This window comes from Terrimonas alba (assembly GCF_042434975.1).
GTDB lineage: Bacteria > Bacteroidota > Bacteroidia > Chitinophagales > Chitinophagaceae > Terrimonas_B > Terrimonas_B alba.
This window is the reverse complement of the sequence record NZ_JBHMQM010000008.1, coordinates 230686-288356: the sequence shown is the minus strand read 5'-3', so window position 1 is coordinate 288356 and position 57671 is coordinate 230686. Positions and strand designations below refer to the sequence as shown.

Here is a 57671-nt window from a genome sequence, read left to right as displayed (position 1 = left end):
AATGAACTTACATCCGTGAGATCGATGCTATCCAACGCAAACCAACCTTCCTGTTGCGGGATGATATAATAAAGCGTACTGTTGAAATAGAAAGAAGTGAAACTTTTCATCGGTTGTGCCGGCTTAAAGGCAACCCTATTCGATGGCAGACTAAATATCGAAGATCCGGTCAATGCTTTACTATTATTTCCACCCTTATCGGTGTAACTGGCGGAGATTACCATTGTGCTGGCCGGCTTTTTATCGGTTGCAGCAACAATGTTCCCGGATGCAGGCAATGATTTTTTCACCGGTTCTTTTTTTGCCAGTGATAATACATAGCTCACAATTTCTGAAAGATCTGATTTAGACATATTGGGATGAGATGCCATTGCCGTTTCGCCCCACACCCCTTTACTTCCGTTTACAATTTTTTGACTCAGGTAATTCGTTGCATCGGGATGCGTTTGATATTTCTCCGATACCTGCATGAAGGAAGGACCAATCGACTTCTCCGCTTCTTTGTGACAGCCCTTACAGTCGAGTGATTGCGTGAGGCTTTTACCGCTTAGCAATGCTTGTCCCTGTTGGTGTCCCATCGTTGCACCTGCTTTGTCAAAGCCTTCTACATAATCAACCGATACATATAAGTTGGCATTATCGATTTTAGCTGTATCATTATCTTTTATATTAACGGTGTAACCAACAGGTTTTCCTGGTAAATAAAAGGAGCGGTTGCCCGATGTTTGATCAATACTTACCATTGGGGTTTCATTACCTGCGTAGACGGCCGTTATATTACTAATGCTGGAATCACCTTTGCTATCTTTTACCACAACAGAGATTTTATAATCACCCGGTGTGTCAAACGTGTAACTAACCTCGGGTGTTTCCGTTTGTTTTGTTTTGCCATCACCAAAATTCCAGTTATAAGATAGTTTATCTTTTTCGGGATCGATAGCATCAACGGTTGCCTTCACCGTGAAAGGCAGGTTGCCCGATGTTTTATCGACAGCAATAGATTTTATCTTCGGCGCCCTGTTGCCGCTGTTGTAATCGATGCGGAATAAACCGGCGTCAGGATTTTGGGAAAACCAGCCATTGCCATATTCCAGGAAATACAGTTTACCATCAGGGCCAACTTCCATATCGATCAGGGCGTTTACTTTGATATCGGAAAGAAAGGGTTCCATCTTATCAAAATCACCATTGGACGTAAGCGTTACTGCTTTTATCCATCCCCTGATCCAATCGTAGATGATAAGTTTACCATTGTAATAATCGGGAAGTCTTGTTTCTTTCGGATACATGTCGGTGTAATAAACAGGACCAGCCATTGCATTACGGCCACCCGTTCCTACCTGTGGGAAATCACCAGATGCACCATAGGGGTACCAGATAAATGCCGGTTGTGCAGATGGTAACTCAGTAAGGCCTGTATTATTTTTCGAGTTATTAACCGGGTGTTGCGGATCATAAGCAGGACCTGCCTGCCCGGTAGCATAGTCATATTGACGATAAGCATAATTATTCCCAACAAAAAGCGGCCATCCAAAATAGCCGGCTTTGCGGGCCTGGTTCACTTCATCATAGCCTTTTGGTCCGCGGGAGTCTGAACTGTCATTAGCAGCATCAGGACCTACTTCACCCCAATAAAGATTTCCATTCTTTTGATCCACTGAAATACGATAGGGATTGCGGTTACCCATCACATATATTTCAGGTCTTGTTTTATCTGTTCCTTTAGGAAACAGGTTTCCATCAGGAATAGAATAGGTAGCATCTTCATTTATTTTTATCCGCAATATTTTACCCCTGAGATCATTGGTATTGCTCGATGAGCGACGGGCATCGTATTGTTGTTTGCCGGGTATATCATTCATGGGACCAAATCCACTGTTGACATATTTTGCACCGGGTTCATCAAAGGGAGTGGAGTTATCACCCGTTGAAACATACAATAATCCGCCAGGTCCAAATGCGATGGAGCCGCCGGTATGACAACAAATATTCCGTTGTGATTTTACTTCCAACACCGTTTTTTCAGAAGCCATATCGATGGTATCATTTTTCAGGGTAAACCGTGATAAGCGATTGACCGAACTGTCGATCGGGCTATAGTACATATACACCCAATTGTTTTTTTCAAAATTGGGATCTTTAGCCAGACCCATTAATCCTTCTTCTGCATTTACATTTGGAACAGTAGCTTTCCAATACACATTAAGAAAGCCTGCTTTTTGAATTTTCTTTGTTTCATTTTTATACAACAGAATTTCTCCGCGGCGCTGAACGATCAAAACATCCAGGTTGGGAAGAACAGTAATTTCTGTGGGTTCAAAAAACTCACCCTGCGACAATTGAGTTTTTGTAAAGCGGTCGTCATCCGGCGGGTACTGTGATTTGGCTTTGCTGTAATTCAGCTCTTCATTATCACTTATGGCATACTGAATGCCACCCAACAGATGTTTCAAATAAGTTGGATCAGCATATAGTTCTTCCAGGTGACCAAGGGCGGTATAAAAAGCACGGCCGCCATCATAGTTGTGATACCAGCTCATCGGGTGATTGGTTCCATTGGCACCGCCTTCATAGCTTGTTTCATCAATAGTGAGAATGACCTTTGTTTCGGGGTTTAATTTTTTGAAATTGTAGAGTTCATCTTTAACCTGCCAAATGGTATCGGTAAAAAAACTGGTAGCAGCAATGCTTTTGTCTTTGATGGTAAACTTAGCTTGCTGTGGTTTTGGATGGCTGAGGAAATAACCACCCACCAATCTGCCATACCAGCCCCAATCATATTCAGTATCGGTGGCGGCATGGATACCGACATAACCACCACCTGCCTGGATATATCGTTCAAAAGCGATTTCTTGACGGCTGTTCAACACATTGCCGGTAGTGCTTAGAAAAATTACGGCGGCATATTTTTTTAATGAATCCTCGTTGAAATAGTCTGCATTTTGGGTAGTGTCCACGTCAAAGCCGTTTTCAGCACCCAATTTTTGAATGGCGGCAACCCCGGTGGGAATGGAGCTATGAACAAAACCGGCTGTTTTTGAAAACACCAGCACCCGGGGTTTACCACTTCTTTTTTTGGAACAGGAAACTGCGAGGCAGGTAAAGGCTGTGAAAGCAATCAATAAGTAACTTTTCATAATTATGTTGGCTTCTAATGAGATCGGTAAATTTAGATGAAAAATGCAGCCAAAAGTGATGGATATTTAACCGAAACTTGTAAGATTTTATTTTGGTTGCTGATTTTTTGTACACATTCTGTGGAAAAGCGACATGCCAGTAGCGGGTTACCTTTGAACTGGCATGGTATTAAATTGCGATAACATAAGTTTTTTTAATATATCTGCAGGCCATTAAAACCGCATTCCTGCTAATTTTGCAACAAATAATAAGATTTGAGTTATGGGAAAGAAAGTAACGTTTACACTATCCGCCGAAACAGTCGGTGACGCCACCAGTGCATTACTACTAGGCGAATTTAATAATTGGAATTCTGACGATGGTATTATACTAAAGAAACAAAAAGATGGCTCCATGAAAGCCACGACCACACTGGAAGAAGGAAGGACCTACCAGTACCGTTATTTATTGAGCGATGGACGCTGGGTAAATGATCACCGTGCCGATGATTATGTGCCTGTCAATGGTTATCATGTTGAAAACTGCGTGATCTCTGTTCCTGTGGAAGAAGAAAAAAAAGCAGTTAAAGTTGAGAAGGCTCCAAAAGTAAAAAAAGCATCAGCGAAAACTGAAAAGATAGTTACCGCTGATGATCTTACCAAAATAGAAGGCATTGGTAAAAAGATCGCCGACCTATTGCAGGCTGAAAAAATTATCACTTTTAAAGATCTTTCGAAAGCCTCTGCAAAAAAGTTGAAAGGTATTTTAGAAGCTGCCGGCAGCAAATTTCAAATGCACGATCCCAGCAGCTGGCCCAAACAAGCTAAATTGGCTGCAGCTGAGAAATGGGAAGAGCTGGAAACATTACAGAAAGAATTGGTAGCAGGAAAATAAGTTTCGCTGAAGCATGAAATAAAAAAGCCCGGAGCATTTCGGGCTTCATTACATCTTATTGCCCTATTAATTTTAAAGACTGTTTTAGAACGGGAACACGGATCGGCACTGATGAAACAGATTTACACAGATAAAATCCGTGTAAATCTTTCAAATCCCTGTCCTGAACTTGTCGAAGGATCTGTGTTCTGGTTTTCATTTTTAAACAACTTCTTAGATTCGTTAAGACTAATTAAGTTGTAGCCTAAACAACACCACTTATTCGACTTAAGAAAGAAGAAGTTTAAAAAATTTTATTGCCCTAATAGTCATTGGTGATACATCAACAACTGTCATTCCTTGGTCGTGCGGGTGACAGACTAAGTTTTTCCTGCAAGGAATGAAGCCGTAGTTTTGCTCTTTAATTAACCAGGCTTGAGTGCAACTGTTTTTTTATTTACACCTCCATTTACCCAATTGAATACACCGTACCCCGCTACGGCTTATCTCAAAGGGTTTTTGAATACCAAAAACATTTCTTCTTTCCAGGCTGACCTGGGCATTGAAGTCACGCTGGCCATATTTTCAAAACGGGGACTAACGGATTTATTTGCGCATATTGAAAAAGAAGATTCTTCAACTGGTTCTCCGAAAGATTTGAAGGAGGTTTCTGCAAACGCCAGGCGCATCATCGCATTAAAAGACGACTATATCCGAAGCATCGATGATGTTATTCTTTTTTTGCAGGGACACAACCCTACATTGGCCCATTTAATTTGCAAACGGGATTTTTTACCGGAAGCGTCCCGCTTCGCACAGATCGATGACCTGGATTGGGCCTTCGGATCAATGGGCATACAGGACAAAGCAAAACATCTTGCCACCATGTACCTCGAAGACCTGTCGGATCTTATCAAGGAATGCGTGGATGATCATTTCGGATTTAGCCGTTATGCAGAGCGATTAGGCCGTTCGGCCAATAGTTTCGATGAACTATATGAAAGTTTGCAACGACCCTTTACGTATGTTGATGCGATATTGATTGATATTTTGAAAAAACATCTTGAATCAACAAAGCCTAAACTCGTTGCTATTTCCGTTCCTTTTCCCGGTAATCTTTATACATCGCTGCGCTGTGGGCAATGGATAAAACAAAACTATCCCGCTGCAAAAGTGGTGATGGGCGGAGGTTTTGCCAATACTGAATTACGCTCTGTCTCTGATCCCCGGGTATTTGAATTTTATGATTTTATTACGCTTGACGACGGAGAAGCACCGATAGAAAAACTGGTTGAACATGTAGAGGGGAAAGCAACAGTCTCAGCATTAAAACGAAGTTTCGCATTGATCGACGGCCAGGTTACCTATCTGAATAACAGTCTTTGCAGGGACTATAAACAAGCTGATGTAGGAACACCTGATTATACTGATCTTTTACTGGATAAATATATTTCAGCCATTGAAGTGGTTAATCCCATGCATCGCTTGTGGAGCGATGGCCGGTGGAATAAACTCACCATGGCGCATGGATGTTATTGGGGCAAATGTACTTTCTGTGATATTTCATTGGACTATATAAAAGTGTATGAACCCATTGCTGCCTCCATACTTTGTGACCGGATGGAGGAGATAATGGCAACAACGGGGCAAAACGGGTTTCATTTCGTAGACGAAGCAGCACCACCAGCCATGATGCGGGCACTGGCATTAGAGATATTGAAAAGAAATCTGACCGTTAGCTGGTGGACAAATGTCCGGTTCGAAAAAAGTTTTACCCGTGATCTTTGCTTACTGCTAAAAGCCTCCGGATGTATTGCTGTTTCCGGCGGCCTGGAAGTTGCTTCTGACAGGTTATTGGCTTTGATACAAAAGGGAATTACGGTATCACAGGTAGCAAGAGTAAATAAACACTTCACCGATGCCGGCATTATGGTGCATGCCTATCTCATGTATGGTTTTCCCACGCAAACAGCACAAGAGACCATTGACTCATTGGAGATGGTGAGACAAATGTTTAAACTGGGAATATTACAATCTGCCTTCTGGCACCAGTTTACTATGACGGCACATAGCCCCGTGGGAATGGACCCGGCAAAATATAGTGTGAGCAAAGTGACAGAAGCGATGGGAAGTTTTGCAAACAATGATATTGAACATATTGACCACACAGGGACCGACCACCCGGCATTCGGATATGGATTGGCTAAATCATTATTAAACTATATGCACGGCACTCACCTGAATGATCCGTTGCAACATTGGTTTGATTTCAAAGTGCCCAAAACTACTATTGATCCAAACTATATCGCCAATGCGCTGAATGAATATGACAGTAGTTCTTCCAAACCTACGACCAAAGTGCTATGGCTGGGGAAGGAGGCGGGAATTGACTATTTCACACAATCAAAAAAAGGAAATACGAGAGAGATGGCGAGCCTTTCTTTTATCACCAAAAAAGAAACACAAGAGATAAAAGTAAACAAGGCGCAGGGCGAATGGCTGGCGTCGGCATTACCAAAACTCTCCATTCACAATGCAAAGATGCTTACAGTGCAGGACTTAAAAGAAAGTTATGAGGCAGCAGGATTAGAGGATTTTGAATTATTTTGGGATAATAAACCGGTGAGTAATTTGTATAAATATGGATTGCTCAGGCTATAGAAAATTATCGTGTTTGATTCATCCCGTACTTTGGCTTTGACGATTGGCTATTTCAAAATAAAAGTATCTGTCTATGTTCACATTGGAAAACGAATATCTTAAAATAGAGATCAACGCAAAGGGGGCGGAGCTCAACAGCATTTACAATAAGAAAAAAAATATCGAATACATGTGGAGTGGCGACCCTGCTTTCTGGGGTAAAAAGTCTCCGGTATTATTCCCGATTATCGGTTCATTAAAAAACGATACGTATTATTTCGAAAACAAGGCTTACCAGTTGAGCCGTCATGGTTTTGCAAGAGACATGGAGTTTGAATTGACTAATCAAAATGCATCTGCTATCACTTTCACCTTAATCCGGAACAATGTTACGCTAGAAAAATATCCTTTCCAGTTTAAGTTTGATATTATTTATTCCATAAAAGACAACCAGTTAAAGGTGATTTATCGCGTTGTGAATAAAGGCGACATCAATCAAAAGTTATATTTCTCCGTAGGCGGACATCCTGCGTTTAAGCTGCCGGTATTAGCTGGTACTACTTATACCGATTATTGGCTGGAGTTTAATAAAAAAGAGAATGCAGGCCGTTGGCCAATTTCAGCTGAAGGTTTAATAAAAGAGCAACCAATACCATTGATGACGGACACCAACCGATTGCCGCTCGCAAAAGAGTTATTTTATACCGATGCAATCGTTTTTAAAAAGCTGAGATCGACGAGTGTGAAACTTGTATCAGGTCAATATGGTGAAATTTTTGATTTTGATTTTACCGGTTTTCCCTACCTCGGCATATGGGCGGCGAAAGGCGCCGACTTTATTTGCATAGAGCCCTGGTGTGGCATTGCAGACAGCGTCAACAGCACCCAGCAGCTAATTGAAAAAGAAGGAATCAATGTGCTCGATTCAACTGACCAGTTTGAGAAAAGCTGGACATTTACCGCCTATTAAAATTGTTGACAGATTATACTAGCGCTACTCATTCTTCACATCCCGGTGTTTGGAATTGATGCAGGCTCAAAAGCATGACGGGCACTTTTTCGGTTGCTATTGGCCTGTTTTCAACACCTGCGGAGGATATGAGCGATAGAAAAATTTTGGTGTGATAAATATTGTTGTAACATCGTTACCGGTACAACAAAAAGATTGAAAGTCAACCCCTCCCGAAAGATTAAAAAAATTTTATTCTAAATACGGCCATGGCTTATTTTTTGCTGAGCAAAGGCGGAGTATTTACAGCAGCAAAAAAAATAGTTCCCCTCGAATTTAAGGCTTTAGAATGTCGTAACTTGCTCATTCCGACGTGAGACATACCCGTGAATTGAACCTATTGTTTAACCCAATAAACCTTCATTGTATGGAAAACGTAACTGTACTTCTCGCCAAGAAGCAATCCCACTTTAACAAGATCTCTCCGAACTGCACCATTAGTGACGCATTGTGCAGAATGAGTTGTCAGAACACCGACTACCTGATTGTGATGGATGAAGATGAACGATTTTTAGGCCTGTTGACGGAACATGATATTGCGACAAAAACTATTTTTAACAACCGGTCTATCACACTGACCAAAGTAAATCAGCTAATGAACACACGTTGGCCTGTAGCCGATGCTGAGGATACTGTTGAAGATGTAATGATGTTGATGAGCCGGTATAATGTACGCTACGTACCTGTATTTAAAAACCTGAATTTTTTGGGTGTCGTTTCTTTAGAAGATGTTTTGCAGGAAGCTGTGAGTCACCGAAACGCCATTTTTGACAATGGCGATAAAAAAATTACGCTGAGTTATTCTTACTGAATCACAACTTCTTTTATTACTTTTTGTCCCAGGGCCTCATTTACCCGTAGAATGATTTTTTCTTTCTGGTAAATGAGTTCCTGTTTTAAGGGGGCCACCTGCGTAGTGATGATAAGTTTATCGCCAAAAATCTGGAGCTTATCGGTATACCGGGCAATTGTTTTTCCCATAATCTTCTCCCATACGTCTTCGATCTGCATAGCCTGGATATCACCTTTTATCCGGCTTTGATTTAAGAATTGCTGAATGGCAGAACCGAGTGAATATTGCCCCATGTGGCAAAGGTAAAAGGTTTAAGGTTTAAAGTTTGAGCTTGTTTGACAAGCGACGAATAAGAATTTCGTTACGCTATCACTAAAGAACTATCATTTGAAAATCAGGCGTTATGCTTTTTAAATGTTCCCGCAACCTCTCCTCATTCGTATCTGTAATAAAAACCTGCCCTTCATTTTCGGTACACACTCTTTGCAACAGGTTGCCAATGCGGTCCTCATCTAGTTTTTCAAAAACATCATCCAGCAACAACAGGGGAGGGAAGCCCTTTTCCTTTTGCAGCACTTCCATTTCGGCCAGCTTTAGCGCAAACAAAAGACTTTTTCGCTGGCCCTGTGAGGCAATTGTGCGAAATGGTTGGGCTCCCAGGTTTATTTCAATATTATCGCGGTGAATTCCCGTGGTGGTCCGCTGCGCAAAACAGTCCTTTTGACGGGTGGTCGTTAATAGTTCTTCAAAACCAGCTTCCAGCAATTCACTTTCGTAAAACAAACTGATATCTTCCTGCTGGCGGGCTATGTCGAGATACAAATGTTTTACAGCTGGCAAAAAGGAGATCAAAAAATCTTTTCGCTTATTAAAAATATGTTCGCCGGGCTTAATTAACTGTTGATCCAGTACATCCAGCAGTGCCCAATTCCGGTTACCCGATTCAGCAAAAGCTTTCAATAATGAATTTCTTTGTTGCAATACTTTAGTATAGGTGATAAGGTTCTGCAGGTAAGTCTCATCCAGTTGTGAAAGCATGGAGTCAAGAAACTTTCGCCTTTCCTCACTGCTACCGGTTATCAGTGTGGCATCGTCGGGTGCGATCACCACGCAGGGGTAACGGCCTATATGTTGTGAAAATTTATCATAAGATTGGTCATTTACCAGGAATTCTTTTTTGCCCGTTTCCCGTAAAATGCAAACCGCTTTTTCCGGTTTATCCTGCAAGGAAAAATTTCCCTCGATTCTAAAGCCAGTCCTGCCTTGTTGAGTGCTGCTGGCATCGGCCCGTGTGAAGTAGCTTTTGGTAAAACAGAGATAGTGAATGGCGTCCAACAGGTTGGTTTTACCTACTCCGTTATTACCGCAAATACCGACTATCCGGTGGCTGAAATCAAATGCCTGGTTCGTGTAGTTTTTGAACTGGAACAACGATATGGAATGAAGCTGAAGCATTAAACTGCAATATAAGTTCTAAGTTTTGAGTTCAGCTAAAGTCTAAAAGGAGTTATTTTCAGGCAGATAGGGGCCAAAAACTTTAAAACACGGAACTTCAAAACTTTGCAACTTTCCCTTATTTTTGCCCCTCAAATTTTTAACCCTTGGCTACCAAATTTTCTAAAGAGACATACCTGTACTGGTACGAGTTAATGCAGTTGATCCGCCAGTTTGAATTAATGGCAGAAGAAAAGTACAAAATGGAAGGTAAGATCCGTGGTTTTTTTCATGCCTATATCGGTCAGGAAGCGATTGCTGCCGGATGTATGACTGCTACAAAACCTGAAGATCTTTTTATTACAGCATATCGTGATCACGGATTGGGTATTGCCAAAGGCATTAGTGTGGATAGCTGTATGGCCGAGTTGTATGGTAAAGCTACCGGCTGTGCGAAAGGTAAGGGCGGCAGCATGCACTTTTTTGGGAAAAAAGAAAACTTTTATGGCGGACATGGTATCGTAGGTGCTCAAATTGGTACGGGTACCGGCCTTGCTTTCGCGGAGCGATATCGTGATACGGACAATGTGGTGCTTTGCTTTTTTGGTGATGGTGCAGCCCGCCAGGGTATCCTGCACGAATCATTTAACCTGGCCATGTTGTGGAAATTACCGGTCATATTTATTTGCGAGAATAATAACTACGCAATGGGTACATCGGTGGAGCGTACTTCCAATGTAGTCGATATCTATAAATTGGCAGATGGCTATGAAATGCCCGCTGATGTTATCGACGGTATGCAACCCGAAGCTGTACATGAAGGTGTGGCCAGGGCAGTAAAAAGAGCGAGAGAAAAAGGTGGCCCTACACTGTTGGAAATAAAAACTTATCGCTACAAAGGACATTCTATCAGTGATCCGCAGAAATACCGTACAAAAGAAGAAGTAGACGAGTATAAATTAAAAGACCCGATACAGATAGTCCGCAAAACTATCCTCGACAATAAATTTGCTACTGAAGAGAGCCTGAATGTAATTGATAAAAGAATTGATGAAACAGTAACAGCATCGGTAAAATTTGCGGAAGAAAGTCCGTGGCCAAATGATGACGAAGTATTAAAAGACGTGTACGTGGACCAGAATTATCCATTTATAATTGACTAATCCAATAAGCCACAAAAAATAACTGGCGAATCAAATTAGCCAATCATTCACTTATTGCCATATTATAAAATACAAAATAAAACAAGCAACATAAAATGTCAGAACAGAAAAATGTGCAGGGTGTTGAATCTGGAGACGTAGCACTTGCCAAAGCGAAAGATTTTTGGACAAGAAATAGTAAACCTATCCTTATTGTTGGTACGGTACTGGTTTTACTGGTAGGTGGCTATTGGGGCTATAAGAACCTGGTACAAAAACCTAAAGAAGAAAAAGCAGCTGACGCATTATTTAAAGCGGAAGATTATTACCGCAAAGATTCAGTCAATGCAGCGTTAAATGGAGATGGCCAATCAATGGGCTTTCTTAAGATCATCAGCAAGTACAGCGGTACCGGGGCAGCTAACCTGGCTCATTTCTATGCGGGTAGCTGCTATATTAAAATAGACGACAATACCAATGCCATCAAACATTTGAAAGAGTTCAGCAGCGATGCAAAGCAAATACAGCAAAGAGCTTATAAGTTATTAGGTGATGCGTCAGCTGACCTTGGTAAAAATGATGATGCATTGGATTACTATAAAAAAGCGGCACATCATTTTGAAGAGGACCAGGCAAACTCTGCAGAAGCTTTATTCCTGGCAGCTTACCTCGCTGACCGGGTGATGAAAAATCAAAAAGAAGCAATTGCATTATACAAAGAATTAAAAGAAAAATATCCAAGAACACAGCAAGGTTTTGATGCAGACAATTACCTGGCACAATTAGGTGTTTACAACGTGAATTAATTTTATGGCTGATATAGCAAACAGCAAACTTTTACAGATTGATACAGGCATCCTTGACATTGAGGATGCCTGTGTTGTTTTGGTGAAAACAGAATGGAACGCCGCTATTGCAGATGAACTGGAACGGAGAGCGATCGCAGAACTAGAAAATCATAAAGTCAAAAAAATAGTTTCGATCACTGTGCCCGGTGCTGTTGAAATTCCTTTTGCCATTAAAAATTATTGGGATAACACGGTGAAAAAAAAATTGCCGCATGCTTTTATCGCCCTTGGCTGCGTGATTCGTGGTGATACGCCACATTTTGAATATGTATGCCAGGCCGTAACGGAGGGGATAACCCAATTAAATCTAAGCCTGCCTGTTCCGGTTATATTTGGTGTACTGACTGTGAATAATGATGAGCAGGCCCGGGAAAGAATAGGCGGAAAGCATGGACACAAAGGAAGTGAAGCGGCTATTACAGCTCTTAAGATGATCTCCTTATCCCGTTCCTTTAAAAAGTAGTTGTTACTTTAAGTAAACCAGGCATGAACGTTCAACTTTTTATACCCTGCTTTGTAGACCAGCTTTATCCTGATACTGCATTTAACATGATAAAAGTGTTGGAAAAAGCTGGCTGTACGGTTTCTTATAATACTGACCAAACCTGCTGCGGTCAACCGGCTTTTAACGCTGGCTTTTGGGATGAATCAAAATCAGTATGTACAAAATTCCTGAAAGACTTTGAGGGCAGCGATTATATCGTAGCACCCAGTGCAAGTTGTGTCGGGTTTGTTCGTAATTACTATGGAAAACTTTTTGATAATTCGTCGCAGCACAACGATGTAAAAAATATCGGCAACCGCATTCACGAATTTTCAGAATTTATGATCAACGTGCTGCAAATTGAAAACGTAGGCGCTGAACTGAATGGTAAAGCCACCTATCATGATAGCTGTGCGGGATTGAGGGAGTGTAAAATCAAGACAGAACCACGTAAACTTTTGTCGCATGTAAAGGGCCTGGAAATAGAGGAGATGAATGACGTGGAGACATGCTGTGGTTTTGGCGGAACCTTTGCCGTCAAGTTTGAAGCCATATCGATCGGTATGGGAGAACAGAAAGTAGAAAATGCGTTGGCTACCGGAGCTCAGTACCTTATTTCAACCGACCATTCCTGCCTGATGCATCTTCATGGTTACATAAAGCAAAAAGGTTACAATCTAAAAACGCTTCACCTGGCGGATGTGCTGGCCAATGGTTGGTGAATAGAACCACAATTCCTGGGACTTAAAAAAGATTATAAGGAAGAAGGAGCAGGTATCGCTGCTCCTTCTTTACGTTTTTAGGCGACATGAACCATTTTTTCCCCCATTAATCCATTCAAATCTGGTAAATCGTGGTTCTGCTTTTCCTACGGCATCAAAACATGATCTACAACATGGATCACACCGTTACTCTGATAAACGTTTGGGATTGTGATAGTGGCCATTCCGCCTTTTTCATCTTTCACCCACCATTTACCATCTTTTTTCATCACCCATAATTTGCCGCCGGCAACAGTAGTCAGTTCAGCAGTACCATTTCCTTTTTTCATCCATTTTTCCATTTCATTTGAATCCAGTTTCCCGGCTACAACATGGTAGGTGAGGATGCCCGTAAGTTTTTCTTTATTCTCCGGTTTCACCAATGATTCTACCGTGCCTGCAGGCAGCATATCAAAAGCTGCATTGGTAGGAGCGAAGACAGTAAAAGGTCCGGCTTCCTGCAACGTTTCAACCAGCCCCGCTGCTTTTACAGCAGCTACCAGTGTAGTGTGGTCATTAGAGTTCATCGCATTTTCAACAATGTTTTTGGAGGGATACATCGCGGCTCCACCAACTTTTACCGTTTTTTCTTTTTGTGCATACGATACATTCATCAGTGTTGCCGCTAGCAGAGCAAAACCGATTGCTTTAATTGATTTCATAAAATTGTTGCTTTTAGGTTTTGATTAATCAGGCTGTGCAGCCCATCGCATACAAATACGGGAAAGGATAAAAGATTGGTTTTTAAAAATCCATTCTTTATTTATTCACTTCGGATTATTTTTGAAATCTAAATACAACATTTAAACGTATGGCATACTGGCTCGCAAAATCAGAACCTTCTACCTACAGTTGGGATCAACTGGTAAAAGACAAGCAAACTGTTTGGGATGGCGTTCGTAATTATGCTGCAAGACTTCACCTGAGAGCTATGAAGAAAGGCGATGAGGTTTTGTTCTATCACAGCAATGAAGGGACCGAGATTGTTGGGATTGCTAAAGTGGCAAAAGAGGCATACCAGGATCCCACAACAAAAGACGATTGGTCAGCCGTGGATCTGAAACCTCATAAAAAATTAAAAAAGCCGGTAACACTGGCGCAGGTAAAAGCCGACAAGCGATTAGCGAATATGGCTTTGGTAAGACTGGGACGGTTATCCGTTCAACCAGTTACTGAAGAAGAATGGAAAATAGTGATGGAGATGGCCGGAGAAAAATGAGTTGCTGACTTTATAAATAAAAGGCTTGGGAAAAGGTTTGTTCGAACAGGGCAAACCTTTTTTAATAATAAAAGTTAAGAGCAATCAGCAGCTAAATATTTTTTATAAGCAAGGGTTACTTTTTTATTAATTGTGGAATCAATGGTTGAAGTCTCACCTCAATACCATATGAACTAAGCCATAAAAATTATTGCAGACCTCTTAAAGGTTCGATGTTCAGGACAGGCCGTTGAATATCGGCAGTAGCTTTTATTGACTCTTCTTCAACAACCATTAAAAATAGCACATATGAAAAAAGTATTTATCGGGCTGCTGATAGCAGTAGCCGGAGCAGTAACCTATTACTTGTTGCAAAAGGAAAATAAACCTGTAACCAGCAATACGGTCGACCAGGAAAAGATCATTGGCAAATGGAAATTAGATTCGTTATATGCCTTGAAAGATTCCGCGAATAATTCCATGCTGGGCATCATTGGGATTATTGAACCGGATCTAAAGAAATACAATTATGAATTTAAAAAAGACGGCACTATTACACTTTCAGTGGGAGACTCATTGACTACAAATAGTTCCCGCTATGAATGGAATAAAAACAATCAGCTTACCTGGAAAGAACATCCTGCAGATACAACCGGCGAGCTGTTTACAGTTTTCTTTCCAAATAACAATAACCTTGAGTTACACTCCGCTGACAGCGTTGTTTTGCAATTCACGAAAGTGAAATAAAGGTTTACTCTTTTATGCAAAAACAAAGACAAAGCATCTCTTAATTACAACACAACACTTTTTGCCATGAAAATATTACTTACTGTATTGGCAGCATTGCTGCTACTGATCTTTATTGCCTGTAATGAACGGGCAAATACAAATTCTTCAAAAGAAAAAGCAGACCAAGTAGAGAAGGTGACAATAAAGAGTGTGACAACAGGTCATCTCCAGGAACCTCCGACAGGCGGTAAGCCATTTCAAAAAAATGAGGCCGCAAAACTTGCACCTCCAATGATTGTAAAAGACAGAGAAATATCTGAGGCCAGACAGGATGGCTTAGCTGACGAAGGAGTCGCTTTTATGAAAATTGAAGAAGAGAAAGAACATTTTAATTCCGAAGAATATGACAATATCGTTGAAAATAAGTTTTTTGCCGCTACACAAAATCCGCTTTCTACTTTTTCCATTGATGTGGATGAAGCAGCTTACAGCAACGTACGCCGATATTTACAAAATGGCTCCATTCCCCCTGCAGGTGCAGTAAGGATAGAGGAAATGATTAATTATTTTGAGTACACCTATCCCAAGCCGATGAGCGATGAACCCTTCACTGTAAATACGGAAATGTCAGATTGCCCGTGGAATCAAAAGCACCGTTTGATACATATCGGCTTACAGGGAAAAGAAATTCCTGTTGAGAATCTACCGCCTGCCAACATCGTGTTTTTAATTGATGTATCCGGATCAATGGATGAACCAAATAAGCTGCCACTAGTACAGGCGTCCATGAACATGCTAACCGACCAGCTGCGTGAAAAAGATAAGGTGGCAATTGTAGTATATGCCGGCAGTGCTGGGTTAGTGTTGCCGTCTACCAGCGGCACTAATAAGGTGAAAATAAAAGAAGCTATTAATAACCTGGAAGCCGGTGGATCAACTGCCGGTGGTGAAGGGATAAAGCTGGCCTATAAAGTAGCCCGTGAAAACTTTTTGAAAGAAGGTAACAACCGCGTCATACTTGCAACAGATGGTGACTTCAATGTAGGGGTAAGCAGCGATGATGAAATGGTTAGATTGATAGAAACGGAAAGAAAATCCGGAGTCTTCCTTTCTGTATTGGGTTATGGAATGGGAAACTACAAAGACAGCAAAATGCAGCAATTGGCGGATAAAGGGAATGGCAATCACTCTTATATCGATAATATAAATGAAGCGAGAAAGGTGCTGGTAAATGAATTCGGAAGCACATTATTCACCATCGCAAATGATGTGAAGATCCAGATCGAGTTCAACCCGGTCAATATACAGGCTTACCGGCTGATAGGCTATGAAAACAGGATATTAGCTGATGAAGACTTTAATGACGACACAAAAGACGCCGGTGAATTAGGCTCGGGACATACTGTTACCGCTCTTTATGAAGTGATACCAGCGGGGATAAGAGATGATTTTACAAAATCGATTGATTCGCTAAAATATCAAAGCAATGAAAAAAGAATAACCGGTAATAGCAATGAGGTCATGACCATTAAACTTCGTTATAAACAACCAAATGGAGATATAAGTAAGTTAATTTCAAGTACAGTAATAGACAACCATATTAACTTGAACAATACTTCCGACAATTTTAGATTTGCTGCGGCGGTGGCTGAATTCGGGTTGTTGCTGAGAAATTCAGCTTTCAGGCAACAATCAAACTACCAACAGGTAATTGCTTTAGCTAAAAGTGCAAAAGGAAGTGATATAAATGGTTATCGATCAGAGTTTGTACAATTGGTGCAGTCGGCAGTTTCTCTTGCCAAGAATTGATCGCTTTGATTTTTAAATTGGAGACATGTGGCAACTCATGTCTCCAATTTTTGTCACTAATTTTGATTCATGACAAAAAAGAAATTAGTTGTTCTTACCGGTGCCGGCATCAGTGCTGAAAGTGGTTTGAAAACATTTCGTGACAGCGACGGACTTTGGGAAGGCTATGATGTCACGGAAGTGGCTACTCCAGGAGCATGGAGAAAAAATCCGCAGTTAGTCCTTGACTTTTATAATATGCGTCGCAGGGACGTGGCAGCAGCAAACCCTAATGCGGCACATATTGGTCTAGCCGCATTGGAAAAGGATTTTGACGTGACAATCATTACGCAAAATATTGATGACTTGCACGAGAGGGGAGGTTCTACTAAGGTGATGCATTTGCACGGCGAAATATTTAAAATGAGAAGCGAGCGGGATCACGGTCTCATCTATGATATCCGCACCGATATGAAATTAGGTGACAAGGCGGAAGACGGTGCCCAGCTTCGACCTAATATCGTTTGGTTCGAAGAACCGGTACCCATGATAGAAGAGGCAATACCAGTGGCAAACAGTGCCGACATCTTTGTGGTGGCTGGCACTTCATTGGTTGTTTACCCGGCAGCAGGCCTGGTTAACTATGTACCTGCTTTTACTCCAAAATTTATTATTGATAAAAGAGTTCCGGACACCAATCATTTTAAAAATCTGACTGTTATCGAAAAGCCGGCTACAGAGGGTATAAAAGAGTTGCAGTCGCTACTAAAGCAATTGATCTAAGCGTATTGTTCGTCAAATTTTATATTTGCCAGCTGCAGTTCTTTCAACACGGGTTCGTAAATTTCTTTTATTGTTGGAATGTGCAGGCCCGGCGTTTTTATAGTTCCATTCAATATCAGTTTAGCTGCAATACCCAGTGGTAGTCCCACTGTTTTGGCCATGGCGGTATGCAAACTGTTTTCGCCTTTCACTACCAGTGAGCTTTTTGTTGACGACTGTACACCATTTATTTCATAAACAAATTCATGAAGCATTACGATCATATCGCTGTCATGAGGTTGCAGGGCGAGATTGTTCTCCAAAACATATTGCATTACATCGGCAGCGCTGGAAAGATTGGAAGGAACCCTGTCGTCACTTAGCAATCCAATAAACGCAAACATTTTTTTGATCAATGCTTCCTCCTTTGCAGGTACATACCGGTTCAAAAAATCATCAAAGCCGGTTGCATCAGTTCGCAATGCTATGGTTTTGTCGAGCCAATTTTTAAAACTGATGTTCTTTTCATTGGTTAATACGGCTGACTTCTCTTCATCTGTCAATGCTGCCTTCACTACGTAATTCCAGGCCTTGCAAAAAGCAGGATGCCGCAATGTTGTCCGGATAAAGGTGGCAGCTTCATTCAAACAGTAAACCGGGATATACGAAAGTGAATCCCGGTTGGGGTAAAAAGCAAAATCACCCAAACCCGGAACCGTTACCATTTCATCATTGTCAAAAAGTTTCTCATAAGGCACTTTACACACTTCATTATCCTGTTTGTAAACCGCACCGGCTTTTCCTGCCATGACGATATTGCGGGGATTCCAGCTTATTTTATAATGCCAGGGGTTGTCATCACTTTCGGGTGCTACCAATCCACCGCAATGCGATTTGAACGAAATGATTTTTCCACCCTTTGCATGAATTTCATCAATAATTTTCATGGCACTCATATGATCGATGCCCGGATCAAGTCCCATCTCGCACAAAAAAATCAATTGCTTGTCCGCTATTGCAGTTTTCATTCGTTGAATATGTTCGTCAACATATGATGCAGTAAGCAGGTGTTTGGAAAAATGAACACAGTCTTGTGCAACTTCGCTATGCAGTACGGGTGGCAGCATAGAGATAACAATATCAGCGGCAGCGATCTTATTTCGTCGCTGTTCCCCGTCCATTATATCAAACGAAACAGGTGTACCAAAGGGAGAGTCGTTAATTTTGTCGATAGCCAGTTGCAGGTTGGCATCGGCTACTGTTACATGCCATTTTTCTTTTTTTGCATTGGCCAATAAATAATCGATTAGTACTGTTGCAGATTTTCCTGCTCCAAACAACATGATTTGCTTCATGCGGCAAATATCCGGATAAATCCGTTGGCACTTTATTTGGGAGTTAATGACAGTTACTACTATTAAAAAAGAATTAATGATTAAATGACCCATTTTATGAAAAAAACAATTTTGTTCTTATTCCTTTTGGCTGGTACTGCTACGTATGCGCAAAGTGTGACGGCAGGCATTAAAGCCGGAGCTAATATTTCCAACTTCAGCGGCGGAGATTTTGATGTAGTAAAGAAAAAAGCAATCGTTGGTTTTCACGGTGGTGGCTTTTTAAACTTTTCGTTTGGGGCATTATCTCTACAACCGGAAGCATTGATCTCAACGCAGGGTGCCCGTATTGATAGCGTAAGCAGAAGCTATGATTGGAAGCTGACTTATCTCACCGTACCCGTTATGTTGAAACTGAGATCGCCGGTTGGCTTTTACGTGGAAGCCGGCCCGCAGGTTGGTTTTAAGTTAGGTGAAAATGTAAGCGATGAAACCATCGGTAATTTCGCCAAAGACCTTGACCTGTCTGCCGGTGCGGGATTGGGTTTTCAAACAAAAGGTGGCTTGGGTGTCGGCGCCCGTTACCTGGTAGGGCTGTCCAAGGTAGGAGATTTTGAACCTTCATCCGGTATTGACCCTGATTTTAAAAACAGTGTGATACAGGTAGGTCTTTCTATCGGGCTAGGGAAATAATTAAGTGATTTTTCTTTTTCTTAATCCCGGAGTCAACGGTACAATGAATAACCGTTGGCTCTTTTTTTTCGGAAGTAACACCTTTTCCAGGATAATAAATCTGCATAGACAAAACGAAGAGGAAAGCTATCAAAGCGATGTGTTCAACAACATCAGCTTTTCACAGTTTAATTTCTATTAGTAACGGCCGGCAACATCACCAGCACTTTGCTTACTGTCAATGTTGATAATTCTATAGGAAACTTTTATACCCCGGTTGGTATCTGGTATCCGGATAGTAGCGGAAGAATTTGCTGCGATGGATTTGAAGTTGATATTTTCTGTGCGTAAAGGTTCTTCACTTGGTTTCAGGTATTGCAATTCTACAATCACATGATCCAATTCGTATTTCGAATTATTGGTGACCGTCAGGAAGAGGTTCCGGATACCGCCAAAGGCAACTATTTTATAATCATTACTGGATACTGAAACCTGGTCACGCAAACTAGTCTTGTTTGTTTTTACCTGTGCTGATTTTTCTTCGGTCACAGCGGCGATGTCTTCATCGGCATTTCTGAGTTTCCTGCTTCGTTCGCTGGTTATTTCATCAACCTCGGATGATGGTGGTGTTTGACGGTTATCAAAGACGGGTTTCTGTTTGGGAACAATCAGCATTGTTTCCTTCCTGATCTTTAAGGTTGTTGTTTCTTCACCGGTATTGCCGGGCTGAACATTATTCGATGCAACCTTTTCATTCTTTTTAGCACTAGTACCGGTGACGGGGGGCAATTCGTTTGCCGGTTCGTTCTGTGTTCCCGGCTGTTCCTCTGCCGGCTGGCTAAGCGCAGTATTGGTGACGGCCGTATTTGTCTTCACCATCTCATTGGCAACCTTGTCTTCTTTCCCGTTATTGGAACGGATCGCCAGGCCCGCCAGGACGCCCACGACTATAAGCCCAACAACAATACCCGCTTTTTTTGCCCAACCTAACCAAATAGTTTTTTTGGCCATCCTGCTTTTACGATCCTGCAGCGTTTTTACATACATCTCTTTGATCTCATCAAGAGGCTGTGAATATTTTATTTCTGCAACAGGGGCTGTTTCTGTAATGGAAATAACAGGCGGGGGAGTCATCTTTTTTTGAAGCTCTTTTCCCGCAGGCCTTTCAGCTACTATCGGCCTTTCGGTCACAACTTGCTTTTGATTGGGAAGTGTTATAAATACGGAACGTCTAGGTGAGAATACCGGCTCTTCTTTTTTTTCTATCGGGGCATATTTTAAATACTCTTCCCTGACAGGTGGTTCTTCTTTAATCTCAGCCTCCGGTTCACTTTCCATTTCATTTCTTTTGAAAAAACGATCGAATGGCTGCTCTTCAATCAGGGGAGCAAAAGATTTTAGCTCCTCGATTTCGCCGGGATAACGCCAGGCAGCACTTCTGCCTTCCACCCAGATAAGATCATAGGGTTTTAATCCGGCTTTCCGTAGGTCTTCCACTGAGAATGGACCAGTTTCCTTGTTATCACGAAGCAATAAATAGCTTGCCATTTATGGGTTCTCTTTGGTAGTGCTAAGTAAACGAAAATTTATGCCGCCAAGTGCCAAAGGCTTGTTATAAATCAAGAGTTCTAACAGTTCAGCAATAATCCACAAGGGTGGAAAAATAGGGTAAAAAACAGTTTCTTTTATCAGGTTTTGAGCTTCAAAAAAGGTAGATTTGCCAGCCTTTGAAAACCCTTTATTCATAAGGACTTATTACAAAAAAACAATCGTTTAAACAGTCACGAAAAAGAGCACATGGAAGATAATTTTGAACCGCAGGAAACCAGCGACATTAACAGGATCATCCCCGTTAATATAGAAGAGCAGATGAAGACGGCCTATATCGACTATTCGATGTCGGTAATTGTGGGCCGTGCATTGCCTGATATCAGGGATGGCTTAAAGCCTGTTCATCGCCGGATTCTTTTTGCGATGAATGAATTGGGATTGCGATCTAACCGTCCGTTTAAAAAATCGGCCCGTGTCGTAGGAGAGGTGTTGGGTAAATATCACCCGCATGGCGATATGTCTGTTTATCATGCCATGGCCCGTATGGCCCAGCAATGGAACATGCGGTACATGATGGTAGACGGCCAGGGTAACTTTGGTAATGAAGATGGTGATGGCCCGGCGGCTATGCGTTATACGGAGGTAAGACTGCAGAAAATTGCCGAGTATATGTTGGAAGATCTTGACAAAGACACTGTCGACTTCCAACTCAACTTTGATGACTCAGAGAAAGAACCCACGATTTTACCAACACGTATTCCTTACCTGATTATAAACGGTTCCAGTGGAATCGCGGTCGGTATGGCTACGAATATTATGCCGCACAACCTGTCTGAAGTAATAGATGGCTGTGTTGCATTTATTGATAACCGGCAGATAACAGTAGAGGAGCTGATGCAGCATGTGAAAGCGCCTGACTTCCCAACAGGTGGTATCATCTATGGCATGGAAGGCATCAAAGCGGCGATGCAAACCGGTCGTGGCCGTGTGGTATTGCGTGGTAAGTTGCATGTTGATGCAAAACCAAGTGGCCGTGAGCAGATCATTATCACCCAGGTGCCCTACCAGGTAAACAGGGATGAACTCACTAACCGTATAGGTGTATTGGTAAATGAAAAAGTTATTGAAGGCGTTGCCCATGTCAACAATGAATCAAACAATAAAGAAGGAACCCGCATTGTGATCGATTTGAAAAGAGATGGTGTTCCTAATTTAATCATCAACCAGCTGTATAAGCATACTGATCTTCAAACTTCCTATGGTATTAACAATGTAGCCATCGTAAAAGGACGTCCGCGGACACTGAACATAAAAGAAATGATCAGTGAGTTCGTGGAGTTTCGCCATGAAGTGGTCGTTCGCCGTACACAATATGAATTAAGAGAAGCGGAGAAAAGAGCTCATATCTTAAAAGGTTATTTGATAGCCCTGGATCACCTTGACGAAGTGATAGCCCTGATCCGTGCTTCGGCTACACCTGACATAGCTAAAGATAATTTAATCAACGCTGGTTGGGGACTGGATGAGATACAAGCCAAAGCCATCCTGGAGTTGCGCCTGCAACGGTTGACCGGCATGGAAAGAGAAAAGATCAAAGAAGAGCATGATGAACTGATGAAACTGATCACACATTTGAAAGAAGTATTGGCCAATGAGGGGATGCGTTTTGACATCATCAAAACCGAGTTGCTGGAAGTGAAGGATAAATTTGGTGATGAAAGAAGAACGGAGATCACTTATCTCGATGATGAGATGAGTCTCAAAGACCTGATCAAAGAGGAAGACGTGGTGATCACCATTTCGCATTTGGGTTATATCAAACGTACACCGGCTGAAGAGTACAGGGCGCAAAAGCGTGGTGGTCGCGGAGCCATGGGCGGAAGAACAAGGGATGAAGATTATATCGAACATCTTTTTGTAGCATCTACGCATCATACCCTTTTATTTTTTACCGAAAAAGGAAGATGCTACTGGCTAAATGTATACCAGGTGCCGGAAGGAGAGAAGGCTGGTAAAGGCAGAGCCATACAAAACCTGATTCAAATTCCATCTGATGACAAGGTAAGAGCCATCATTGATGTGCGGGATTTGAAAGATGAGGAATTCGTTAAATCGCATAATATCGTACTTTGTACCAAGAAGGGTATTATCAAAAAAACCGAACTCCAGGATTTCAGCCGTCCCCGTTTAACCGGAGTCAATGCAATCAATATTATAGAAGGCGATGAGTTGCTTGAAGCAAAGATGACTGATGGCAAATGCGAGATCATGATGGGAGTGAAGAGTGGCAGAGCCATTCGTTTTTCCGAAGAAAAAGTAAGAGCAACGGGGCGTGGTGCAATCGGTGTTGCGGGTATTGAAGTAGATGACGCAACCGACGAAGTAGTTGGTATGATTTGTGTAAATCCAGAAATGGATGCATCAAAAACAGTGCTGGTAGTGAGTGAAAAGGGTTATGGAAAGAGAACGAAAGTGGATGAGTACCGGTACACCAACCGCGGCGGAAAAGGGGTCAAAACAATCAATGTAACAGAAAAGACAGGTAAGCTGGTGGGCTTGATCGCCGTGGACGAATCGCAGGATATGATGATTACCTGTAAAAGCGGTGTTACCATCCGGATGAAGGTGGCTGATATCAGTGAACAGGGAAGGGCCACACAGGGTGTGAAGCTGATCCGTCTTGATGATGGAGATGAAATAGCCGCTATTACCCAGTTGGATGACCAGGAGCAACCCGAAAATGGATCAACGAACGGCTTGGGAAATGAGCTGCCTGACGCAACGAATGGAAATGAAAATTCATCTTTGGATGGTACAACGGAACAGTAAAAGAAATTTTATCAATTTAAATTTGAAAAAATGAGCCGGCTGTGGAATTGCCCAATGGCTCAATAACAATAACAAAAAACATATGAAATGAGCCACGATAATGCTTGTCACCAACCGGCATAGATTATTTGGCGAACCTGTCTGCCGACAGGCAAGATTTCATCCCGGAACAAATCCGGGACTAGTTATGGCTAAAAACAATAAAAAATAACAAATGAAAAAAGTCACATTCGCCTTACTGATGCTCATGGCTGCTTTTATGGTAAAAGCACAGAGTTATGATGAGATCAAACAATTTGTAATGCTTGGCCAATATAAAAAAGCAAAAGAGGATGTAGATAAAAGAATGACCAATGCAAAATTTGCCAGCAAGCCTGAGGCTTATATTTTAAAGTCTACTATTTATGCCGGTCTTGCAGCAGACAGCGCAACCCTGCATACACCTGAAGGTGCAGCACTCAGGACTGAAGCCGAAGCCGCCTTTAAAAAATACCAGGAAATGGAACCAGGCCTTGCCTTGTTAAAAGATCCGGTATACAAAAATTCGCTGGTCAATATTTATTCCGGCTATTTCAATGTTGGCTACAAAGAATATGAAGCTAAAAAATTTGCTGAGGCTTATGAATCATTTAAAAAAGTAAATGATTACTCAGCCCTGTTGAGCAGCCAGCAATTGCTGACCAGCCCGCTGGATACCAATGCCGTTATTCTTGCAGCAATTACCGCCGAAAACAGCAATCAAAAAGATGAAGCATCTAAATATTATGCAAAGCTGGCCGATGCAAAAGTAACCGGTGCTAACTATGAAAGCATTTACCGCTTCCTGGTCACACATTATTTCACTAAAAAGGATATGGCCAATTTTGAAAAATATAAGGCATTAGGCAAAGAGCTTTATCCCAACAGCGAATTCTTCACCTATGATAAAACTGATTTCGCGGTGGGCCTGGAGTCAACCTTTGAAGCCAAAGTAAAATCACTGGAAGAAGTGCTGGCCAAAGATCCTACCAACTACAAAGCCAATTTATCACTCGGCCAGGTATTGTATGATACATTGAATTCAAAAGTAGAAGGAGCAGTGCCTCCGGCTAATGCGGAAGAGATTGAGAAAAAAATGGTAGCGGCTTTCACTGCTGCCGCGGAAGCGAAAGCCGATGAGCAACTGCCTTACCTGGTAATCGGTGACTACTTTGTAATGGTGAAAGCTGAAAAAGTAAAAAAATCAGATAAGAAATACGGTGAATACCTGGAAGCAGGTCGGGTGCCTTATGAAAAAGCAGCCGCAATATTTGCCAAAAAAGGAAACCTGAACAGCGCTGATAAGCAACAATACAAAAAAGCAGCCGGTTTCCTCGAGGACATTTATAACTACAAAAAAGAACAGGCAAAAGGAAAACCTGCTGAGATTGCAAAATATACAGCAGAGGCTAAGAAATGGGGCGACCTTTACCTGAGCATTAAATAATGCAGAACGATTTATTTATGAAAGAGCCGCTTCACGAAGCGGCTTTTTTATAGCCAGGGCTTGCCGAAAGTATTTTCTATAGTTTATCTTTCGATAAGCAGACTCCGGTTACTTTCTTTTTCTTTTAACAAAAGAAAGTAACAAAGAAAATTCAAGGTCAATTCCCTGCCTGCCGGCAAGCTGGTATGCGGTACATTTCCTTATGTCAAAATTAATTTCCTCTGCAGAATTGGCCGATGAGAACAAGATGAAAGCTGCGTGAAATTGTTACCGGTGGGTTATCTCTTTTTTTTGACAAACAACTCATCATAACCGGCGCTGATGAAATAGGCAATCAGCCAGAAAACAACCGCCCCGAGCAAGGGCCAGATAAAATACACAAATACAGGCCGCAAATACCATTTGATTAGGGGAGTGTCGCTAACCGGCTCCTTTACAATTTCCGGCTGCTTAATTTGGACAACAGGGGCCGGCGATTCCTTCGGCTGATGGTTTATTTTGACGACGGGTGGCAGCGGCTTTTCAACCATGGTAAATACGATTGGTTTGCCGGAGACCATTCCCAACGCTTCGGTAAAACTGCCAGCCTTTGCTACTTCAGGATTTAACAGGGTGACCAGTTTTTTGCCGGGATGCTGGTAGTAGATGATATTTTTTTCAAGCAGCACTTCTTTGGCCAGGTCGAGCATACCGGTGGATATCCGGCCATGAAATACATCCTTGTTCCATGAAAAAGGATGGCTTTTATGTTCCTGGAAAATTGCTTCGCAGGCGGCTTGTAATTCCGGTGTCATGGGGCAGCTTTTGCTTTCTCTCTACAAATTGGGATGGGTGGTTGATAATAGAAATGGATCTATGCTGGTGAAGTAACTGCAATTTAATGCAAGTCTGCGTTATGACAAGATGCTGGCAAAAGGATTCGTTGCCTTGTTAACCTGTGGTATTCAATTTTAAAGCTACTTAAACAATATGGAACACAATTCCATTCGCTATATGTTAGAAGGATATATTAAAGTCACCTGCTTTCCCGAAGTAATTAAAGGTCTTGTTGATAAGAAATTTATTTCCTACGATGAAATCGGCAGGGAAACTATGGGATAGAAGAGTTGCTATTTCGATGTTTCCAAACTCAAGCTTTTGAATTACGAGTTTGCCTACATACATATTGCCTTCAGATTCTCCGTCTATAGGGTTGTGTTGTGCGATTGTTCCAATTACCGGCAGCTTTAATAAATCAATTAAATATTGCTTTAAATAAAATCCGTGTGCTCCCGTGTCTACAATAGCACTACATTCTATTAACTCATTATTGAAGTTAAATATGGATACATCGTTTAAAATAGGGTATCCATATTCGTTCAACTTCCCGGAAATTGTAGTCATAAGCCAGTTTTCGGTTTACTTTCCGAATATACCGATTTAAGATACGCAGAGCGAAGTCTGTAAATCGTTTTTTACGGACGAAGCGAAGGTGGTGGGACTGGTTTTAAAGAAAAAAGAAAAGGCTGGCTTCAAGCATGAGCCGAAGGCGAATTCAATGTATTAACTACTAATGTCGTTATATCTTGTTGAGATAAATAACGCTAGATTTTTCTCCATATAAAGTATCGGGTGTATTGTGATGTAATGCGTTACGCATTAAATCATTCGGCGCTGCCTCTATGCCTCCATATGATTCAATCATTTTATCAATATCACTATCCATTGATAAAAGTGTATAGCTATGAGTTGGAGGGTATTCGAGGCTTGTCTTAAATACTGTTATTAGGTGTTTTAGAGAATAGTTTTTATGTTGCTCGATCTGTTCAACCAATGGTTTCCAATCTAAATATCTCAAATAGTAAAGCTTTGCGTCTCGTGTCATTTATTGTAATTTAAATGTATTAGAATAAAGCTACCTCCCGAATTGGGAGGTAGCTAATTAAAAATTTACGCTGTTAACAATTTTGGCAAGTAATTAAGCGCTTTTCTATCTCTCTCAAAGAAATATTTCTCTGCATGATTTGGAATCCAAACATCATCATATAACAAATTTTGTTATACCAAAGAATTTGCTCATAATATTTTAAGAAACCCTTCGTAGGTTAGATTAAATAACCAAGTCGCCTTGTTACAACACCCATTGCCATCAGGCAACAAAAAAGCCCTCTACGAAGCAGGGGGCGAAGTCCACAATATCTATTTAGGAGATTCTACTTTCTGAACCGGTTCGGTATTCCCTTTTTTATTCTTGATAAAAAAGCCAAGAATTGATCCAACAACAAGTATAACTATAACAAACCACATTAATCGGTTTGATGTTTTCCGGTCTTTGTTATATAAGAACCAACCTGATGTCATTTTTTGCTAAAGATACTCCAACAATAGGGTACCGTCAATACAGCTAAACGACTGTCGTAGTTCACACGAGTGGGTGGGCTTTTTTGTTTTAATTCACCCCGTGCGCCATTTAACATAATATAAATTATAGGAAAAAAGCCTTAAATTTGTAGCGGATTAAGATTGCTGGCCGGTCGGCTTTATTGGTGCTTTCACTAATAGCCTCACCGGCCAGTTTTTATACTGAGAGTCCAATCAGGTCCCGAACTTACATGAAAGCTTTGCGCAAAATTTCCCCTATTAACCGCCACAGAAAAATTCATAAGGCTGTTGATATACGCCAACGGTTTTCCTTCAGGCACGTCACCAAATGTATTAGCGAATGGAACTTTTCCGGCATATACCGTTGAGTCTTTAAAGGCAATCCGGACGTCCAGCGTATCGCCGGATTTTATGCCGGCTGATTTGATCATGTTATCAGGAATATTGGTCCAGACATTCCCATATTGCGGATCCAGCACCGGGATATTTCCTTTTAAAAAAACACTGTCTTTTTGCGCCCGCTGGTAAGAAATGAGTTGCAAAGAATCTTTCAGCAATGGCCCCACCTGTTCAAAATCGATGACACCTGCCGCCAGTTTAGCGGCTGTGTACATATAGACATCACGGCCATGAAATGTATAAGAACTGTCTGAGCCATGTCGCCGGTTTAAGTTTTCGTCTATCTGTCGTACCGCATCAATTCCTTCTGATTCGGCTACCAGTGTAATGGTGCCGTTGTCAGGCGTAACAATATAATGTCCCTGCTTTGTCTTTATGACTACTGATTTTCTTGCTGTGCCAACTCCCGGATCCACCACGGAAACAAACACCGTGTTGGCGGGCCAAAATGGTATCACCTGGTTCAAACGATACGCTGCCTCCCAGATATTATAGGCCGGAATTTCATGCGTGAGATCAAAGACATCGATATCACCCGATACGCCATAGGCAACACCTTTCATCGCCGCCACAGCCCCGTCTTTCACACCAAAATCGGTTTGTATTACCACCGCGGCTTTTGAATGATCCTTTTGCTGACAGGCGACAGTGAATAATAGAAACAGTATTATAATGCAGCGGCTCATAGCTTTTTTATTTCGCTTAAAGTTATTTATTTGTGCAGTATCAAACGGCCATCCAAAATCTAATAATAAAATATACAGATGAAACTTCGTGAACAGCTTTTAAAGGAACATTCAAAAACCAACTGTACTGCCATTGTTAACTGGATCGGCGACTCACAGACACGGTTCGATGAGTTGTTTGATCTTTTCCTGCATGATGAATATCGTGTCGTGCAAAGAGCCGCCTGGCCATTAAGTTATGCCGTGATCGCTCATCCCGCCTTAATAGCTAAACATTTTTCAAAACTGCTCAAAAACCTTCAGAAGCCCGGCATTCATGATGCGGTAAAGCGCAATACCATCCGGTTGCTACAGGATATCTCTATCTCCAAAAAATTTCATGGACAGGTAATGGATATCTGTTTCAATTACATCAACTCACCGACGGAAAACGCCGCCGTTAAAGCTTTCGCCTTGACGGTTTTAGACAATTTATCTAAACAATACTCTGAGATAAAATCGGAGTTAAAAACCATTATTGAAGATCGCTGGGCTTATGAGACCGCAGCGTTTCATTCACGGGCCAGGAAAATTCTCAAAAAGCTTTAAGAACCTTTTTCGGGTATATAGCAATAGCTGAGCCCTCGGCCAAAAAAACAGATACTGGTTCAAGGCTATCCAGGGAGGAAAAATTGGTACCATAGAGCCGGGTAAAATCACAGTTGATGTGATACTCCGTCACCGGATACATCTGCCATCGTGGATGACTCACCTGGTATTCACCCGTTTTCTGATCCGCTATCGACGTATATCCCCAATAATGTTCGGTTATAAATTCCGCCTCACTCCCGACTTCAATGGTTTGTAACCCTGTTGCAGCCCTTACTTCAAGGCTGTTCCATTTTTCTTTGTTCCATTGATACTTCACGTGCAGTTGTTGATCGCCTATAGCGATATGAGTTTTCATCGGCATGGTGACATAGTGTTCTTTAAAAATTTTATTGGCAATAAATGTAAGGGCAGGTTTGGGAACGAATTCATTGATGAAAACAACTCCTCTTTTCCAACAGCCATTTTCCCTGTATCGAACATAAAATCGCAGGTTAACTTCCGGAAAGTCGGTGTGAAACGGGATGCTAAGACTCAGCAGTTTTGTTTTGACAAACATAAAGCCTACAAGACTCACATAATAATTTCCGTTCCAGGAATCAAGTTCTGTTCCCCCAGGTATATATGGTAAAAGGATTTCCGGGTCGACACGATAATTGGCCAGGATCAGTTTACGCCATTCTGCGGTCAGAAATTTTGTTTGCTTTATCATTTTTCGGGGTATCTATTAAATTCTTTAAATAGCAAGCGTAGGTTTTGATCATAGGTAATATAGGCATACAGCCAGTTGCAAAAAACAAAAAACCTGTTTTTGACACCGAGAATTAACATGAGGTGCAATCCCATCCAGATCATCCAGGCCAGAAAACCGCCAAAATGCAGTTTGGGTTTTGGAACGTCTACAACGGCGAGGTTGCGGCCAACAGTAGCCATAGTGCCCTTGTCTTTATATTCAAATGCTGAAAACTTTGGATCGTTGTTCTGCTCCTTGATCAAATTGGAAGCAAGCATCCTGGCCTGTTGCATGGCTACGGGTGCCACCTGCGGATGACCCGTTGGATAAAGCGGCGTTTCCATATAAGCCAGGTCACCAATCGCATAAATATTTTCAAATCCCTGTACCCTGCAACGCCGGTCTGTCTTAACCCGGTTTCCACGGGCAATTAAATTTTTGTCGATGCCCTCCGGCACGTTGCCCTTGATCCCCGCTGCCCAGACCACCGTGCGGGTTGCAATTTTGCCGCCATCATTCAACAGCACTTCTTCGCCATTATAGTCTTTGACCAGTGTATTGGTCAACACTTTTACACCCAGCCTTTGCAGGTATTGTTGGGATTGAGCGGCTGATTTTTCGCTCATTGCAATTAATGTTTTACCGGTGCCTTCCAGTAGGTAAATGTTCATTTTACTGAAATCAAGCTCCGGATATTCTTTGGGCAAAATATATTTCTTCATTTCGGCCAATGCTCCTGATACCTCTACGCCGGTTGGTCCGCCACCCACTACTACAATATTCATTAGTTTTTGCAGCTCCACGGCATCTTTAATGATTAATGCATTCTCCAAATTCCGGAGCATCCTGTACCGAAGTTGCAGGGCTTCCACCGTTGACTTCATCGGGAATGCTTTTGCTTCCAACTGCGTATTACCAAAGAAATTGGTATCGGCGCCGGTAGCTAATACCAGCACATCATAACTGATCGTTTCCGCATCGGTGAGGATCTTGTTTTCAGCAGGCACCACCTGTTTTAATTCAGCTAAACGTATGCGGACATTCTTACTGTTTTGAAAAACCTTGCGGAGCGGAAAAGAAATATTACTGGCATCCAGCCCGGCCGTAGCTACCTGGTAAAATAAAGGCTGGAACTGGTGATAATTGAATTTATCAATAAGCAGCACTTCAAAGCCCGGCTTATTATTGAGTTTGCGGGCCAGCTTAAGCCCGCCGAAACCTGCGCCTATAATTACAACTTTCATATCAACTTATTTACGCCGCTAAGTTATGAAATTTTCAATATTTTTTGAAACTTTGGAAAATTATTATTTCCCCGGGTTCACCGCCATCCATAAGCAGTGATTGGCGCATTCGAATGAAACAGTTGGTAATGCAATAAACAATAATAAGAAGAAAAAGTTGGCCGGCAAGACTTGATACTCCCTCCCACATACAATCTGTTTTTGGATACTGTAAAGCATTAATACATCTATAGCCGGGCCAATGGTTTTATGATTGCATAAAAGAAGAATAGTTCAATTAAATGGCCAGAAATTGCCGGATAGCCTCAATGATGGTAGCAGGTGAAATTCCCACCCAAAACAATAGTACGGTCAACACAATCAGGCTGGCATACATAGCAGTATAAAAAAGGGGATGCAATGTTTTTTCTTTCACCACCGTTGCCGGCGATGCTGCAAACAGGGTGCTGATAATCCGCAGGTAATAATACAGCCCGATCACACTGGTGATCACCAGCATGATTACGGGGAACCATAAATTTTGTTCTACACCCGACATCAATACATAAAATTTACCAATAAAACCGGCGGTTAATGGAATGCCAGCCAATGATAATAATGCAATCGTTAATACAAGAGCCATCACGGGATTCTTCCAGAAAAGGCCACGGTAGGTTTCCAGGTCCTCCGCATCTTTTTGGCGGGTGGATAGTACAGTGATGACACCAAAGGCTGACAGCAGGGTAATAGAGTAAGCGAATAAATAAAATACAGATGCCTCCACTCCTGCCTTGTTGCCGGGTAAAAACGCAACAAGCAAATAGCCAAAATGCGCAATGGAGGAATATGCCAGGATGCGCTTGATGTTTTGCTGTTGAAGAGCCAGCAAGTTTCCAAACAACATAGAAATAACAGCCAACACCGAAAAGATGGTGATGGCAACGGGGTATTGTTGCAAATTGATGGCCTGGGCAAATCGTAACAATACTGCAAACACACCTATTTTAGAAACCGTAGCAATAAAGGTAGTGACAGGCGCCGGCGCCCCCTGGTATACATCCGCGGCCCAGAGATGAAAAGGTACAAGAGCCAACTTGAAGCCAATAGCTACAATCATGATGCCCGCCCCGGTAATAAACAGCGCTGATGAAACAGTTATTTTTTCCGCTATGGCTGCAAACTCCATGCTGCCCGTGTCCATATATATCAATGCCATACCAAATAATAAAAAAGCCGATGTCAGCGCCGCCAGCACCAGGTATTTCATTCCGGCTTCGACGGCGTTATTGCGGTTACGCAGGTAGGCGATTAAAGCATACAAACTGATGCTCAATAATTCCAATCCCAGGAAGAAAGAAATAAAATGCCGGCTGACGGTAAGCAAAGCCGAACCCAGTGTTCCCAGGAATAAGAGGATATAATATTCCTTTGGATTTTCTTCTTTTTCTTCAAAGTAAATGAAGGAAAATAATCCTATGATTAGTACTGAAAGAATAATCAGGCCCGTAAATAAAGCACCAAATCCATCCACAATAAACAAAGGCATTATTGATTCCGGCAAAACATCCCTTACATACCACATGGCCAATATTACCATACACATCATCAGGAATCCTGTCACCTGTATCACTGTATGACTTAAGCGAAAAGCAATCAGCAGTATCACAACTATTGACGCTGCTGCCAGCAAAATAAAAGGAAGAAAGGCAAGAAGTTGTTCGTTTGTCATACGGCGAATACTGAGTGGTGAATAGTGAATGTCATAAAAAATCAATTAAGTCATAAGTATCAAATAGGTCATATAAGTCAAAAGTCATTGTTCCATTTTCCACATTAACCCATTACTTCATCACTAGCTGCTGAATAAATCCTTTTACGGTCTCCATCACCGGTTGCGGATACAACCCCAACACTACAATGCTGATACTTAGCGCCGCCATCACAATCAATTCTCTGGCACTAAAATCTTTCAACGGCCCGGTAACAGCAGGTTGCCCAAGAAAAACTTTCTGCATCATCCGCAGCGAATACAAGGCTGAGAATACCAATCCCAGGCTGGCAATAACAGTAAGCGTACTATTTACTGAGAATGTACTCATCAAAATCAGAAACTCTGCAACGAAATTGCCCAGCACCGGCAGTCCCAGTGAAGCCATGGTAAACAATATCGCCACGCCACCCATGGCGGGCATGGATGTCCATAATCCACCCATTTGATTGATATCTCGTGTATGCAATCTTTCTTTCAACATTCCGGCTAAAACGAATAAGGCTCCCGTACTGATACCGTGAGTAAGCATTTGCATCACCACACCCTGCATGGCCATTTCACGAAATGCAAAAATGCCGAGTAGCACAAACCCCATATGGCTTACGGAAGTATAAGCGATCAGCCGTTTGAGATCCGTTTGCGCAAAAGCAAGCATGGCGCCATATACAATCCCTATTACACCAAACAACATAGCCCACCAGGCAATCTCTGCGGCGGCCTGCGGAAATAATGTTAGCACAAAACGAATGATACCATAAGCCCCGGTCTTCAATAATAAACCCGCTAATATCAGGCTGCCGGCCGTAGGCGCTTCGCTATGTGCATCGGGCAACCAATTATGCAGCGGCACTACCGGCAACTTCACTGCAAACGCAATTAAAAATCCCATCATGATCCATTTGGCGGTAGAAGGCTCCAATGTTGTATTTAGCAAACTAAAATAGTCATATGTATACGTTCCGCTTTGCTGGCCGTGGATGATATACAGGGCAAGAATAGCCAGTAACATCAGCAGACCTCCCGCCTGCGTAAAAATGAAAAATTTATACGAGGCATAACGACGATTGCTATCGCCCCAGAGAGCAATCAAAAAATACATGGGCACCAGCATCACTTCCCAGAAAAAATAAAACAGGAAAAGGTCCATCGCCACAAATACACCAGCGATACCGGCCAGCGTCCAGAGCAGGTTGAAAAAATAAAAACCAATTCTATCTTTGATCTCATTCCATGAACAAAGCACTGACAGTATACCAAGAAAAAAAGTTAGTAACAGCAGTACAGTGCTTAACCCATCCATTGCCAAATGAAAGCTGATACCGAAAGAAGGGATCCAGCTCACCTGGTAATTAATAAACCAGCTTTCAGCACCGCTTACGGATGCCTGCTGTTGTATCCATAAATTGCAGATGATGATAAAGTCAATGATTACTGCAATCAAAGCAATCCATTTTGCAAACTGACTGTTCCACCGTGATATCAGCCAGCACAGCAGACCGCCAATTAATAATATGCATATCATCCAGGCGAGTATCATAGGCCTCTCCCTCCTTCTCCCTCTCCCAAAAAAAGGGAGCGGTTCAGTATGTCTTTAATGATCTTCATATCTACCATATCACCTTTATATCTTTACTAATCATTTTCGAAGAGCTTTATTTTATCAATCTCTCCGAAAAGCCAGGGCTGTGCCTTGCAAGTCCCCCCTTTCGGGTGAGATTTAGAGGGGGGCCCTTTATAACAACAACTGCAACGTCAGAATAAACAAGATCCCAATTAACACCCCTGCAATATACCAGCGCAAAGAACCGTTTTGTGACACCGACAATAAACGATTCAATGTTTGATTTGCTTTTGCAATACCGTTATATAATTTGTCAAATACGTCAGCCTTGTTGATGCGTGTTATAAATACAAATGGTTTTACAAAGACGGTTTCATACAACTGATCAAATCCCCAACCTTTAAAGAAAAAGTTTCGTATCGTCATCATGGCAGGCGATTCCTTCCATTTTTCAATCAATGATTTCCTGCGGTAATACAAGATATACCCGGTATACACTGCCAGGAGTGTAAGAACAGCAGCAATCAACTGAAAGATGATCTCTGGAGGAATACCGTCCTTCAGAATGGTGGCAGGTAAAACCTTTTGTACAAGATCTGCAAACAGGGTCATATGAACAATATTATGAGGCCATTCAATAAACCCTGCAACAACGGATAAGATCGCAAGTATGATCAACGGAACCGTCATTGACTTCCCGGGATATGCACTGACCGGGGTTTTCATTTCACCCCAAAAAACAACCAGCATTAACCGGGTAGTATAAAGAGCAGTGATGAAAGCACCCGTCAAAGCAATTATCCAAAGCATAGCATTTCCATTGCCCGCACTCCAGGCGTACCACAAAATTTGGTCTTTACTAAAAAAACCGGCGCTGATCAGTGGCAATGCAGCCAATGCGGCTGCACCGGCAAGGAAGCAACGGAACACGACGGGCATTCTGTTTTTAAGTCCACCCATTTTGAAAATATCATGCTCGTGATGCAGGGATTCTATAATTGCTCCTGCGGCAAGAAATAATAACGCTTTGAAAAAAGCATGGGTGAAAAAATGAAAGATGCCTGCACTCCAGGCGCCTATTCCTAATGCCAGGAACATATACCCGATCTGGCTGATGGTTGAATAAGCCAGTATTCTTTTGATATCTGTTTGCACCATTGCACTGCAACCGGCGATGAATAAAGTCAATGCGCCGACAACAGCTGTGACATCCATTGCAATTGGCGAAAGTTGAAATACCACATGCATTCTTGCGATGAGATAAACACCTGCCGTCACCATAGTGGCTGCATGTATCAATGCACTCACGGGTGAAGGTCCGGCCATTGCATCCGGTAGCCAGGTTTGCAATGGTAGTTGTGCCGATTTGCCCATGCCACCTGCCAGCAGTAACAAAGCGATAAGTGTAATATTTGATGAACTGTTTGCAAAATGCTGTGGAGATTGCCGGAGAATACCAGGAATATCCAGGGTTCCTAATTCTTTAAATAAAAGGAACAGTCCGATAGCCATAGCTGTATCACCTATACGGGTAATGTAGAACGCTTTATTGGCGGCCCTACAATTAGCCGGTGTTTCATACCAGAAACCGATGAGTAAATAACTGCATAGCCCCACCCCTTCCCATCCCAGGTACATCAGCACCAGGTTATCCGCCATTACCAGTAGCAGCATCGCAAATACAAACAGGTTCATGCAGGCAAAAAAGCGGGAATAATCCCGGTCGCTGCGCATAAAAGCGGTAGAATAAATATGAATAAGAGCTCCGACAAATGTGATAATGAATACAAACACCAGCGACAAGGCATCTAACCGCAGGCTGATAGAGATGGACAAATTTTCCGTGCGCATCCATTGCCAGAGAGTCTGTGTGTATGCACCATCAACCGGGGGAGTTTGTAAAAACTCAACACCTGCGATCATTGCAATAATAGCCGCAATGCTAACACTGCCTGCACCAATCCATGCAATAGCATTTTTGTGCAAAGCTCTTCCTGCCAGCGCCAGCACCAGGAAACCAGCCAGGGGCAATGCGGGAATTAATGCAAGCAGGTTGTTCATGTGTGTATGGTTAGTGCCTGATAAAATGTTCAATATTCAATTATCAATATTCCGTTTGCACAACTGCCTGTCGGCAAACTTGCCTATTTGCACATTTCTTAATCTTTCAATTCCTTTAGTTGTTCTACATCCAATGTCTTGTGTTGATGATAAGCCTGCAGCACCAGCGCTAGCCCTATAGAAACTTCTGCCGCAGCCATCGCTAATATGAACAGGAACATCACCTGTCCATCGGGCTGCTGCCATTTTGATCCGGCCGCTACAAATGCCAGGCCCGCTGCATTCAGCATCACTTCTATTGAAATCAGAATAAAAATGATGTTCTTTCGTGTCAGCACCCCGATAAGCCCCAATACAAAAAGTATAGCGGCCACGATTAATACAGTATCTGCGTTAAAAGAGGTCATAACTCCATTTGCTGTTTCAAATTATAATTCGACACCAGATGTTTTGCATTTTCACATTTTCAGATTTTCTCTCTCCTTTACTTCCGAACGCTGGTCAACAACTTTCGGCTCTGCCCCATCCTCCAAAAACCGATGCAATGTTCTTTTCTTATGTTGTCCGATATGCGCAGCTCCTACTATCCCTGCCATCAGGAGGAAACCAGCCAATTCCAGTGCAATAATGTATTCACGATAAAGAGAAAGTGCGACCTTTTTCGGGCTCACCACTGAACCAGGAAGTGAAGAATCATTTCCTTTTGCCAGTAATAGGATCATCTCTGCTAACAATATCATTACAAGAATTGATGGCCCTATCCACACTTTTGGTTGTAGCCATTGTTTTTCCTGCATGGCGGTATCCCTGCCCAGGTTTAGCATCATGACGACAAAAATGAACAACACGATAATGGCGCCTGCATAAACGATCACTTCCAGTACGGAAACAAATGGTGCGCCCAATGACAAAAAAATCATGGCGACTGCCAAAAAAGAAACAACCAGGTACAGCAAAGCATGAATAGGTGTGTAACGGGTTATCACCATGACAGTGGCGATGATCGCAACGAGGGATGATATGTAGAAAAGGATTGACAAGAAAAGTTTATATGTTTAATAGTTTACAGGCTGACCGCATTGGCACATTTGCATATTGTTCTTATGGTAACAAACTCTTTATATCAACAGGTTTTTCCTCATTGTCCCCAGTTCCCGTTTCCTTTACGCCTGCATCCATTCCTGCCACTTTATAAAAATTATATCCCGGGTATTTCCCCTGGCTGTCAATCAAAAGATCCTCCTTTTCAAACACCAGGTTTTGCCGGTTGTATTCAGCCATTTCAAAATCAGGGATCAACTGGATTGCATAAGTAGGGCATGCTTCCTCACAATACCCGCAAAAAATGCATCGGGAAAAGTTGATGCGGAAAAATTCAGGATATCGCCGGCCATTCTCATCTTCGGTGGCCTGCAATGCAATGCAATCAACGGGACAGGCTGCCGCACACAAATAACAACCTACACAACGTTCACCTCCATCCGGGTCTTTGGTCAGCACTATACGTCCCCGCCAACGGGGATGCAACTTTACTTTTTCTTCGGGGTATTCAATTGTAGCTTTTTTACGAAACAGGTGTAAAAAAACCAACCACATTGTTCTGATATGACTAATCATAATGAATGCCTCCTTCTCCTAACAGGTATTCTTGCAACACCCCCGGGAGATTTTTTAAATCATGAATAAACCATTTTCATATTTCTACATTTTACATTCCTTTTATCAACAATGCCACTGCACCCGTCACCAATAAATTCAATAATACCAATGGCAGTAAGAGCTTCCAGCCATATTCCATCAGTTGATCATAACGCGGCCGGGGAAGCGATGCCCTAAGCAATATGAACAATGCAATGAACCCAAATGTCTTCAGGAAGAACCATGCCCATGGCGGTAGAAATGATGGCCCCAGCCACCCTCCAAAAAACATTGTCACCGTCATTGCCGAGATCAATGTAATCCCCAGGTACTCACCAATAAAAAACATCCCGAATTTCATTCCGGAATATTCTGCATGATAACCGGCAATCAATTCACTCTCCGCTTCAGGAATATCAAAGGGCAAACGGTGAGTTTCCGCTATACCGGCTATGAAAAAAATGATAAAGCCAAGTGGTTGTGTGACGATGAACCACATATTTTTTTGAGCCAGTACAATATCACCCAGGTTAAACGAACCGGTAAGCATCACTACCCCCATCAGCGACAATCCCATGAATACTTCATAAGCGATCATTTGCGACGCACCCCGCAATGCACCCAGCAATGAATATTTATTGTTCGATGCCCAACCGCCCAGCACGATACTATAAACACCTAATGAAGACATAGCCAGGAAAAATAATAATCCAATATTCAAATCAGCTACTACGATATTGGGAGCAAAGGGAATGATGACAAAACTCATCAGCACACTGGCGACCACAATGGCCGGCGCTGTGATGAATACCCATTTATCTGCAAATGGTGGTATCCAGTCTTCTTTAAAAAATAATTTCAACGTATCTGCTAATACTATAAAAATTCCCAGGGGACCAGCACGGTTAGGTCCCAACCTGTCCTGCCATAGGGCCAATAATCTTCGCTCAACCCAGATAAGTCCTGCCGCTATATTTAACAGCACGAACAATACGCCGAGAACAATCCATATGTGTTGCATGACCGTCATAGTAGTGAGTTGTCAATAGTGAATGGTATAAAGGTCAAACAGGTCATATCAGTCAAATAAGTTATTTATTTTCTTTGCTCCCCTTCAGGGATGGGGTTTATCTTCACCCAGCTTCCCCAATTCATTGCATTCATTCCCCGCAATCCAGCGGATATAAGAACAATTCCATTACACAATTCCGGTTTCATTTTTGCCACAAACGAGTAGGTATTTTTATCGTCTTCCACTTGAACAATAGAGCCTTCAGTTATTCCCAACTGCTCCATATCATATTTCGACAATGCGATATAAGAGTCCGGCGAAAGTTCTTCAATAGCCCTGGTATATACACTCAATTCGTCGGAACCAAAAACATGATACTGTGGCAGCAATAGCCATTTTTGAACTCTTGACATAAACGCTTCGGGCATGTCTTTGAAAAATGAAACTGCTGTTTCTTTTTTTTCTTTGAATAATCTCATCCCGGAACTACCACCTCGTAATGCACCGCCAACCTCTTCCTGGAATTTGGTAACTGATTGTACGGAATTCCATCCTGGCGACCAGAAGAAAGGACTCACAGGACCCGGTGGAATTCCCTTGTATCCTTCCATAGTAAAGGTTAGTGGTGAATCATCATCCTCTAAAGGCTTTGGTTCACTAACATTTTTGTTGGCCTGCATTGCGGTGCGGCCACTATATCGGTGAGGTTCCCTTGGAATGAGTTGCCCGTGAACACGGAAATCATGCGGCGGCGCCGACTGAGTAATGCCCTCAAATTGCGGCAATAATTTTTCCAGTTTTTCAAGCCATTCATCGGGGTGATGTGGCTGACCATTAACCAATTTTGTCAGCGAGGTTTTCATTAGTCCAAACCATTTCCAGCTTTCTTTTATATACTTTGCTGAAGGCATAAATGACTGGTAGAAACGTTGGGCACGTCCTTCATTGTTGATCAATGTCCCATCTGCCTCGGCAAATGTAGATACAGGAATGAGCACCGAAGCTTTTTCCGTTGTACGGTTGTGCAAAGAATCTAATACCACAATATTTTTACAACGATTAAAAAATGTATTGGCTTTGTCAGGAGTTATATGACGATAAACATCGTTCTCCACAATGATGGCGGTAATGTTTTCTTCCCGTTGCACTCTTGTAATAACTTCATCAAAAGAAGAAGCCTGCATCATGGCCAGGCCCACGCTGTTACATTCCGGTAAAATATAAGAAAGCCCTGACCTTCTGTCTGTAATATCCAATGCAGCAGCAATATCAAAGCCTGCCCGGATGATCGCTTCATTGTAACAGGAAATGCCACTGATAATTACGGGATGTTTGGCTTTTTGCAAAGCATCAGCAATCATCTTTGCTTTCGATATCAAAGCTTCATCAGCATTTTCAACCGGCGGCAAAGAAGGATTGAGCTGATGGGCAATGATAAAACCTAACCGGGCAATATCATCCGGTGCAGCACGATGTGTGCAGGTTGTTATTTCATCCAATGGCGAAGCAATAACAGTGCAATTTGCCAGGAAGCCTTTGTTTTCCTGTACTAATTCTTTTACTGCTGCGTCGTTCCATACAGGCATCTGTACCTGCTGCACTGCAGCCGCCGCTGCTGTTTTCATTACTGCTTGTCGAACGGCCAGTGCCATAACAGGTGCAGTGTTCCAGATATCTTCTCCCAATACCAGTACCGCATCAGCCTGTTGTATTTCTCTGAGAGAAGGACTATGCACAGTGCCACTGCTTAAAATATCAACGACTAATTTACCCAGGTAAGCTTCATCTGCACTCAAGCCCTGGTAAAAATTTTCTTTGCCTACTAACTGCATCAGCGAAAAATTAGTTTCAACAGATGCCCGGGGCGAACCAATCCCAATTATGGAATGATCGCTTAGAATAGTTTCCAGGTGCCCTTCTAAAACAATTTCATTCACGGCTTCACCTGCACGGTTACGTATGATGGGTTGGGTAATTCTGTTTTCGCTGTTCACAAACTCATAACCAAATCTTCCCCGATCACAAAGAAAATAGCCATTCACTTCACTGTTATACCGGTTGGTGATGCACCGTAATTCTCCATAGCGTTCTCCTGCAATAATATTGCATCCAAGACTGCAATGCTGGCAAACAGATGGCCCTGATGTGAGATCCCATTTACGGGTATAGTGTTCTTTGAGCGTTTTGTCAGTAAAAACTCCGGTTGGACAAACCTCTGCCAGGTTGCCGCTGAACGGGCTTTGTAATACACCATCCTTTTCTCTCCCAAAATAAACATGATTATGCGCCGCGAAAACATTCAGATCGTCCCCACCTGCGTAGTCCCGGTAAAAGCGTACACAACGATAACATTGTATGCAGCGGTTCATTTCATGATGAATAAGCGGACCGAGATATTGATTTTGATAAGTACGTTTTTTGTAATTGAAGCGGCGATAATCATGGCCCGTCATCACGGTCATGTCCTGCAGATGACAACTTCCTCCTTCGTCACAAACGGGGCAATCATGCGGGTGATTGGTCATCAGCCATTCAATAACCTGTTCACGAAAAGCTTTCGCTCCCGGGTGGTCAATAGATATACGCAAACCATCTTTCACCGATTCCATGCAACTCATCATCAATTTCCCCTGGGTATCATTTTCGTCTTTGAAAATTTTTATTGCGCATTGCCGGCATGCACCCACACTACCCAATGCAGGATGCCAGCAGAAATAAGGCAGGTCAAAACCCAGGCTCAAACAGGATTCAAGCAGGTTTTTACCAGCTTTTACTTCGTAAGGTTTGTTATCGATAAAAATTTTTGGCACTGTGAATTTTTTTTTTTTATGAGCCCAGCATTTGTAATTCTATTTATCGTTCGTTGCGCCTGCCTGCCTGCAAAGGCAGGTCGCACTCCTACTCCTCATCGTTCTGTTCGCTATTGAGCAACCCACCCCGGTCGTTTAACTTACATGACTCCCTAAGTTCGCCCCTACAAGGAGGGGGAAGATTCCTCTGTTTAGGTTTCCTCCTTTGATACTTTCGTCCTTTTTTACTTTTTTTTATGTTCTTACAGGTTCTGCTTTATGGCACTTCCCTTCCTTGGAGGGGTGAAATTGAGCCTTCCTCTTTCGCATCACAAATTCCGGCACTCCATTTTTCTCCTCATAATTCAAAACCCATCTTTCAATTTCTTTTACAGTACTCTCAACTTTATTAAGTATCAGCAACGCATCAAAACGTAAAAAACTCACTCCTGATAATTCAAGCTCATTTTGTCTTATTGTATCATTTAATATTGCCTTTTCATCTTCATGTGTAATGCCATCCACTTCAATGCTAATTGCAGATCCTTGCAATAAAAATCAACAATATAATTTCCAATGGGTCTTTGCCTGTCAAAGTCATAACCCATGATCTGACCTTTTTTTAATTCATTCCACAGTTTTACTTCTAAAAAAGTCATATTCTTTCGAAGTTTCTTTGCTTCTCTTTTAGGTGAGGATTGTATGGAATGATTTTTCTTTGCATTTACATCTTTTTGTCTTGATAGAAACCCACCCCAGCCGCTTCAATTTTATAGTTTCCTAAACTCGCCCCTCCAGGGAGGGGAAAATTCCTGGGTGGATGCTTTTTATTTTTTATATGCTTTAAATGTTCTTACAAGCTCTGTCTTACGCAACTTCCCCTTCCGCCGCGGCGGCGCGAAATCGAGTCACTTTCTTCTTTGAGAAACTGGGGTGGGTCTTTCTTATTTGGTTTTTGATTCACAAACTCTGGTTATCACATTCAGTCATGATACGGACACCCTTTTTCTTTCACATGCTTCTCAAAATCGTCTTTATAATATTTCAATGCGCTTTGCAACGGCTCCATTGCTCCCGGTGCTAATGCGCAAAAAGTATTACCGGGACCAAGCAGTTCACCATGCATTGCTAATATTTCGAGATCTTCTGTTCTACCCTCACCTTTTTCTAGACTTAATAAAATCTTTTCTACCCATGGCAATCCTTCACGGCAAGGAGTACACCAGCCACAACTTTCCTGTGCAAAAAAATGTTGCAGGTTATGTACAAAACCAACGGGACACGTTGCATCATCCATCACTATCATAGTGCCGGTGCCTAAACGACTGCCTGCTGCCGCTACAGACTTAAAATCCATTTTGACATCGAGATGCTGCTCCGTCAAAAAATCTGTTGAGGCGCCACCCGGCAATACCCCTTTTAATTTATAACCATTCTTCATTCCTCCTGCATGTTCTTCAATTAATTCTCTCACGGTAACGCCCATTGGAAGTTCCCATGCGCCGGGACGATTTACCTTTCCGCTCACACCATAAAGTTTTGTGCCGCCGTCTTCGCTATGGCTTAAACTTTTAAACCAGGCTGCTCCATTATTTATAATATGCGGAACACAACAAAGTGTTTCTACATTATTCACGATGGTGGGCTTTCCAAATAATCCGCTCACCTGTGGAAAAGGAGGTTTGGCTCTTGGTGTGGCCCTTTTACCTTCCAGTGCATTTAATAAAGCAGTTTCTTCGCCACACATATAACGGCCTACACCGGTGTGCAAATGCATTTCTAAACTAAATCCGCTACCGAGAATATTTTTTCCGAGATAACCAGCGGCATATGCCTCATCAATACTTTTCCGGATCAGTTGAGCGGCTTTTCGATAAGCCCATCTTAAAAAAACATAAGCGATATCAGCCTGGATGGCATAGGCGGCCACGATCATTCCTTCGAGCAACTGGTGCGGATTTCCTTCGAGTAACAGCCGGTCTTTAAATGTACCCGGTTCCATTTCATCTGCGTTGACAATAATATATTTTGGATGCGGCGCATCGTCGCCCATCGGTACAAAGCTCCACTTTATGCCTGTGCTAAATCCCGCACCACCACGACCTTTCAGGTTACTATCCTGCACAAGTTTCTGAACTTCCTGCGGCGACATTTTTAATGCCTTTTGCAAGGCTTCATAACCATCTGTTTTTTTATAAGCTGCCAAATCAGGTGGTGCTTCGTTTAAATTGATATGTTGAGTTAATGGCCGTTCCATACACTCAGCCCCTAAAGGGGAGTTTTGAAATAATAATTTTTGAACTCATTCTTTATTTTATCAATTAGCATATCAGTACATTTTCACCGCTGCCTGTCGGCAGACAGGTTTGCATATTATTCGTATCGTTTCAAAATATCATCAAGCATTTCTATTGATACATCCTGGTATAAATCCTCATCGATCATTAATGCCGGTGCATGATCACAGCAACCCAGACAGCAATTGGGCAGCAAAGTGAAACGCTGATCACTGCTGGTTTCCCCAAATCTTATTTCCAATTTCTGTTGTAATGCTTCCTGCAATTTTTTATAGCCCATGACATAACATGAAATGCTATCACACAGCAGGATCACATGCCGGCCAACAGGCTTACGGAAAATGAGATTGTAAAATGTGGCTACACTGTCTACTTCTGCCGGGCTCATTTCCAAATAATCTGCAATTACTTCTACACTCTCATCGCTGATCCATCCACGATGTTGCTGAACTATCTTTAATGCCTCAATAACGGCTGCTTTTTTATAAGGCACCAGCTGTATTTCATGATCGATAGCCTTTAGTTCCTGCTCTGAAAGTTTAGTGTGTATTTCCTGTAACATGATTGAATCAGTATTATTCTTATGGTCAGGCATGTCAACTTTTCGTAGCCAGGTTTTAAAACCTGAGTTTAAAAAATTATCAACCATTACACCCGAACCTCAAATTCATCAGCACATTAGTTATTATCTGTCAATGTCCGCTAATACATAATCAACACTTCCCAAAATGGATAGCAAGTCAGCAACGGTATATCCTTTGCTGATATAGGGCACCATTTGCATGTGGGGAAATGATGGGGTACGGATTCGAACCCGGTATGCAGCCGTATTTCCATCACTAATTAAGTAATAACTATTGGCTCCTTTGGTAGCTTCAATGCAACTCATCGCTTCACCGGCAGGTATCACCGGTCCCCAACTCACATTAAGAAAGTGTGTGATCAGTGTTTCTATGTCCTGCATGGTGTATTTCTTAAGTGGGGGTGTGGTGAGTGGATGATCGGCTTTATAATTTCCTTCAGGCATGTTGTTGAGACATTGTTCTACGATGCGAAGGCTTTGCCGCATCTCTTCTACTCTTACAACGGCACGGTCGAAACAGTCACTATTATGTGCAATAGGAATATCAAAGTCAAACATTTCATAACCGGAGTAAGGTTGTTTTTTGCGGAAGTCCCACTCAAAGCCACAGGCCCGCAAACCCGGACCGGTAACGCCCCATTCAAATGCCTCTTCCAAAGTATAAATACCAATGCCTTTTGTACGGGCTTTGAAGAGACTGTTGCGCATTACCATGTTGTTGTATTCGCGGAGTTGTCTCGGAAAATATTGAACAAAATCCCGGACAAGTTTATCCCAGCCTTTTGGCAGATCCTGCGCTACACCGCCAATGCGAAACCAGTTGGGATGCATGCGTCCGCCACAGACAGCTTCAATGATATCGAATACCTTTTCACGATCAGTGAACATATAAAACACCGGAGATAACTGGCCAAGATCCTGGGCAAAGGTGCCAAACCAAACAAGGTGACTGTTGATACGGAATAATTCACATAACATGACGCGAATCACTTTCACTCTATCCGGCACTTCAATGCCAGCCAATTTCTCTACTGCCAATAAATATGCAAGATTGTTCATTACACCGCCCAGATAATCTACCCGGTCAGTATAAGGAATATAAGTATGCCAGCTTTGCCGTTCTCCCATCTTTTCTGCACCGCGGTGATGAAACCCGATCTCGGGCACAGCATCCACAATATCTTCACCATCCAATTGAAGTATGATGCGGAGAACGCCGTGAGTGCCGGGGTGTTGAGGGCCAATATTCAGGAACATAAAATCAGTATCCTCTGTTTGGCGTTCCATGCCCCATTCTTCAGGTTTAAACTGTAATGCTTCCTGCTCCCGGTCCTGTTTCTCATCCCACAATTGAAAAGGCCCCATTTCTGTAGCTCTTGCCGGATGTTCTTTTCGAAGCGGATGTCCTTTCCAGGTAATTGGCATCAAGATTCGTTGTAAATGCGGATGGCCTTCGAAGCGAATACCAAACATGTCATATACTTCACGTTCGTACCAGTTGGCATTTTTAAAAATTGAAGTAACGGAGGACAACGATGGATACTCGCCCTGCAGTGCAACTTTCAGGCGAATGAAGAGATTGCGTTCAAATGATAGCAGGTGATAGACAACTGTAAAATCTTTGGCAGGTTCTTCTTTTTTTGCTTTGTCACGTTCATCAATGCCGCAAATATCGTAGAGCGAAATATAAGGCTGATCAATGCCTGTCTTAAGATGCCGGATAATGGCTACCAATTTGTCCTGGGGGATCCAAAATGTCGGGATTCCATCAACAGTTTGCTGCTGGAAAAATGTCTCAGCACCGAAGCGCTGTTGCAAGTGCTGTAATAATATGTTGGTAGCATCCTGCATATCTTGTGTATCGTAAAGCCCGGGTCGCTAATCCTGAATGGCCATAGTTAATAAAAACTACGGATGTGTTTACTTACTATTAAGCCATTCAGACTTCGATCATAATCGTTGAGTTTTTAGAACCGTTTTAATTTTTATATTCCCCTCTTAGCATACCAACACTGTATATTGCATCATCAATATATCTAAATTTCATCCGCCGGTCTGAAGTCAACCATTCCCATTCTCTCTTCTCTTTTACGCTCCTTCATCGGCTTTAGTTGTGGTCTGATAACGCCCTGCTCACCTATCACCCAGCTCAGGGGACGTTTTTCTTTTCCCACTGACTCACTTAATAACACCAGCCCTTGCATAAAGGCATCGGGTCGGGGCGGGCAACCGGGTACATATACATCTACCGGTAAAAACTTATCAACGCCCTGCACTACGCTATAAATATCATACATGCCACCACTGTTAGCGCAACTACCCATGGAGATCACCCAGCGTGGTTCCATCATTTGCTCATGCAGTCGTTTAATGACCGGGACCATTTTTATAAACACTGTTCCGGCAATTACCATTACATCGGCTTCTCTCGGTGTTCCTCTTATCACCTCCGCACCAAAACGAGCCACATCATATTTACTCGTAATACTCGTGGCCATTTCTACAAAGCAGCAGCTTAACCCAAAATGAAAAGGCCACATAGAATTTCTGCGGCCCCATGCCAGCAGACTCTGCATCGATGTAAGCATAATACTTTTGCTGACTGCATCTTCCATGCTGCCTGTGCCTTTTATATTTCCGGCAGAATCGCCTGGTTTGCTAAGCCACCATTTCATAAATCATACCTCCGCCATCCGGCGGAGAGTTTTTAAAATTATCTTGTCTGATATTTATTGCAAAATGGCAGTTGTGTATTCTGAATACAACCCGGGATTACGGGTGGCATGCATTCATACATTTTCACATTTGCCTGTTTGCATATATTACTTCATTATTTTCTTTTTATAGGCTTTCAATATTTTCTTTGCATTCGGTCCAACATCCAATGCTCCTATTCCCCATTCATATATTAAAACCACAACCAGTTGCCCAATGAAAATGGCAGCGCCGATATAACCCGGCCATCCTAATTCATAAAAGCCGAGTGCCCACAGCATAATAAATACTGTTTCTACATCGAAAATCACAAATAACATGGCGACAAGATAAAATTGAGCGGAGAACCTCAGTCGTGCAGAACCTGCCTGTAATATGCCTCCTTCATAAGGTTCATCGGTGGCTCTATCCTTGTGATGCTGACCCAATATAAATGACAGTGAAAGAATGACTATAAGCAGCACTCCGACCAATGCTGCATACAGCAGTAAAGGCCATAAGGGAATACTAAGAATATTGTTTCCCGGCATCATAAAACACTTTTCATTATTGACAAATACACAGGTACAACCTGTCACTTTCCACAACATTTGGGCCATGTTGTGAAACATGCAATAACTACTAACTATAACGAAGTGTACAAGCAGCTTGCTATAATCCCGCTTAACTGACGATGTAATGCTCCAGGTTTTCTATAATGAAATCCTTTTCATTGATAATATATCTTACTACATCACCAATGGATATAACACCAACCAGTTGATCATTATCGATTACGGGTAAATGTCGAACAAATTTGCTGCTCATTAATTGCATGCATGCGTCAATGCTGGTATCAGGACTCACAAACAAGGGACGTTCGTTCATTATATCCTTTACATGTGTTTCTCTGGAAGAGCGTCCTTTGAGAATGATTTTGCGGGCATAGTCACGTTCAGTAAAAATGCCGATTAGCTTTTCATTTTCAACTACAACCAGGGAACCCAGGTTGTTATTTTCAAGTTCCTCCAGTGCTTCGTACACAGAACTTTCCGGGCTTACAGTATATACTGCATTACCCTTGGTTTGCAGAATATTTCTTACAGTGCCCATATCATATGGCTTTTAGAGCACTATTAAGTTAAGTTAATTTTAGTAAAATAAAAAGGAAAATATTTTCCAGCTACTTTTTACACCTGCCTAAAACGAATTTGTTTTGTACTTAATAATAAGTAGGTGTGAGTGTTTTGTGTTACATGTTACCCATACAATCATGAGACCTGGCCCGGACTCTATAAAAAATTCCTGACTATGAGTTGCAAGCTTTAACCATAAGTAACAGAATGGAATTGCAGAACCCGTTAAATAATACGGCTAACTTGTTCTCTACATTCTGAAAATTATTTTCCCAGCCCCGTCCAGTTATAAATAATAAATGCTATTCCATAAACAACGAAACACCCGGATGAAATGCCGGGTAATGCGATAAACAATAGTAATGTGAACAATCCAAATGCAACAAGTGCCAACGTAAACCACTCTCTCCATCCCTTACTATTCCTGATCTGCACCGGGAATTTCATTTCACTCAATGGCAATGCAAGTGATAAACAAAGCAAACCTGCATAGAAAAAATTGTCTGCGTATACGGTACCCGTCATTATTCCACTTGCCTGCGCAAGAACCAGTATGACAAGCCCGGCTATCATTGCTGATACTACTGCAATAGATGACCAGCGTTCGGTGGTGGTTACTGCATATTTTCCATCCGGGTGAAAGAGTAACATGAAATTGGCAATAGAATTTATCGTCCATGAAGTAACAACAAATAGCAGGTAAACGGCCAACAATATCCAGGCTAAACCCGCCGTGCTTTCATTTCCTTTTGTCAGGCTGATCAACACCCGAAAAACAATATATAATGCAATCGGCAAAATGGTCTGCAGGTTTTTGCCTTTGTTATGCACCCAAAAACTATACTGTAATAACCAGCGGTAAGGTGGAAGTTTTGATTTCAACGATTCTTTTAATCCCTGTTTGGATGATGTATGATTAGGGTCCAGTCGCAGGGCTTCACGAAAATGTTTGCCAGCTTCCTGGTGCCTGCCTTTTTCCAGATAGTTCCAGCCAACGGTGGCATGTGTTGATTCATTATCCGGATCCTGCGCCAATGCATTCTGCATGGTTTCGATCGCATCATCGGTCCGGTTGAGCTTATTTAATGCCCTTGACCTGGCTTGCAGGCTGGTAATATTTTCGGCGTCGATGGCCAATCCTTCATTAGCCTTATCCAGTGCTTTTTGAAATTCTCTTTCATCAATTAATACATAAGCCAGCAAACCATAATATTCAGCGACCCACGGATTTAACTGAATCGCTTTATTTAAATTATCAATGGCAGCAAAAGCCTTATTGCTTTGATAATATCCAAAAGCCAGCAGATAGAAATAAAAGCTGTTATTCGGATCCAACGCAATGGCCCGGAGTATTACTTCAATCCCTTCTTCAATTTTTTTCTGATCAAAATAGCAACGAGCCAGTAATGACAGTGCATAGTTATTTTCCGGCTCCTGTTCCAATGCTTGTTTTATGCTTGCTTCCGCATCCCGGTGCCGGTCTTGCTGTAATAAGAGATCGGCACGATCAAGCAGGATACTTATATCCACCATAATTTACTTCCTGATTTTTAAATACTTCAGAATATCATCATACAAACCAGATTCGTTTGCATACAATGCATAATTGCGGGCAGAACCAAACCACTCCGTCACCGTAGAACGATGTTGCTTTAATGCTTTCAATAAGTCTTTTGTACCAAGTGGCTGTATTGATCCTTTTGACATGGATTCGCGGAGTTTCTCTTCTATCGCAATGTCAAGCAGTGCTTTCAAATCGGCACCGGAATAATCGATGGCGGCCTGTGCTATTTTTTTTGTATCAACCTCTCCAACAGGCTTACCTTGTAACAACGAGTTGAGGATTTCTTCTTTTGCCGCCGTATCGGGCGGTTCTACGAATATGATTCGATCAAAACGACCCGGTCTTCTGAAAGCAGGATCGACGCTCCAGGGTGCATTGGTAGCAGCCAATATCAATACGCCTTCGTTATCGGACTCTACTCCATCCATTTCCGCCAGAAACTGGTTGATAACATGACGCATGGCCGACTGTTTCAGGTCACTGCGACTGGCGCCCATGGCATCTACCTCGTCAAAGAACAATACACAGGGCGCATTACGGCGGGCCGTTTCAAAAATCTCGTGGAGATTTTTTTCACTATTACCGATCCACATATCGAGAATATCATGCAGACCAATATTAATAAACTTTGCATTTATTTCACCGGCGGTTGCTTTGGCAATATAGGTTTTTCCACAGCCCGGTGGACCATACATTAAAATACCACCGCCGATCTTTTTTCCAAACGCCTCGTACAGATCAGGGTTTTTCATTGGCTGAATGATCTTCATGGAAATTTCCTCCTTCACCCGTTGCATGCCACCAACATCGGCAAATTTTGTTTTGGGTTTTTCCATGAAGTATGCATGGCTGTTATCGTTGTCATCGGTCCAATCATCACTTCCTGTATGTTGCATCGTTGGCCTGCGTAAAAACGAATCAATTTCCTCGTCTTTGAATTCAGGATTGACTGCAATCACCCGCTGGTATAGCTCAACAGCTTGCTGAAGGGAGTTTTCCCTGACCAGGCATTTTATAAAATAAATCTGGTCGGATGGTGGAAGTTGATGCTGCAATTGCTCATAAATAATGATAGCAGCGGAATATTTTTGTGTATGGAAGTAGCAATTGGCCAATCCTAACTGGGCCTTTGTATTTCCATAACTTTTATTAAGCACTTCCCTGAATTGTTCGCCGGCTTCTTCATACATTTTTTCTGCCAGCATCAACTCGGCTATATGAATACGCAGGGGCACATTTTCGGGCGATACAGTTAGTGCCTCCAGTAAATTTTTTATGATCTCGTTTGTCATAGACGGACTAATACAGCATTCTTACCTTGATCGTCTCCTTTACTTCTTTTAAAAGTTGGAGGGCCTTATTGGAAAGTTGTTTATCGACATCCAATACCACGTAGCCAATATCCTCGTTGGTTTTTAAGTATTGACCAACGATGTTGATATTATGTTTGGATAGTTGGGTATTGATAGCTGATAAAACGCCGGGTACATTATTATGTATATGCAATATCCTGTGCGAGCCTTCCTGCGGTGGTAAGGCCAGTGCAGGTACTGTATGCGAGCCAAAAGTGATACCCTTTTCGAGGTAGTTAAATAGTTTGATACTCACGTCTTCACCGATATTTTGCTGCGCCTCTTCGGTAGAACCGCCAATATGTGGTGTCAGGATCACATTGGGCAGGTCCTGCAGCGGTGTTTGAAAACGATCTCCGTTCTTCTCTGGTTCCCAGGGAAAAACATCGATGGCAGCGCCACCAATCGCTCCTTCTTCAATTGATTTTCTTAAGGCATCAAGGTCCACTACTTCACCTCTCGCATAGTTGATGAGTATCGAACCCTTTTTGAAATACTTGAGGTTTGTTTTATTGATCAGGTTTTTTGTCTGGCTGGTTTCAGGCACATGCAGGGTCACTACATCTGATTTTGACAATACATCCTTCAATGTTTTTCCATCGGTAGCGTTGCCCAATGGCAGCTTGGTTTCCACATCGTAAAAAATAACCTTCATACCCAATGCCTCGGCCAGTACGCTCACCTGGCTGCCGATATTGCCATAACCAATAATACCTAAGGTTTTTCCCCGCAATTCATAGCTGCCTTTTGCATCTTTCATCCAGATGCCTTCATGCGCAGCTTTGTTTTTATCGGGAATACGGCGAATAAGCATGATGGCTAAGCCTATCACCAGTTCGGCCACCGATCTTGTATTGGAATAGGGAGCATTAAACACTACTACACCCTGTTTGGTGGCAGCTTTCAGGTTTACCTGGTTTACCCCTATACAAAAGCAGCCGATTGCCTGTAGCTTTTTAGCGGCTTCCAGTACTTTGGGAGTGATTTGCGTCTTGGACCGAATGCCAAGAATATGAACATCACTTACTTCTTTGATTAATTCTTCTTCAGTCAGCGCTTTGGTAATCTTTTCTACCTGCGTATAACCCTGTTGTTTAAAGTTTTTTACGGCGAGATCACTGATGTTTTCCAGGAAGAGTATTCGTATTTTTTCTTTTGGATAGCTAGTTTTTTCTTTTATTGACATACTGCAAATATAACTATCACGTTATTAAGATAAATTAGCGTATGTGGAAAACTTGGGGTTTGGCCTCATTTCTGCATAAGATAATTTCGTTTAAACTGATCTCTATTGAAAACCATTTTTTACATTCTTGGCCTGTTGGTAGTTATCTATGGTTGTAACGACGCATCTTCCAAAAACATCGCTGCGTTGGAGGAAGATTCTCTGCAATACTATCCCCCTACCCCCAAGAGATTAAGTCAGCAGGAATTTCGCCAGTATCAACGTGAGTTATCGGCTTTTTTTGAGTCGAACTTACTGAAACGTGGGTTTAACGGAAGTATATTGGTGGCCAAAGATGGGGCGATTATTTATGAAAAATATGCCGGTTTTGCAGACCTGCGCAAAAAAGATTCATTGACCAGCAACACTCCCCTGCATATCGCATCCACAGGAAAAACACTTACCGCAATGGCTGTGTTAAAGTTGGTGCAGGAAAACAAACTTTCGTTAGACGATTCTATTCAAAAATTCTTCCCTGAGCTGCCTTATCCCGGAGTTACTGTAAGAATGCTACTAAATCATCGCAGTGGGATGCCCAACTATGTTTATTTTTTGGCAAATGTGAAGGAGTACAAGGATAAATATGTGACTAACAACGATGTCTTAACTTACCTGTACGAGAAAAAACCTTCCCGCAGCTTTACCCCGAATCGTCGTTTCAGCTATAGCAATACCAATTTTGTTTTGTTGGCATTGATCATTGAAAAGATATCGGGGCAAACTTTTTCAGCATTTATGAAGGAAAAGATATTTACCCCGCTGCAAATGAATAACACTTACGTTTTTTCAATGGCAGATACGGCGAAGGCCATTCCTTCTTTTAATCACAATGGTGGACTTTGGCAAAATGATATGATGGAAGCTACCTATGGGGATAAAAATATTTATTCGACACCGCAGGATTTGTTGAAATGGGACCAGGCATTGTATACGGAACAATTTTTAAGCAAAGCATTATTGGATTCTGCCTTCCAGCCCAACAGTAATGAAAGACCATCGGTACATAATTATGGATTGGGATGGCGAATGCTGAATTTCCGTAACGGTAAAAAAGTGATCTATCATTTTGGCCGCTGGCATGGTTTCAATGCGGCTTTCGCAAGGTTGACAGATGAGAGAGTTACGATTATTATACTAGGCAATAAATACAATAGCAATATCTACCGTGTAGCTAACAAAGCCTATGATATTTTTGGCAACTATGATCAAAAATATGATAAGGAGGAAGGGGATACAGAAAGTGACGACATGTTAGGCTCTCCGGGCAAATCCACTGCCATCGCAAAACACGCTGCCCAAAAATAAGCGACTGTTTTTTTTGAAAATAGTTTCTCACCTTTAAGTCCTGAAAGGTGCCACGAAGTTTTTGCGCAAATTTATTTTTATCGATAAAAAACTTTAGCAGATGCATGTGACATTCATCCCCTAAAACTGTACACATGAAGCTATTTTCGGCTGAACAAATACGCCAATGGGATCAATACACCATACAAAATGAACCGGTTTCTTCCATAGACCTGATGGAGAGAGCCACTGCAAAATGTGTAGATTGGCTGGAGCGAAATGACTTTGTTGGTAAACCGTTTCATATTTTTTGTGGCAAAGGCAATAATGGCGGGGATGGATTAGCGATTGCCCGAATGCTGGCCGCGATGCAATGTTCCGTTACCGTTTACATTCTCGAATTTGGTCATAAGGGAACAAACGACTTTCAAATCAACCTCGCCAGGCTTCATCAACAACCGGAAGTTGGTATCCGGTTTATTCAAACGGAAGAACAATTTCACTCGATTAACGTTGACGAAATTATAATTGATGCATTATTTGGCTCTGGGTTAAACCGGGGTCTGGAAGGGGTCACAGCAAAGCTAGTCGATCATATCAACCAGTCAGGTTGTAAAATTATTGCAATCGATATCCCGAGTGGCTTGTTTACCGACCGTTCATCCCGGGGGCAAACAATCATTAAAGCTGATCATACTTTAAGCTTTCAATGTTATAAAAAAGCATTCCTCGTGGCCGAGAATAGTGAATTTATTGGCGACGTGCATATACTGGATATCGGTTTGCATCCCGGCTTCTATCAATCGACATCTTCTACTCAGGAAATCATTGATGATACCAGCGTACGTTCGATTTATAAAAAAAGAAATCGTTTTAGTCACAAGGGAAATTTTGGTCATGCATTGATGATTGCCGGCAGTTATGGCAAAATGGGTGCGGCAGTTTTATCTTCCAAAGCTTGTCTCCGCAGCGGTGTGGGGCTATTATCCTGTCATATTCCTACATGTGGCTATGATATCATGCAAACGGCGTTACCGGAAGCAATGGTCATGACGGATTTTAATTCTTCGTTTATTACAAAGCTGGAAGACGATCTGTCAAAATACAAAGCTATTGGTATTGGCCCGGGCATTGGTACCGCATCGGAAACGAGGACCATGATAAAGGAAGTTTTATCTGCCTACAAAAAACCGGCGGTGCTTGATGCTGATGCTCTCAATAACCTGTCAGCAGATAAAGAGCTTTTACAAGTTCTTCCTGTTGACTCCATTTTAACACCTCATCCAAAAGAATTTGAACGATTATTCGGAGAAACTTCCGATGAGTTTGAGCGAATAGACCTTGCTATGCTAAAAGCCAAAGAATTTAAAGTGGTCATAGTTTTAAAAGGCCATCATACACTCATTGCAACGCCTGCCGGTAAAGCTTTTTTCAATACCACAGGAAATGCAGGCATGGCAACAGGTGGAAGTGGCGATGTGCTCACAGGAATACTTACCGGTTTACTGGCCCAGGGGTATTCATCTGAACAAACGGCCATACTCGGCGTTTATCTGCATGGCTTAGCCGGCGATATGGCTGCCGAAAGGTATTCGATGGAAGCAATGATCGCCGGCGATATTGTTGAACAAGTACCGGAAGCTTTCCTTCACCTCTCTATTTAGTTAGCTTATATGTAAAGCCAAATTGTGGAGTATCTCCCAGGTAAGATGCAGTAAATGACAACCTCCGTTCCGAAATGTCTTTATTCTTATGTACATGCGGAACTAAAATACCGGAAAGCGTACCTACTGCAGTGCCAATTAAAATATCAGAAAGAAAATGCTGCCCCCCTCTGTAGCGTAAATAAGCGGTAGTACCAGTGGTGAGTCCTGCGAGTGTAAATGGCAACCATTTTACTTTTGACTCGGGATGATAATCGTTCAGAACTTTTGCAATAAAAAAAGTGGAGGTTCCCACCAGGGCGACATGCCCGGCAAAAAATGAATTCTTTGCACCGCCTCTCATTCTTGTAGCCATATCCACATTCGGGTTATAAGCATAAGGCCTGTAGCGATCAGTTAAATAAACAGATCCCGTATACAACAATCCAGTTACAGCCATTGATTCAAGGTACAGTGTCGCAATTTTAAATGCGTCTTTGCGAATCTTTTTGTCAAACATCAATATTACTGGTAGTGGCATGGAACCATAAAATATCATATTTCCCACATCATTGGCCTTGTCGTGATAGACACTTGCTCCATGCCGATCGAACGAAGGAATATTGTTCTTGTCAAGACTCAATATTTTTTCTTCGCTCGACTTATCCTTGCTGTAAATCTGGGTGAAGGCGTATAAACTCCAGCCGGTACCGATTGCTGTTATGGGAATATCGGAGCCAGCTCTTAATTTATAAACGGGTCCTTGTTTTGCTGGCGGCGTTATAGACCCGAATGGCTGTGTACTATCCACCATCATTGTTATACTGTCTGTCACCATGCGACTACTGTCAGTTTCCTGGCCTATTCCGGACAGGTGGAGTCCTAAGAGCACTAAGATTATAATACACGTCCGCATATTATTAAAGGTACAAGCTATATGCCACGTGCCTTTTACGGCCGAAGACGCTGGTTTTCTTGCCCGTGCCCGGTGAAAAAAGCCCTTTTTATCCCCGTTTTTTGTGGACTGCATTCCTCATCTGGCTCCCGGCGCTACCAGCCTTAAACCCTTGATAGATTATGTTTTGAAATACTGGTCTATCCCCTATCTTTGCCCTCCTTTAAATTTTTATTAAGAAGCTACGCTTATGGACAAACTGATCTATCTCGTTCCCGTTATGGGCATTATCGGGTTGCTATATACCCTTGCCAAGTTTAACTGGGTTGGAAAGCAGGATGCGGGAACAGACCGTATGAAAGAAATCAGCAATTATATTGCGGAAGGTGCAATGGCATTTTTAAGAGCTGAATGGAAAGTATTAGGCTATTTCGTAGTTATAGTTGGCATTTTGCTGGCGGTAATGGCAACTGCTAATCCCCATTCCCATTGGGCAATTGCAATAGCCTTTGTGATTGGTGCCGTATTAAGCGCTACCGCAGGATATATAGGTATGAAAGCTGCGACGAAAGCTAATGTACGTACGGCCCAGGCTGCCCGTACAAGTTTAAGCAAAGCACTGAATGTATCCTTTACGGGTGGTGCTGTAATGGGCGTAGGTGTTGCCGGTCTTGCGGTATTTGGTTTGGGTGGTTTATATATCGTATTAAAATATTGTTTTGCTCCAGGTGCGGCTATCAACTCTGA

The 57671-nt window shown here is 42.2% G+C and carries 50 protein-coding genes and 1 pseudogene (2 of these 51 only partly in view); 19 read left to right on the top strand and 32 right to left on the bottom strand.

Going from position 1 to position 57671, the window contains the following annotated elements:
• Window positions 1-3137: the 5' portion of a ThuA domain-containing protein gene (locus ACFEL9_RS22430; RefSeq protein WP_385894764.1), read on the bottom strand. It extends 259 nt beyond the left edge of the window; 3137 of the gene's 3396 nt are visible here — the first part of the coding sequence; it begins with the start codon at window positions 3135-3137; its stop codon lies beyond the left edge, outside the window.
• Window positions 3138-3399: 262 nt separating this feature from the next.
• Here ACFEL9_RS22430 and ACFEL9_RS22425 point away from each other — a divergent pair, with 262 nt between their 5' ends.
• From ACFEL9_RS22425 to ACFEL9_RS22410, 4 genes are all read left to right on the top strand, one after another.
• A complete protein-coding gene (locus ACFEL9_RS22425) occupies window positions 3400-4011 on the top strand; it encodes a helix-hairpin-helix domain-containing protein (RefSeq protein ID WP_385894762.1) in 612 nt (203 codons plus the stop codon).
• A 414-nt stretch (window positions 4012-4425) separates the two neighbouring features.
• Complete coding sequence (locus ACFEL9_RS22420; RefSeq protein ID WP_385894761.1) at window positions 4426-6651, top strand: B12-binding domain-containing radical SAM protein; 2226 nt, start codon at window positions 4426-4428, stop codon at window positions 6649-6651.
• Between the two features lie 73 nt (window positions 6652-6724).
• Entirely contained in the window at window positions 6725-7600 is an 876-nt protein-coding gene (locus ACFEL9_RS22415; protein ID WP_385894759.1) for an aldose 1-epimerase family protein, read from the top strand.
• Between the two features lie 406 nt (window positions 7601-8006).
• Window positions 8007-8450, top strand: a complete 444-nt coding sequence (locus tag ACFEL9_RS22410) for a CBS domain-containing protein (RefSeq protein ID WP_385894758.1) — start codon at window positions 8007-8009, stop codon at window positions 8448-8450.
• On the opposite strand, the gene ACFEL9_RS22405 is transcribed toward ACFEL9_RS22410, so the two are convergent.
• Both ACFEL9_RS22405 and recF read right to left on the bottom strand, forming a co-directional pair.
• Window positions 8444-8725 (bottom strand): DciA family protein, encoded by a 282-nt coding sequence (locus ACFEL9_RS22405; protein ID WP_276502096.1) that lies wholly within the window; start codon window positions 8723-8725, stop codon window positions 8444-8446. The genes ACFEL9_RS22410 and ACFEL9_RS22405 overlap by 7 nt on opposite strands.
• 79 nt (window positions 8726-8804) lie before the next feature.
• The gene (gene recF, locus ACFEL9_RS22400) at window positions 8805-9887 is read right to left on the bottom strand and encodes a DNA replication/repair protein RecF (protein WP_385894756.1); all 1083 of its coding nucleotides are present in this window, start codon (window positions 9885-9887) and stop codon (window positions 8805-8807) included.
• Between the two features lie 146 nt (window positions 9888-10033).
• Between recF and pdhA the strand changes: the two genes are divergently transcribed.
• The 4 genes from pdhA (at window position 10034) to ACFEL9_RS22380 (ending at window position 13062) form a co-directional block, all read left to right on the top strand.
• Window positions 10034-11029, top strand: coding sequence for a pyruvate dehydrogenase (acetyl-transferring) E1 component subunit alpha (pdhA, locus tag ACFEL9_RS22395; protein WP_385894754.1), 996 nt, complete (start codon window positions 10034-10036; stop codon window positions 11027-11029).
• A gap of 95 nt (window positions 11030-11124) precedes the next feature.
• On the top strand, window positions 11125-11814 hold the full coding sequence (locus ACFEL9_RS22390; RefSeq protein ID WP_385894752.1) for a tetratricopeptide repeat protein: 690 nt from the start codon (window positions 11125-11127) through the stop codon (window positions 11812-11814).
• Between the two features lie 4 nt (window positions 11815-11818).
• Complete coding sequence (ribH, locus tag ACFEL9_RS22385; protein WP_385894750.1) at window positions 11819-12319, top strand: 6,7-dimethyl-8-ribityllumazine synthase; 501 nt, start codon at window positions 11819-11821, stop codon at window positions 12317-12319.
• A gap of 23 nt (window positions 12320-12342) precedes the next feature.
• Window positions 12343-13062 (top strand): (Fe-S)-binding protein, encoded by a 720-nt coding sequence (locus ACFEL9_RS22380; RefSeq protein ID WP_385894749.1) that lies wholly within the window; start codon window positions 12343-12345, stop codon window positions 13060-13062.
• A 146-nt stretch (window positions 13063-13208) separates the two neighbouring features.
• Here ACFEL9_RS22380 and ACFEL9_RS22375 read toward each other — a convergent pair whose 3' ends face one another.
• The gene (locus tag ACFEL9_RS22375) at window positions 13209-13763 is read right to left on the bottom strand and encodes a fasciclin domain-containing protein (RefSeq protein ID WP_385894747.1); all 555 of its coding nucleotides are present in this window, start codon (window positions 13761-13763) and stop codon (window positions 13209-13211) included.
• A gap of 149 nt (window positions 13764-13912) precedes the next feature.
• Here ACFEL9_RS22375 and ACFEL9_RS22370 point away from each other — a divergent pair, with 149 nt between their 5' ends.
• The 4 genes from ACFEL9_RS22370 (at window position 13913) to ACFEL9_RS22355 (ending at window position 17599) form a co-directional block, all read left to right on the top strand.
• Window positions 13913-14320 carry an EVE domain-containing protein gene (locus tag ACFEL9_RS22370; protein ID WP_385894746.1) on the top strand — a complete coding sequence of 136 codons (408 nt, stop codon included), beginning with the start codon at window positions 13913-13915 and terminating at the stop codon, window positions 14318-14320.
• 288 nt (window positions 14321-14608) lie between these two features.
• The gene (locus ACFEL9_RS22365) at window positions 14609-15046 is read left to right on the top strand and encodes a hypothetical protein (RefSeq protein WP_385894744.1); all 438 of its coding nucleotides are present in this window, start codon (window positions 14609-14611) and stop codon (window positions 15044-15046) included.
• A gap of 66 nt (window positions 15047-15112) precedes the next feature.
• On the top strand, window positions 15113-16837 hold the full coding sequence (locus tag ACFEL9_RS22360) for a vWA domain-containing protein (protein WP_385894743.1): 1725 nt from the start codon (window positions 15113-15115) through the stop codon (window positions 16835-16837).
• A gap of 69 nt (window positions 16838-16906) precedes the next feature.
• The gene (locus ACFEL9_RS22355; RefSeq protein WP_385894742.1) at window positions 16907-17599 is read left to right on the top strand and encodes an SIR2 family NAD-dependent protein deacylase; all 693 of its coding nucleotides are present in this window, start codon (window positions 16907-16909) and stop codon (window positions 17597-17599) included.
• Here the strand turns inward: ACFEL9_RS22355 and ACFEL9_RS22350 are convergent.
• Window positions 17596-19026 carry a saccharopine dehydrogenase C-terminal domain-containing protein gene (locus tag ACFEL9_RS22350; protein ID WP_385894740.1) on the bottom strand — a complete coding sequence of 477 codons (1431 nt, stop codon included), beginning with the start codon at window positions 19024-19026 and terminating at the stop codon, window positions 17596-17598. The genes ACFEL9_RS22355 and ACFEL9_RS22350 overlap by 4 nt on opposite strands.
• A gap of 3 nt (window positions 19027-19029) precedes the next feature.
• Here ACFEL9_RS22350 and ACFEL9_RS22345 point away from each other — a divergent pair, with 3 nt between their 5' ends.
• The gene (locus ACFEL9_RS22345; protein ID WP_385894739.1) at window positions 19030-19605 is read left to right on the top strand and encodes a porin family protein; all 576 of its coding nucleotides are present in this window, start codon (window positions 19030-19032) and stop codon (window positions 19603-19605) included.
• 177 nt (window positions 19606-19782) lie between these two features.
• Here the strand turns inward: ACFEL9_RS22345 and ACFEL9_RS22340 are convergent, their stop codons facing one another.
• Window positions 19783-21132: a hypothetical protein gene (locus ACFEL9_RS22340; protein WP_385894737.1), complete on the bottom strand. Its 1350-nt coding sequence runs from the start codon at window positions 21130-21132 to the stop codon at window positions 19783-19785.
• Window positions 21133-21330, bottom strand: coding sequence for a hypothetical protein (locus ACFEL9_RS22335; protein ID WP_385894735.1), 198 nt, complete (start codon window positions 21328-21330; stop codon window positions 21133-21135).
• Window positions 21331-21381: 51 nt separating this feature from the next.
• On the opposite strand from ACFEL9_RS22335, the gene gyrA reads away from it, so the two are divergent.
• Both gyrA and ACFEL9_RS22325 read left to right on the top strand, forming a co-directional pair.
• Window positions 21382-23964: a DNA gyrase subunit A gene (gyrA, locus tag ACFEL9_RS22330; protein ID WP_385894734.1), complete on the top strand. Its 2583-nt coding sequence runs from the start codon at window positions 21382-21384 to the stop codon at window positions 23962-23964.
• A gap of 214 nt (window positions 23965-24178) precedes the next feature.
• Window positions 24179-25429, top strand: a complete 1251-nt coding sequence (locus ACFEL9_RS22325) for a hypothetical protein (protein ID WP_385894732.1) — start codon at window positions 24179-24181, stop codon at window positions 25427-25429.
• A gap of 278 nt (window positions 25430-25707) precedes the next feature.
• Here ACFEL9_RS22325 and ACFEL9_RS22320 read toward each other — a convergent pair whose 3' ends face one another.
• The 4 genes from ACFEL9_RS22320 to ACFEL9_RS22305 form a co-directional block, all read right to left on the bottom strand.
• On the bottom strand, window positions 25708-26223 hold the full coding sequence (locus tag ACFEL9_RS22320; protein WP_385894730.1) for a hypothetical protein: 516 nt from the start codon (window positions 26221-26223) through the stop codon (window positions 25708-25710).
• A gap of 202 nt (window positions 26224-26425) precedes the next feature.
• On the bottom strand, window positions 26426-26812 hold the full coding sequence (locus ACFEL9_RS22315; RefSeq protein ID WP_385894729.1) for a hypothetical protein: 387 nt from the start codon (window positions 26810-26812) through the stop codon (window positions 26426-26428).
• A 175-nt stretch (window positions 26813-26987) separates the two neighbouring features.
• Window positions 26988-27293: a hypothetical protein gene (locus ACFEL9_RS22310; RefSeq protein WP_385894727.1), complete on the bottom strand. Its 306-nt coding sequence runs from the start codon at window positions 27291-27293 to the stop codon at window positions 26988-26990.
• 679 nt (window positions 27294-27972) lie between these two features.
• The gene (locus tag ACFEL9_RS22305; protein ID WP_385894725.1) at window positions 27973-28875 is read right to left on the bottom strand and encodes an SAM hydrolase/SAM-dependent halogenase family protein; all 903 of its coding nucleotides are present in this window, start codon (window positions 28873-28875) and stop codon (window positions 27973-27975) included.
• 78 nt (window positions 28876-28953) lie between these two features.
• Between ACFEL9_RS22305 and ACFEL9_RS22300 the strand changes: the two genes are divergently transcribed.
• A complete protein-coding gene (locus ACFEL9_RS22300) occupies window positions 28954-29463 on the top strand; it encodes a HEAT-like fold family protein (protein ID WP_385894723.1) in 510 nt (169 codons plus the stop codon).
• Here ACFEL9_RS22300 and ACFEL9_RS22295 read toward each other — a convergent pair.
• From ACFEL9_RS22295 to serA, 20 genes and pseudogenes are all read right to left on the bottom strand, one after another.
• Window positions 29450-30175: a YqjF family protein gene (locus tag ACFEL9_RS22295; RefSeq protein ID WP_385894722.1), complete on the bottom strand. Its 726-nt coding sequence runs from the start codon at window positions 30173-30175 to the stop codon at window positions 29450-29452. The two genes, ACFEL9_RS22300 and ACFEL9_RS22295, sit on opposite strands and share 14 nt — an antisense overlap.
• Window positions 30172-31440: an NAD(P)/FAD-dependent oxidoreductase gene (locus ACFEL9_RS22290; protein ID WP_385894720.1), complete on the bottom strand. Its 1269-nt coding sequence runs from the start codon at window positions 31438-31440 to the stop codon at window positions 30172-30174. Before ACFEL9_RS22290 ends, ACFEL9_RS22295 begins: the two co-directional genes overlap by 4 nt.
• A gap of 277 nt (window positions 31441-31717) precedes the next feature.
• On the bottom strand, window positions 31718-33148 hold the full coding sequence (locus ACFEL9_RS22285; RefSeq protein WP_385894719.1) for an NADH-quinone oxidoreductase subunit N: 1431 nt from the start codon (window positions 33146-33148) through the stop codon (window positions 31718-31720).
• A gap of 112 nt (window positions 33149-33260) precedes the next feature.
• On the bottom strand, window positions 33261-34727 hold the full coding sequence (gene nuoM, locus ACFEL9_RS22280) for an NADH-quinone oxidoreductase subunit M (protein ID WP_385894717.1): 1467 nt from the start codon (window positions 34725-34727) through the stop codon (window positions 33261-33263).
• A gap of 195 nt (window positions 34728-34922) precedes the next feature.
• Entirely contained in the window at window positions 34923-36812 is a 1890-nt protein-coding gene (gene nuoL / locus ACFEL9_RS22275) for an NADH-quinone oxidoreductase subunit L (protein ID WP_385894716.1), read from the bottom strand.
• A 98-nt stretch (window positions 36813-36910) separates the two neighbouring features.
• A complete protein-coding gene (nuoK, locus tag ACFEL9_RS22270) occupies window positions 36911-37219 on the bottom strand; it encodes an NADH-quinone oxidoreductase subunit NuoK (protein ID WP_385894714.1) in 309 nt (102 codons plus the stop codon).
• 51 nt (window positions 37220-37270) lie between these two features.
• Window positions 37271-37852: an NADH-quinone oxidoreductase subunit J gene (gene nuoJ, locus ACFEL9_RS22265; protein WP_385894712.1), complete on the bottom strand. Its 582-nt coding sequence runs from the start codon at window positions 37850-37852 to the stop codon at window positions 37271-37273.
• Between the two features lie 61 nt (window positions 37853-37913).
• Window positions 37914-38429 carry an NADH-quinone oxidoreductase subunit NuoI gene (gene nuoI, locus ACFEL9_RS22260; RefSeq protein ID WP_385894710.1) on the bottom strand — a complete coding sequence of 172 codons (516 nt, stop codon included), beginning with the start codon at window positions 38427-38429 and terminating at the stop codon, window positions 37914-37916.
• 91 nt (window positions 38430-38520) lie between these two features.
• Entirely contained in the window at window positions 38521-39471 is a 951-nt protein-coding gene (gene nuoH, locus ACFEL9_RS22255; protein ID WP_385894709.1) for an NADH-quinone oxidoreductase subunit NuoH, read from the bottom strand.
• A gap of 74 nt (window positions 39472-39545) precedes the next feature.
• On the bottom strand, window positions 39546-42272 hold the full coding sequence (nuoG, locus tag ACFEL9_RS22250) for an NADH-quinone oxidoreductase subunit NuoG (RefSeq protein ID WP_385894707.1): 2727 nt from the start codon (window positions 42270-42272) through the stop codon (window positions 39546-39548).
• Between the two features lie 234 nt (window positions 42273-42506).
• Window positions 42507-42910 (bottom strand): annotated as a pseudogene (locus ACFEL9_RS22245) (endonuclease domain-containing protein).
• A 323-nt stretch (window positions 42911-43233) separates the two neighbouring features.
• Window positions 43234-44508 (bottom strand): NADH-quinone oxidoreductase subunit NuoF, encoded by a 1275-nt coding sequence (gene nuoF, locus ACFEL9_RS22240; protein WP_385894705.1) that lies wholly within the window; start codon window positions 44506-44508, stop codon window positions 43234-43236.
• Window positions 44509-44624: 116 nt separating this feature from the next.
• Window positions 44625-45143: an NADH-quinone oxidoreductase subunit NuoE gene (gene nuoE / locus ACFEL9_RS22235; protein WP_385894703.1), complete on the bottom strand. Its 519-nt coding sequence runs from the start codon at window positions 45141-45143 to the stop codon at window positions 44625-44627.
• Window positions 45144-45233: 90 nt separating this feature from the next.
• Window positions 45234-46982, bottom strand: a complete 1749-nt coding sequence (gene nuoC / locus ACFEL9_RS22230) for an NADH-quinone oxidoreductase subunit C/D (RefSeq protein WP_385894702.1) — start codon at window positions 46980-46982, stop codon at window positions 45234-45236.
• 185 nt (window positions 46983-47167) lie between these two features.
• Complete coding sequence (nuoB, locus tag ACFEL9_RS22225) at window positions 47168-47806, bottom strand: NADH-quinone oxidoreductase subunit NuoB (RefSeq protein WP_385894701.1); 639 nt, start codon at window positions 47804-47806, stop codon at window positions 47168-47170.
• Window positions 47807-47953: 147 nt separating this feature from the next.
• On the bottom strand, window positions 47954-48436 hold the full coding sequence (locus tag ACFEL9_RS22220) for an NADH-quinone oxidoreductase subunit A (RefSeq protein ID WP_385894699.1): 483 nt from the start codon (window positions 48434-48436) through the stop codon (window positions 47954-47956).
• Window positions 48437-48509: 73 nt separating this feature from the next.
• On the bottom strand, window positions 48510-48938 hold the full coding sequence (locus ACFEL9_RS22215) for a CBS domain-containing protein (RefSeq protein ID WP_385894697.1): 429 nt from the start codon (window positions 48936-48938) through the stop codon (window positions 48510-48512).
• A gap of 287 nt (window positions 48939-49225) precedes the next feature.
• Complete coding sequence (locus ACFEL9_RS22210; RefSeq protein ID WP_385894695.1) at window positions 49226-50494, bottom strand: tetratricopeptide repeat protein; 1269 nt, start codon at window positions 50492-50494, stop codon at window positions 49226-49228.
• Window positions 50495-50497: 3 nt separating this feature from the next.
• Window positions 50498-51817 carry an AAA family ATPase gene (locus tag ACFEL9_RS22205; protein WP_385894694.1) on the bottom strand — a complete coding sequence of 440 codons (1320 nt, stop codon included), beginning with the start codon at window positions 51815-51817 and terminating at the stop codon, window positions 50498-50500.
• A gap of 7 nt (window positions 51818-51824) precedes the next feature.
• Window positions 51825-53063 carry a phosphoglycerate dehydrogenase gene (gene serA, locus ACFEL9_RS22200; RefSeq protein WP_385894692.1) on the bottom strand — a complete coding sequence of 413 codons (1239 nt, stop codon included), beginning with the start codon at window positions 53061-53063 and terminating at the stop codon, window positions 51825-51827.
• 105 nt (window positions 53064-53168) lie between these two features.
• Between serA and ACFEL9_RS22195 the strand changes: the two genes are divergently transcribed.
• Together ACFEL9_RS22195 and ACFEL9_RS22190 are read left to right on the top strand one after the other, a co-directional pair.
• Window positions 53169-54407, top strand: a complete 1239-nt coding sequence (locus ACFEL9_RS22195) for a serine hydrolase domain-containing protein (protein ID WP_385894690.1) — start codon at window positions 53169-53171, stop codon at window positions 54405-54407.
• A gap of 134 nt (window positions 54408-54541) precedes the next feature.
• Complete coding sequence (locus tag ACFEL9_RS22190) at window positions 54542-56050, top strand: NAD(P)H-hydrate dehydratase (protein ID WP_385894688.1); 1509 nt, start codon at window positions 54542-54544, stop codon at window positions 56048-56050.
• On the opposite strand, the gene ACFEL9_RS22185 is transcribed toward ACFEL9_RS22190, so the two are convergent.
• Entirely contained in the window at window positions 56043-56867 is an 825-nt protein-coding gene (locus ACFEL9_RS22185; protein ID WP_385894687.1) for a phosphatase PAP2 family protein, read from the bottom strand. The two genes, ACFEL9_RS22190 and ACFEL9_RS22185, sit on opposite strands and share 8 nt — an antisense overlap.
• A 307-nt stretch (window positions 56868-57174) precedes the next feature.
• Here ACFEL9_RS22185 and ACFEL9_RS22180 point away from each other — a divergent pair, with 307 nt between their 5' ends.
• Window positions 57175-57671, top strand: the 5' end (the start) of a protein-coding gene (locus ACFEL9_RS22180) for a sodium-translocating pyrophosphatase (protein WP_385894685.1). Its footprint extends 1726 nt past the window's final position; the window shows 497 of its 2223 coding nt (coding positions 1-497); the start codon lies at window positions 57175-57177; its stop codon lies beyond the right edge, outside the window.

What these genes read in the sequence shown, in the direction of transcription:
- ACFEL9_RS22425 (WP_385894762.1), top strand. Translation starts at nt 3,400, where the DNA reads ATGGGAAAGAAAGTAACGTTTACACTATCCGCCGAAACAGTCGGTGAC.
- ACFEL9_RS22415 (WP_385894759.1), top strand. Translation starts at nt 6,725, where the DNA reads ATGTTCACATTGGAAAACGAATATCTTAAAATAGAGATCAACGCAAAG.
- ACFEL9_RS22410 (WP_385894758.1), top strand. Translation starts at nt 8,007, where the DNA reads ATGGAAAACGTAACTGTACTTCTCGCCAAGAAGCAATCCCACTTTAAC.
- ACFEL9_RS22405 (WP_276502096.1), bottom strand. Translation starts at nt 8,725, where the DNA reads ATGGGGCAATATTCACTCGGTTCTGCCATTCAGCAATTCTTAAATCAA.
- recF (WP_385894756.1), bottom strand. Translation starts at nt 9,887, where the DNA reads ATGCTTCAGCTTCATTCCATATCGTTGTTCCAGTTCAAAAACTACACG.
- ACFEL9_RS22390 (WP_385894752.1), top strand. Translation starts at nt 11,125, where the DNA reads ATGTCAGAACAGAAAAATGTGCAGGGTGTTGAATCTGGAGACGTAGCA.
- ribH (WP_385894750.1), top strand. Translation starts at nt 11,819, where the DNA reads ATGGCTGATATAGCAAACAGCAAACTTTTACAGATTGATACAGGCATC.
- ACFEL9_RS22380 (WP_385894749.1), top strand. Translation starts at nt 12,343, where the DNA reads ATGAACGTTCAACTTTTTATACCCTGCTTTGTAGACCAGCTTTATCCT.
- ACFEL9_RS22375 (WP_385894747.1), bottom strand. Translation starts at nt 13,763, where the DNA reads ATGAAATCAATTAAAGCAATCGGTTTTGCTCTGCTAGCGGCAACACTG.
- ACFEL9_RS22370 (WP_385894746.1), top strand. Translation starts at nt 13,913, where the DNA reads ATGGCATACTGGCTCGCAAAATCAGAACCTTCTACCTACAGTTGGGAT.
- ACFEL9_RS22365 (WP_385894744.1), top strand. Translation starts at nt 14,609, where the DNA reads ATGAAAAAAGTATTTATCGGGCTGCTGATAGCAGTAGCCGGAGCAGTA.
- ACFEL9_RS22360 (WP_385894743.1), top strand. Translation starts at nt 15,113, where the DNA reads ATGAAAATATTACTTACTGTATTGGCAGCATTGCTGCTACTGATCTTT.
- ACFEL9_RS22355 (WP_385894742.1), top strand. Translation starts at nt 16,907, where the DNA reads ATGACAAAAAAGAAATTAGTTGTTCTTACCGGTGCCGGCATCAGTGCT.
- ACFEL9_RS22350 (WP_385894740.1), bottom strand. Translation starts at nt 19,026, where the DNA reads ATGGGTCATTTAATCATTAATTCTTTTTTAATAGTAGTAACTGTCATT.
- ACFEL9_RS22345 (WP_385894739.1), top strand. Translation starts at nt 19,030, where the DNA reads ATGAAAAAAACAATTTTGTTCTTATTCCTTTTGGCTGGTACTGCTACG.
- ACFEL9_RS22340 (WP_385894737.1), bottom strand. Translation starts at nt 21,132, where the DNA reads ATGGCAAGCTATTTATTGCTTCGTGATAACAAGGAAACTGGTCCATTC.
- ACFEL9_RS22335 (WP_385894735.1), bottom strand. Translation starts at nt 21,330, where the DNA reads ATGAATAAAGGGTTTTCAAAGGCTGGCAAATCTACCTTTTTTGAAGCT.
- gyrA (WP_385894734.1), top strand. Translation starts at nt 21,382, where the DNA reads ATGGAAGATAATTTTGAACCGCAGGAAACCAGCGACATTAACAGGATC.
- ACFEL9_RS22325 (WP_385894732.1), top strand. Translation starts at nt 24,179, where the DNA reads ATGAAAAAAGTCACATTCGCCTTACTGATGCTCATGGCTGCTTTTATG.
- ACFEL9_RS22320 (WP_385894730.1), bottom strand. Translation starts at nt 26,223, where the DNA reads ATGACACCGGAATTACAAGCCGCCTGCGAAGCAATTTTCCAGGAACAT.
- ACFEL9_RS22315 (WP_385894729.1), bottom strand. Translation starts at nt 26,812, where the DNA reads ATGACTACAATTTCCGGGAAGTTGAACGAATATGGATACCCTATTTTA.
- ACFEL9_RS22310 (WP_385894727.1), bottom strand. Translation starts at nt 27,293, where the DNA reads ATGACACGAGACGCAAAGCTTTACTATTTGAGATATTTAGATTGGAAA.
- ACFEL9_RS22305 (WP_385894725.1), bottom strand. Translation starts at nt 28,875, where the DNA reads ATGAGCCGCTGCATTATAATACTGTTTCTATTATTCACTGTCGCCTGT.
- ACFEL9_RS22300 (WP_385894723.1), top strand. Translation starts at nt 28,954, where the DNA reads ATGAAACTTCGTGAACAGCTTTTAAAGGAACATTCAAAAACCAACTGT.
- ACFEL9_RS22295 (WP_385894722.1), bottom strand. Translation starts at nt 30,175, where the DNA reads ATGATAAAGCAAACAAAATTTCTGACCGCAGAATGGCGTAAACTGATC.
- ACFEL9_RS22290 (WP_385894720.1), bottom strand. Translation starts at nt 31,440, where the DNA reads ATGAAAGTTGTAATTATAGGCGCAGGTTTCGGCGGGCTTAAGCTGGCC.
- ACFEL9_RS22285 (WP_385894719.1), bottom strand. Translation starts at nt 33,148, where the DNA reads ATGACAAACGAACAACTTCTTGCCTTTCTTCCTTTTATTTTGCTGGCA.
- nuoM (WP_385894717.1), bottom strand. Translation starts at nt 34,727, where the DNA reads ATGATACTCGCCTGGATGATATGCATATTATTAATTGGCGGTCTGCTG.
- nuoL (WP_385894716.1), bottom strand. Translation starts at nt 36,812, where the DNA reads ATGAACAACCTGCTTGCATTAATTCCCGCATTGCCCCTGGCTGGTTTC.
- nuoK (WP_385894714.1), bottom strand. Translation starts at nt 37,219, where the DNA reads ATGACCTCTTTTAACGCAGATACTGTATTAATCGTGGCCGCTATACTT.
- nuoI (WP_385894710.1), bottom strand. Translation starts at nt 38,429, where the DNA reads ATGATTAGTCATATCAGAACAATGTGGTTGGTTTTTTTACACCTGTTT.
- nuoH (WP_385894709.1), bottom strand. Translation starts at nt 39,471, where the DNA reads ATGCAACACATATGGATTGTTCTCGGCGTATTGTTCGTGCTGTTAAAT.
- nuoF (WP_385894705.1), bottom strand. Translation starts at nt 44,508, where the DNA reads ATGGAACGGCCATTAACTCAACATATCAATTTAAACGAAGCACCACCT.
- nuoE (WP_385894703.1), bottom strand. Translation starts at nt 45,143, where the DNA reads ATGCCTGACCATAAGAATAATACTGATTCAATCATGTTACAGGAAATA.
- nuoC (WP_385894702.1), bottom strand. Translation starts at nt 46,982, where the DNA reads ATGCAGGATGCTACCAACATATTATTACAGCACTTGCAACAGCGCTTC.
- nuoB (WP_385894701.1), bottom strand. Translation starts at nt 47,806, where the DNA reads ATGAAATGGTGGCTTAGCAAACCAGGCGATTCTGCCGGAAATATAAAA.
- ACFEL9_RS22220 (WP_385894699.1), bottom strand. Translation starts at nt 48,436, where the DNA reads ATGTTGTGGAAAGTGACAGGTTGTACCTGTGTATTTGTCAATAATGAA.
- ACFEL9_RS22215 (WP_385894697.1), bottom strand. Translation starts at nt 48,938, where the DNA reads ATGGGCACTGTAAGAAATATTCTGCAAACCAAGGGTAATGCAGTATAT.
- ACFEL9_RS22210 (WP_385894695.1), bottom strand. Translation starts at nt 50,494, where the DNA reads ATGGTGGATATAAGTATCCTGCTTGATCGTGCCGATCTCTTATTACAG.
- ACFEL9_RS22205 (WP_385894694.1), bottom strand. Translation starts at nt 51,817, where the DNA reads ATGACAAACGAGATCATAAAAAATTTACTGGAGGCACTAACTGTATCG.
- serA (WP_385894692.1), bottom strand. Translation starts at nt 53,063, where the DNA reads ATGTCAATAAAAGAAAAAACTAGCTATCCAAAAGAAAAAATACGAATA.
- ACFEL9_RS22190 (WP_385894688.1), top strand. Translation starts at nt 54,542, where the DNA reads ATGAAGCTATTTTCGGCTGAACAAATACGCCAATGGGATCAATACACC.
- ACFEL9_RS22185 (WP_385894687.1), bottom strand. Translation starts at nt 56,867, where the DNA reads ATGGTGACAGACAGTATAACAATGATGGTGGATAGTACACAGCCATTC.